The sequence below is a fragment of the Spirochaetales bacterium genome, from assembly GCA_016930085.1.
Lineage (GTDB): Bacteria > Spirochaetota > Spirochaetia > SZUA-6 > JAFGRV01 > JAFGHO01.
Genome location: JAFGHO010000104.1, coordinates 1 through 57,671, shown reverse-complemented (window position 1 = coordinate 57,671; position 57,671 = coordinate 1). Strand labels below are relative to the sequence as shown.

At 50.1% G+C, this 57,671-nt stretch carries 48 protein-coding genes and 1 tRNA gene (1 of these 49 running past the window's edge); 20 read left to right on the top strand and 29 right to left on the bottom strand.

The window, feature by feature from the left end; translation table 11 throughout:
- Positions 1-740, top strand: partial view of a trans-2-enoyl-CoA reductase family protein gene (locus tag JW881_17720; protein ID MBN1699363.1) — the 3' portion only. It extends 418 nt beyond the left edge of the window; 740 of the gene's 1,158 nt are visible here — the last part of the coding sequence; the start codon falls outside the window, past its left edge; the stop codon is at positions 738-740.
- Positions 741-829: 89 nt separating this feature from the next.
- On the opposite strand, the gene JW881_17715 is transcribed toward JW881_17720, so the two are convergent.
- On the bottom strand, positions 830-1,438 hold the full coding sequence (locus JW881_17715) for a TetR/AcrR family transcriptional regulator (protein MBN1699362.1): 609 nt from the start codon (positions 1,436-1,438) through the stop codon (positions 830-832).
- A 234-nt stretch (positions 1,439-1,672) separates the two neighbouring features.
- Complete coding sequence (locus JW881_17710; GenBank protein MBN1699361.1) at positions 1,673-4,123, bottom strand: carbohydrate-binding protein; 2,451 nt, start codon at positions 4,121-4,123, stop codon at positions 1,673-1,675.
- A 390-nt stretch (positions 4,124-4,513) separates the two neighbouring features.
- Between JW881_17710 and JW881_17705 the strand changes: the two genes are divergently transcribed.
- Entirely contained in the window at positions 4,514-6,190 is a 1,677-nt protein-coding gene (locus JW881_17705) for a DUF362 domain-containing protein (GenBank protein ID MBN1699360.1), read from the top strand.
- A gap of 20 nt (positions 6,191-6,210) precedes the next feature.
- Positions 6,211-6,825 carry a DUF4377 domain-containing protein gene (locus JW881_17700; protein ID MBN1699359.1) on the top strand — a complete coding sequence of 205 codons (615 nt, stop codon included), beginning with the start codon at positions 6,211-6,213 and terminating at the stop codon, positions 6,823-6,825.
- 50 nt (positions 6,826-6,875) lie between these two features.
- Here the strand turns inward: JW881_17700 and JW881_17695 are convergent, their stop codons facing one another.
- The 9 genes from JW881_17695 to JW881_17655 form a co-directional block, all read right to left on the bottom strand.
- Positions 6,876-8,069, bottom strand: coding sequence for a hypothetical protein (locus tag JW881_17695; GenBank protein MBN1699358.1), 1,194 nt, complete (start codon positions 8,067-8,069; stop codon positions 6,876-6,878).
- 342 nt (positions 8,070-8,411) lie between these two features.
- Positions 8,412-8,813: a hypothetical protein gene (locus tag JW881_17690; protein MBN1699357.1), complete on the bottom strand. Its 402-nt coding sequence runs from the start codon at positions 8,811-8,813 to the stop codon at positions 8,412-8,414.
- Positions 8,807-9,322, bottom strand: a complete 516-nt coding sequence (locus tag JW881_17685; protein MBN1699356.1) for a hypothetical protein — start codon at positions 9,320-9,322, stop codon at positions 8,807-8,809. Before JW881_17685 ends, JW881_17690 begins: the two co-directional genes overlap by 7 nt.
- 9 nt (positions 9,323-9,331) lie before the next feature.
- Entirely contained in the window at positions 9,332-10,255 is a 924-nt protein-coding gene (locus JW881_17680) for a SpoIIE family protein phosphatase (GenBank protein MBN1699355.1), read from the bottom strand.
- A gap of 6 nt (positions 10,256-10,261) precedes the next feature.
- Positions 10,262-10,792, bottom strand: coding sequence for a hypothetical protein (locus JW881_17675; protein ID MBN1699354.1), 531 nt, complete (start codon positions 10,790-10,792; stop codon positions 10,262-10,264).
- Positions 10,793-10,811: 19 nt separating this feature from the next.
- Complete coding sequence (locus JW881_17670; protein ID MBN1699353.1) at positions 10,812-11,900, bottom strand: hypothetical protein; 1,089 nt, start codon at positions 11,898-11,900, stop codon at positions 10,812-10,814.
- Positions 11,890-13,509 (bottom strand): Hpt domain-containing protein, encoded by a 1,620-nt coding sequence (locus JW881_17665; GenBank protein ID MBN1699352.1) that lies wholly within the window; start codon positions 13,507-13,509, stop codon positions 11,890-11,892. The genes JW881_17670 and JW881_17665 overlap by 11 nt, the downstream gene beginning before the upstream one ends.
- 46 nt (positions 13,510-13,555) lie before the next feature.
- Entirely contained in the window at positions 13,556-14,020 is a 465-nt protein-coding gene (locus JW881_17660; protein ID MBN1699351.1) for a chemotaxis protein CheX, read from the bottom strand.
- Between the two features lie 10 nt (positions 14,021-14,030).
- Positions 14,031-14,402, bottom strand: a complete 372-nt coding sequence (locus JW881_17655) for a response regulator (protein ID MBN1699350.1) — start codon at positions 14,400-14,402, stop codon at positions 14,031-14,033.
- A 440-nt stretch (positions 14,403-14,842) separates the two neighbouring features.
- On the opposite strand from JW881_17655, the gene JW881_17650 reads away from it, so the two are divergent.
- From JW881_17650 to JW881_17635, 4 genes are all read left to right on the top strand, one after another.
- The gene (locus tag JW881_17650; protein MBN1699349.1) at positions 14,843-15,058 is read left to right on the top strand and encodes a hypothetical protein; all 216 of its coding nucleotides are present in this window, start codon (positions 14,843-14,845) and stop codon (positions 15,056-15,058) included.
- 21 nt (positions 15,059-15,079) lie between these two features.
- Positions 15,080-15,295 carry a hypothetical protein gene (locus tag JW881_17645; GenBank protein ID MBN1699348.1) on the top strand — a complete coding sequence of 72 codons (216 nt, stop codon included), beginning with the start codon at positions 15,080-15,082 and terminating at the stop codon, positions 15,293-15,295.
- Positions 15,296-15,326: 31 nt separating this feature from the next.
- Complete coding sequence (locus JW881_17640) at positions 15,327-15,605, top strand: hypothetical protein (GenBank protein MBN1699347.1); 279 nt, start codon at positions 15,327-15,329, stop codon at positions 15,603-15,605.
- A 160-nt stretch (positions 15,606-15,765) separates the two neighbouring features.
- Complete coding sequence (locus tag JW881_17635) at positions 15,766-17,508, top strand: hypothetical protein (protein MBN1699346.1); 1,743 nt, start codon at positions 15,766-15,768, stop codon at positions 17,506-17,508.
- 294 nt (positions 17,509-17,802) lie between these two features.
- On the opposite strand, the gene JW881_17630 is transcribed toward JW881_17635, so the two are convergent.
- Together JW881_17630 and JW881_17625 are read right to left on the bottom strand one after the other, a co-directional pair.
- The gene (locus tag JW881_17630; GenBank protein ID MBN1699345.1) at positions 17,803-18,654 is read right to left on the bottom strand and encodes a hypothetical protein; all 852 of its coding nucleotides are present in this window, start codon (positions 18,652-18,654) and stop codon (positions 17,803-17,805) included.
- A gap of 5 nt (positions 18,655-18,659) precedes the next feature.
- On the bottom strand, positions 18,660-19,505 hold the full coding sequence (locus tag JW881_17625) for an ABC transporter substrate-binding protein (protein ID MBN1699344.1): 846 nt from the start codon (positions 19,503-19,505) through the stop codon (positions 18,660-18,662).
- A 180-nt stretch (positions 19,506-19,685) separates the two neighbouring features.
- Between JW881_17625 and JW881_17620 the strand changes: the two genes are divergently transcribed.
- A complete protein-coding gene (locus JW881_17620; GenBank protein MBN1699343.1) occupies positions 19,686-21,374 on the top strand; it encodes a methyl-accepting chemotaxis protein in 1,689 nt (562 codons plus the stop codon).
- Between the two features lie 46 nt (positions 21,375-21,420).
- On the opposite strand, the gene JW881_17615 is transcribed toward JW881_17620, so the two are convergent.
- The 9 genes from JW881_17615 to JW881_17575 are packed head-to-tail and all read right to left on the bottom strand — an operon-like array spanning position 21,421 to position 30,715.
- Entirely contained in the window at positions 21,421-22,716 is a 1,296-nt protein-coding gene (locus tag JW881_17615) for a radical SAM protein (GenBank protein ID MBN1699342.1), read from the bottom strand.
- Positions 22,717-22,729: 13 nt separating this feature from the next.
- Positions 22,730-23,761, bottom strand: a complete 1,032-nt coding sequence (locus JW881_17610; GenBank protein ID MBN1699341.1) for an NAD-dependent epimerase/dehydratase family protein — start codon at positions 23,759-23,761, stop codon at positions 22,730-22,732.
- Positions 23,754-25,019: a beta-ketoacyl-[acyl-carrier-protein] synthase family protein gene (locus JW881_17605; protein MBN1699340.1), complete on the bottom strand. Its 1,266-nt coding sequence runs from the start codon at positions 25,017-25,019 to the stop codon at positions 23,754-23,756. Before JW881_17605 ends, JW881_17610 begins: the two co-directional genes overlap by 8 nt.
- Positions 25,020-25,029: 10 nt before the next feature.
- Positions 25,030-26,079 carry a thiamine-monophosphate kinase gene (locus JW881_17600; protein ID MBN1699339.1) on the bottom strand — a complete coding sequence of 350 codons (1,050 nt, stop codon included), beginning with the start codon at positions 26,077-26,079 and terminating at the stop codon, positions 25,030-25,032.
- Positions 26,069-27,049: a hypothetical protein gene (locus JW881_17595; GenBank protein MBN1699338.1), complete on the bottom strand. Its 981-nt coding sequence runs from the start codon at positions 27,047-27,049 to the stop codon at positions 26,069-26,071. The genes JW881_17600 and JW881_17595 overlap by 11 nt, the downstream gene beginning before the upstream one ends.
- A 25-nt stretch (positions 27,050-27,074) precedes the next feature.
- Positions 27,075-28,265, bottom strand: a complete 1,191-nt coding sequence (locus tag JW881_17590; GenBank protein ID MBN1699337.1) for a pyridoxal phosphate-dependent aminotransferase family protein — start codon at positions 28,263-28,265, stop codon at positions 27,075-27,077.
- A 1-nt stretch (position 28,266) separates the two neighbouring features.
- Positions 28,267-28,515 carry an acyl carrier protein gene (locus JW881_17585; protein MBN1699336.1) on the bottom strand — a complete coding sequence of 83 codons (249 nt, stop codon included), beginning with the start codon at positions 28,513-28,515 and terminating at the stop codon, positions 28,267-28,269.
- The gene (locus JW881_17580; GenBank protein MBN1699335.1) at positions 28,512-29,732 is read right to left on the bottom strand and encodes an NADH:flavin oxidoreductase; all 1,221 of its coding nucleotides are present in this window, start codon (positions 29,730-29,732) and stop codon (positions 28,512-28,514) included. The genes JW881_17585 and JW881_17580 overlap by 4 nt, the downstream gene beginning before the upstream one ends.
- Positions 29,732-30,715, bottom strand: a complete 984-nt coding sequence (locus JW881_17575; GenBank protein MBN1699334.1) for a UbiA family prenyltransferase — start codon at positions 30,713-30,715, stop codon at positions 29,732-29,734. The genes JW881_17580 and JW881_17575 overlap by 1 nt, the downstream gene beginning before the upstream one ends.
- Positions 30,716-31,104: 389 nt before the next feature.
- Between JW881_17575 and JW881_17570 the strand changes: the two genes are divergently transcribed.
- The 4 genes from JW881_17570 (at position 31,105) to JW881_17555 (ending at position 34,999) form a co-directional block, all read left to right on the top strand.
- On the top strand, positions 31,105-31,992 hold the full coding sequence (locus JW881_17570) for a tetratricopeptide repeat protein (protein MBN1699333.1): 888 nt from the start codon (positions 31,105-31,107) through the stop codon (positions 31,990-31,992).
- A 63-nt stretch (positions 31,993-32,055) separates the two neighbouring features.
- Entirely contained in the window at positions 32,056-33,135 is a 1,080-nt protein-coding gene (locus JW881_17565; GenBank protein ID MBN1699332.1) for a hypothetical protein, read from the top strand.
- Positions 33,132-34,148 carry a radical SAM protein gene (locus JW881_17560; GenBank protein ID MBN1699331.1) on the top strand — a complete coding sequence of 339 codons (1,017 nt, stop codon included), beginning with the start codon at positions 33,132-33,134 and terminating at the stop codon, positions 34,146-34,148. The genes JW881_17565 and JW881_17560 overlap by 4 nt, the downstream gene beginning before the upstream one ends.
- Positions 34,145-34,999 carry a radical SAM protein gene (locus JW881_17555; protein ID MBN1699330.1) on the top strand — a complete coding sequence of 285 codons (855 nt, stop codon included), beginning with the start codon at positions 34,145-34,147 and terminating at the stop codon, positions 34,997-34,999. Before JW881_17560 ends, JW881_17555 begins: the two co-directional genes overlap by 4 nt.
- Here JW881_17555 and JW881_17550 read toward each other — a convergent pair.
- The 6 genes from JW881_17550 to JW881_17525 all read right to left on the bottom strand — a co-directional run bounded on the left by JW881_17550 (position 34,983) and on the right by JW881_17525 (position 43,011).
- Positions 34,983-35,459 carry a hypothetical protein gene (locus JW881_17550; protein ID MBN1699329.1) on the bottom strand — a complete coding sequence of 159 codons (477 nt, stop codon included), beginning with the start codon at positions 35,457-35,459 and terminating at the stop codon, positions 34,983-34,985. The two genes, JW881_17555 and JW881_17550, sit on opposite strands and share 17 nt — an antisense overlap.
- 119 nt (positions 35,460-35,578) lie before the next feature.
- Positions 35,579-36,121, bottom strand: coding sequence for a hypothetical protein (locus JW881_17545; GenBank protein MBN1699328.1), 543 nt, complete (start codon positions 36,119-36,121; stop codon positions 35,579-35,581).
- A 146-nt stretch (positions 36,122-36,267) separates the two neighbouring features.
- Positions 36,268-37,170, bottom strand: a complete 903-nt coding sequence (locus tag JW881_17540; protein ID MBN1699327.1) for a M48 family metalloprotease — start codon at positions 37,168-37,170, stop codon at positions 36,268-36,270.
- Positions 37,171-37,373: 203 nt separating this feature from the next.
- Positions 37,374-38,327, bottom strand: coding sequence for a VWA domain-containing protein (locus JW881_17535; GenBank protein ID MBN1699326.1), 954 nt, complete (start codon positions 38,325-38,327; stop codon positions 37,374-37,376).
- Between the two features lie 52 nt (positions 38,328-38,379).
- On the bottom strand, positions 38,380-40,836 hold the full coding sequence (locus JW881_17530) for a PQQ-binding-like beta-propeller repeat protein (GenBank protein ID MBN1699325.1): 2,457 nt from the start codon (positions 40,834-40,836) through the stop codon (positions 38,380-38,382).
- 126 nt (positions 40,837-40,962) lie between these two features.
- Positions 40,963-43,011, bottom strand: a complete 2,049-nt coding sequence (locus JW881_17525; protein ID MBN1699324.1) for a tetratricopeptide repeat protein — start codon at positions 43,009-43,011, stop codon at positions 40,963-40,965.
- Between the two features lie 249 nt (positions 43,012-43,260).
- Here JW881_17525 and JW881_17520 point away from each other — a divergent pair, with 249 nt between their 5' ends.
- From JW881_17520 to JW881_17510, 3 genes are read left to right on the top strand one after another with little or no spacing between them, the layout of a single operon-like run.
- Positions 43,261-45,399 (top strand): tetratricopeptide repeat protein, encoded by a 2,139-nt coding sequence (locus JW881_17520; GenBank protein MBN1699323.1) that lies wholly within the window; start codon positions 43,261-43,263, stop codon positions 45,397-45,399.
- Positions 45,387-46,718 (top strand): FG-GAP repeat protein, encoded by a 1,332-nt coding sequence (locus JW881_17515; protein MBN1699322.1) that lies wholly within the window; start codon positions 45,387-45,389, stop codon positions 46,716-46,718. Before JW881_17520 ends, JW881_17515 begins: the two co-directional genes overlap by 13 nt.
- 15 nt (positions 46,719-46,733) lie before the next feature.
- Positions 46,734-50,090: a hypothetical protein gene (locus JW881_17510; GenBank protein MBN1699321.1), complete on the top strand. Its 3,357-nt coding sequence runs from the start codon at positions 46,734-46,736 to the stop codon at positions 50,088-50,090.
- On the opposite strand, the gene JW881_17505 is transcribed toward JW881_17510, so the two are convergent.
- Positions 50,087-51,460: a hypothetical protein gene (locus tag JW881_17505; GenBank protein ID MBN1699320.1), complete on the bottom strand. Its 1,374-nt coding sequence runs from the start codon at positions 51,458-51,460 to the stop codon at positions 50,087-50,089. The two genes, JW881_17510 and JW881_17505, sit on opposite strands and share 4 nt — an antisense overlap.
- A gap of 202 nt (positions 51,461-51,662) precedes the next feature.
- Here JW881_17505 and JW881_17500 point away from each other — a divergent pair, with 202 nt between their 5' ends.
- The 5 genes from JW881_17500 (at position 51,663) to JW881_17480 (ending at position 57,347) form a co-directional block, all read left to right on the top strand.
- Positions 51,663-52,763, top strand: a complete 1,101-nt coding sequence (locus tag JW881_17500; protein MBN1699319.1) for a hypothetical protein — start codon at positions 51,663-51,665, stop codon at positions 52,761-52,763.
- A gap of 91 nt (positions 52,764-52,854) precedes the next feature.
- Positions 52,855-53,502: a hypothetical protein gene (locus JW881_17495; protein MBN1699318.1), complete on the top strand. Its 648-nt coding sequence runs from the start codon at positions 52,855-52,857 to the stop codon at positions 53,500-53,502.
- Between the two features lie 158 nt (positions 53,503-53,660).
- The gene (locus tag JW881_17490) at positions 53,661-54,560 is read left to right on the top strand and encodes a rhomboid family intramembrane serine protease (protein MBN1699317.1); all 900 of its coding nucleotides are present in this window, start codon (positions 53,661-53,663) and stop codon (positions 54,558-54,560) included.
- A gap of 50 nt (positions 54,561-54,610) precedes the next feature.
- Positions 54,611-54,683, top strand: a tRNA-Ala gene (locus JW881_17485).
- A 24-nt stretch (positions 54,684-54,707) separates the two neighbouring features.
- Positions 54,708-57,347, top strand: coding sequence for a diguanylate cyclase (locus JW881_17480; GenBank protein ID MBN1699316.1), 2,640 nt, complete (start codon positions 54,708-54,710; stop codon positions 57,345-57,347).
- Positions 57,348-57,671: the final 324 nt, after the last annotated feature.

Here is a 57,671-nt window from a genome sequence, read left to right as displayed (position 1 = left end):
CGTCCGTCAGAAGGGACCCGGTCACTTCCGAAATCTACCGGGGGGTAATTAAACCGATCGGAGAAAGCGTGCGGGGCAAGACAATCGATCTGAATACGGTGGCCTTGAAAGAACTTATTCTCGAACCGGCGACGGACGAGGAAATCAGGGGAACGGTGAAGGTGATGGGAGGAGAAGACTGGGAAGGTTGGATAGAAAAGCTGTTTGCATTCAACCTGCTTGAACCCGGCGCCGTGACGGTCGCCTATTCATATATCGGCCCCCCCCTCACCGCCCCGCTTTACAGGAACGGAACACTCGGCGAAGCAAAAAAGCATCTCGAGGCAACGGGCCGCAGTCTGAACCGGCTTCTCTCTTCCATACGCGGGTCAGCTTACGTAAGCGTGAACAAGGCGGTTGTCACGAAATCGAGTGCCGTGATTCCCGTTGTCCCCCTCTATATCGCGATTCTCTACAAGGTAATGAAAGAAAAAGGCCTTCATGAGAACACGATCGACCAGATCTACCGCCTTTTTTCGGAAAAACTCTACGGGAATCACCCGGTAAACCTCGATGAAGGGTACAGGATCAGGATGGATGATTACGAATTGCAGGCCGATGTACAGGAGAGGGTCTCCGACCTTTGGCGGCAGGTGACCGGCAACAACCTTCATACGCTTGCGGACACGGAGGGATTTATGGCCGATTTTCTTCTCATGTCCGGTTTTTCTCTTCCGGTCGGTTTATATCCCGCCGGATAATGGAAGCAGAGGACACGGAAAGGTCCGGCACCGTAGCGGTTTTTACCCATGCGGGTTGTCCCGGTCCCGGTAATAAACAAACGCCAGCTTTACCCGAGAAGCCGCATGAATGAATCGAGCATTCCTTCGATATAGTGAATGTCACCGGTGAGCCGCCACATGATAAAAGCGCCTTCGTTTATCCGGACGATTTCCCTGAAAAGGGTATCGCTTTCAATATCTCCGGCAATTTCACCGGTCCTGCGGGCTTTTTCGAAAAGTCCCGTCATAATCGACTGCCAGCCCCCGGTAATTTCCCTGAACTTTTCTTTGAGCCTGATATTGTCGGGTTCCATCTGAAATCCGATATTGGCGATGGGACAGCCGTTAAAGACCGTCTCCCTCTGCACATTTCTCATAATCAGGCGGGTCCATCGTTTGAAAAAGTGATGCATCGACCTGCTGCGGTCGATGAGTCTTCGAATAACGCGGGTAATCGTATCATTGTAGATATCGAGGCACTCGATGATCAGGTCTTCCTTTGAAGGAAAATACTGATAAAAACTCGCCTTTGCCACCTTCGATTCAGCGATAATCTGATTGATCCCCGTATGCTTTGTCCCCTGGTTGTAGAAAAGCCGTGCGGCGACATCGAGAATACGGTGCCGGACGTTTTTTTTGTTTTCATCCGAATGAAACCCGAATATATGTTTTTTCATGGGCGTCGTCACCGGAACTATACCATACTCTGATGCGGTTGTTCAAAGGGCGGAAAAGGAAATTCGGTCGGTGATATGACGCCTTGTTTTATTTCAAAAGGCGCGCCTGTTTTTCCGTCCATGTTCGATTGCCGTACCATCACGGTTACAACCGCACAAAAAAACCCCACGGCGCCGTGTCTCCTCGCGAACATCCGTGGGGGTGTGTCACATTTCGATTCAGGCGATCATCGACTAACAGAACCTGTCGATGAGGCCGACGTAATACTGAGCGATTAATAACGCATCGACAATATTAACATTACCGTCGCAATTTGCATCGGCTGAGGTAACACTGAACGGGCTTGGAGACAATCCCACATAATATTGGGCGGTCACCAATGCGTCGACGATATTAATCGCGCCGTCCCCGTTTGCATCCCCCTTTGTTTCCTGGGGCGGGGTTGTCACTGATCCGCTTTGCAGGGTGATATCCATCCGGTCGATGTTGGGCGCCCCTTCACTTCCCGTAGCCGACAACCGGATCGTAACGGTCCCGGTATAGACGGGAACCGTCATGGAAACGGTCGACCAACCGGTCCACTCCCCGGTAGGGGCAAAGGGGAGTTCGTCCCATGTCTGGCCGTTTATAAGAAGGCGGCACGGCCTGTCGCTGTCCCCGCCATTGGCATACACGAATCCGAGGTTCGCATCCGCGTTGGAACCTACCGAAACCGTCCATTCGATGTAAGCGCCGGATTCATTCGCGGTATTCGCGTAGCCGCTTCCGGTATAGCCGGAATGTTCCGTGTCGATCGTTCCATTGGACATATAAGCGTTTTCCGCCTGAAGGTTGTAGGTTACCCCCGGTACGAGCACTTCGGGAGTGGGGGTTGGTTCCGGGGTCGGTGTCGGTTCGCTCGGAGGACTTGTGGCGCCCCCGCCCGCGTACCGTATGTTCGGCTGCGGAGGGGTTCCCATCCCGTCGCCGAGGAAATAACTCGTGTGCGGCGGCTGGTTGTACGCCACGTTCTGCCAGGCGATCCCGAGCCGGTACACGGGATCGTGCATGAGAGTATGAAAGCGGTAGTTCGTCGTTGCGGTCGTCGTATAGATGCGAAGGGTGTTTCCCGCTTTCCAGATCACCTCTTCCCGCCAGTCGCCCCAGATATCGGCCTGAAGGCGGGGTGTCGATTTGGTTCCATTGTTCGAGGAGCACCCGCTTGCCGAAAGAAGGGTGGAGCCGCCGTATTTTGTGATCGATGTGCCGTCGAGAAGTTCGCGGAGCAGGTCCCCGTCCCACCAGACGACGAAATTGGAGGATGCGGGCGAGTTTCCGGCGCTTCCGTTCGTGCATGTACGGAGACCGCTCGTCCCACCCCAGCATTCCATACCGCGATACGATGCGGTGAGGTCCCCGGCGCAGCCCCGGCCCACATCGGCGTTACCGGTCTGCCATATGATCGAACCGCTTCGCGCATCGAGCAGCGCGGAACCGGGCGTGCCGTCGCCTTCATGAATACCCCACACTTCCAGTCCCGATCTGTTCGGATCGATATCACTCAAATGCATCGCATCGCCGTGTCCGAGCCGGGAGTTCCAGAGGCCGGTTCCGTTATCGTCGATACAGCACGATCCATAGACGATTTCGTCCCTGCCGTCCCCATCCACATCCGCGACACTCAGGTTGTGATTTCCCTGTCCCGCATACGAGGTGTTACTGTTGCTGTCAAAGGTCCACCGGTGCGAGAGGTTTCCGTTCCGGAAATCCCACGCCACCAGCACCGTTCTCGTGTAATAGCCGCGGCACATGACCAGAGAGGGATTCGAACCGTCGCAATAGGCGATACACGCGAGAAAACGGTCCACCCTGTTCCCGTAGCTGTCTCCCCAATCGGAAACATTCCCGCGGGCGGGCAGATAATCGACCGTGGACAGGGCACGTCCCGTCCGGCCGTCGAATACGGTGAGAAACTCCGGACCGGAAAGAATATAACCGTCGGAGTTCACGTAATTGGCGTTCGCGTCCCCTATGACGTTACCGGCACCATCCCTTGTACCGTCGGCCGTCTTGCAGGCGACCTCCGCAAGCCCGTCGCCGTCGAGGTCATACACCATAAACTGGGTGTAATGGGCGCCGGCGCGGATGTTTCTTCCCAGATTGATGCTCCACATCCGTGTTCCATCGAGTTTGTAGGCATCGAGATACACCACATCCGTCACCCCCGACTGCGAATTGTCCTTGGCGTTTGTCGCGTCCACCTTCAGCACGATCTCGTATTCTCCGTCACCGTCGAGGTCCCCGACGCTGGCGTCGTTTGGTTCATGCCCGGAGGGGACATTCACGGATATGGAGAGATAATTGGTCGAAAGAACCCTGGCGGCCTCGCTTGCCGCCTGTTCCTGTCCGTTCACTACGGCCCGTACGGTGTACGTCCCGCTTCCCCCGCTTGCATCCTGATAGCAGGTGGCATTCGTAACCGGAGAGGAGTTGAGCTTTGTCGAACCTTTATATACATTGAATCCCGTATCAAGGGATTCATCCCCGAAAAGACGCCAGGACAGAAAATATCCGCCCCCGGACGACACAGCAACAAGTCCGCGGTTGAGTCTCTCCGCCTGGCGCTGTGCGCCTGCCGCCCCCGCGACGAAGAGGAGAAGGACGATCGTCAGCCCGGCCAACAATACATTTTTCCCTTTTTTCATTGTTTTCTCCTTTTTAAAATATTTTATTGTTTCAACAAAATGACTCAATTATATCACAACGGAAGCTGTATTGCAAGATTATAAGTTGAATCGTAGTACAACGACATCGGAGAAACCCTGATGCATCAATGGGTGAAATCCAATACAATCCGGACAGTCATTTTAAACATCATATACCGTTTGCGTTATCGTTACCTCATCATATATGATTCTCCTTCCCCTGTCAAATCAGGCTTTATCGTTATTCGGCAAGCTTCGGCGGGATCCAAAACAACCTTGACAAAAGCTTCTTCCCGGGATACTATAAAAACGAAAGAATGCATGACATGGTACTTCCTGTATCGCCAAAACGAATAAAAAAAACATAATAAAAAAGCGAAAGGAGTAACAGTGAACGTTTCAAGAGATTTAAGAGTTTCGAGAACAAAACAGGTTGTCCTTTTTAGTCTTCTCTCCATTATCATCATATGCATGTTCAGCCGCACATACAGCGCCGTTCAGCTTCCACAGTCGACGGTCGCGGTCGTTCAGGCACGGAAAGCCCGGGCTGCCGATCTCGAGTACTCAGACATTAAAGCGCTGGTCGCAGAAGCCGTCGAACTCTCAGGCGGACTGGAGGCGATCGTGAAAAACGGCGACAGCGTGGTGATTAAACCGAATCTCGTCATTATGGAAACGGTGGAGGGACCACTTCCCCCCGAAGTCAACGGTATCACGACCGATTACCGGGTCGTACGGGCGATCGTCGAACTCGTCCGTGAAATCAATCCCGACGGAACGGTATATGTGATGGAGGGTTCGGCGTACCCCACACGGCCCGTCATGGAACAGCTTCGCTACAATCATGACGATATTCCCGGGACGGACGGCATCCTCGCGATCGAGGAAGACAGCGGCGGCTGGCAGGATTTCGATTCCCCCGGTATCGTGCAGGTCGAGCTTCCCAACGGAAGACTCAATACATCGTACTATATGAACCGGAAATATTACGAAGCCGACGTCCTCATCAGCGTCCCCACCCTGAAAAATCATTCGAGCGCCTGCATCACCGGCGCGCTGAAAAACGTCGGTATCGGCGGACCGCCCGCGAACATTTACGGAACCGCCGAAGACGATCCCCTCAGGTTGAATATGGTAAGTCATTTCTCCGCCGATCTCCACGCATGGATCCATGACTGGAATCTCTGCAAGCCGATCGATTTCGTCGTCATGGACGGACTCCAGGGTTTTCAGAACGGACCGGGCCAGGCGGAAGCAACACTCTCCCTCGAAGCCGATCAGATGAACATGAGGCTGATTCTGGCGGGAACGGACGCCGTCGCGGTTGATACGGTCGAGGCGTTTCTGATCGGTTGGGACCCCGGTACGGTTCCCCATCTCACCTACCTCAACTCGAGTTCCGCCGGGAACATCGACGCCTCCTGCATCACGGTGAAGGGCGCCAGGGTCATGGATGTGAAAAAGAAGTTTGCGGGAACCCGCCCGTGGGCGGGCGGTTCGCAGATAACGGACACGACACCACCGTCGCTTGACATCGCTTCGGCCCGGTTTGAAAACGGTATGCTGAACATGTCGCTTGCCGCGGGACAGGAGACGGTGAAAGCGGAAGTCTACATCGACGGCGGATTACGTACCCCCGTCATTAAGGAAAATTTCGATTCGATTACCGTGAATGCGGCCGAATATCTCGAAGGGGATCACATCGCGGATATTTTTGTCTATGACAAGTATCTCAACCATTCGAGCGCGTCGATCTCTTTCAATGCGTCGTCAGGAGAAATATCGTCACCGCCCCCGTCCGGGACGGAGACGCCGGCCCCCGAAACAACCGTCGTTCCTTCACTCGCGCCGACAGGCATTGTCACGGGTGAACGCGGCGACGTCAATGGAAGCGGAACGATCGATATCGTTGACGCGCTCCTCACGGCACAGTTCTACGTCGGTCTCGACCCGGCGAATTTCGATGAAGAAAGCGCAGATGCCGATTGTAATGGGTCGGTCAACATCATCGACGCCCTGCTGATCGCCCAATATTACGTGGGCCTGATCGAGGGATTCTGTCAATAACCTTTAAGCGAGAGTGGCCGATGAAGAAAATATCGATACAATCCTGTACGATATGCTTTCTCCTCCTTTTCCTTTCCGGATGCGAAGCAGTGAACAATTCCGTTGAAATGATCATCGAAATACACCATTACAAGGCGGCGGTCAATGTCGGGATAGGTCCGGCAATCACCTATATTGCACGAAGCGATTATCCCGGACCCCCCCCCGGATGGTATTACTTGCATGATACAATCGCCGGTTTCGACAACATTTACCGGCTCGGCTACCGGTATCGCCTCCGTGTCAGAAGGGAAAGACTTCCCATTCCGCCGGAAGACGTGAGTATGTACAACTATGAACTGATCGACATCATAACGGAAGAACAGACCGACGGAAGTTCGACCTTCGAACTCCTGTTGCGGGAAGGCTGTTATTCATGTTTTGTGGAAAAAGAAGGGGAGAATTATTCTCTTTTAGGCTTAATCGATATAATCTGCGAAACCGGTGGGCTTTCCGCGGAACTCGAAGACCTGGTGACGTTCCAGGATTGTCTCTGGAAAAAAGGATTGTTCAAACATACCTTTTCAGGGACGGGAGTCGAATGTATTGCAATCGTTACATGCGGCGAATCGTATCAGCCTGTTATCCCCGAATGATTCCGGTTCGGCAAACACCGCGTTTGTACCTGCTAACCTTTGATACCGCCCTAAAACGCGATCGAACTTTTATAATCGTCGAACTCCACCCGAACATCCTTGCCGGTATCGCTGACCGACTCCCGCATCTGAAGATTGACTGTAAGCTTTTCGCTTCGCTTGAAGGTAAAATCGCCCGTCGCATCGATCAGGGTATCGTCCAGGTACCCGTATGCGGTTTTCGTTTCCTCGTCAAAAACGAGTTTGAGACGGTGGAATGTCTTATCCTCGTCTCCAAGGAGATCCAGCTTCAGCGCTTCTTCTTTGTAATGCCACTCACCGTCTTTGAACCACGAAAACTTGTAGTACTCTTTCTCGAAATTGACGGCCATAGCCAGTCCCGCGGAACCGGCAAAAAACGGATATCCCGTATTTTCGACGCTGAAGACGATTGCCTCGGACGAACGAAGCGGGTCCCTGAAACCGATTTCCATGGCAAAGGATTTCACTCTGAAGGGTTTCGAGGCCACGTCATTGATGCTGTTGAGCCGGCCCTTCCTGAATTTACCCGTGATGACGAGTTTTCCGTCCTGCGCCTCCAGTTGAAGTTCCTTGTTTACCGAGGTTTTCGTCCAGAAACTTTCATCGAACCTTTCAAAGCCGTCTGTAAAAACATATACCGGCGTCACGGGAGGCTTTGGAAGTTCCGGTTTTCCGTTTCCGGCCGTCCCCGACCCTTCAACGCTTCCCGCATCGATCAACGCCGCGATATCGGCATCGACCGGAATGGAGTACGAATTGCCGATCACGATTTCAGCGGTTTCGATGTCGATCAGGAGTATATTGAGTTTGACGGTATCCTTTGCAGTGAAGATATCACCGGTCACGATATATTCGGCGTTCAGTATTTTTCCGATCTTGACGCTTTTTGCGGCATCTGTTAAATCCAAGAATTGAAACTCATGCTCGGCAAGAATATCGTCCATTTTCTTTCTCGACAAAATCTTGATGCGCGCGTTCTCCGTCCGTGAAAAACGGGAAGCGACTTCACTCGAAATATAATCTCCAAGCATTGTCCTTCCTCCGTTTTCCGTGAAACGATACACGGCGATCGTTTTTGCATCGTCCCCGGGAGATCCGGCGATCTTCTCCTCCACGAGACCCCGCATGTCCCCGATCGCTTCTTCAAGAGAGATATTATCCACAGCAAAAAGTAGTGCGACCGGAAAAACAAAAGAAAGCAGACAGGACAACGTTATAATCATTTTATAATGTGATTTCATAATACAATTGTAAGATTACTCCGCGGCCTTGTCAATCGGAGAAAACGTTAGGAGTCTGTCGAGTTTAGCATTTAAACGAAGCAGCACGTACTTTTTTGCATTAGACAATGTATGAAAATAATTATACAAGGAGTATCACCTGAAAGAATCACGCCTGGTTTCAATACTATCGGCGCACAAGGCATTCCTTCGAAGCATAATCGAAAAAGAAAGGATACCCCCGGAGGTTCGACAACCTCACGACGGAGTATCCTTTCACATAACCACAACGTTAAAAACCGCCTCCGGAGGAGTTGTTCCCCGAATGCGGTATCGTGACATTCATCAATCCAGGTCCACGACAATGGTTCTTTCGGCGATCCGTTTTTCATCGAGATTGAGAAGAATCGGAAGAATCTGCTGCTGCCAGTCGTCATTTTTCAGACGTTTCACCGTGACCGGACTTTGCGTATTTTTGTATATGGTTTCCGCTATATCCATGAGTGAATAAAACCCGTTCGAGTTGCAGTAGGTGAGTTCGGAAAAATCAAGTTCACAGGAATCGATTTCCTTATTCCTCAGCTTTTGCGCGAGTTCGATGATAAACGGCAAAAGCTGTTTCCCCGGATTATCAACCCGGATCACCCCCTTGAATGAAAGGACAAGCTTTCCCTTATCGAAATAGGCGACCGATGTAAAAACACTTGTGCCGCTTTCGATGATTTCTCCATAGGTAAGTATCAACATAACAGACTCCTTGTATCGAGTTTTGTTTCGATTGTCATATAGGACGTTTTGTCATTGAATGTAGCCGAAATCCGCGGCGAACTCTCGATAAAAAGCCGTAAAAGTCCCAGGCCGTGAGTCACCCCTTCCTTTCTCTTTTTTGAAATCGTTTCCGAAAAATAAGTAACGGGATCCCCCGATTCCCTGATACTGTCGATATGGGCTTTGACACTCTCAAACCGGTCTTTGTCCACCTTGTTTTTTACCTTTATAATCGTATCCTCACCGGAAAACTTCAGTTCGACTTTCAGACTGCTGCCGGGAAACCGGATATAATCGACGACATTCGAGACAAGCTCGCAAAGCGTCACATACACCTTTTTTGCCGTCGTCTGTGAATAAAAAAATTTCGCAAGCAGCGCATTGATATCTCCCAACAGACTGGATGCCCCATACGAGAGTGATGAGAGCGGTTTGACGTTAATAGCCAACGAAATATCAGGTGCTTTTTTTGTTTTTGTCGATTCCATAGACTCCTCCTAAAAACGAATGATTATCAATGTGACGTCGTCCTGATCACCGGTTTTGAATTTATTGTAATCCTGTATGCAGCAATTGAGTATTTCATTCACATCGTCCCTCCAGTGCTCCCTGATAAGGCGGTGCAGCCGGCCGGCGGAATAATCGTCCCCGTCATTGTTCTGTGTCTCGATGATACCGTCGGTATGGAGTACCAGAAGATCGCCCCGGACGACGGGAAGGGTGAAATCGTCAAACGGCTTTTCCCTCAGACCCAAAAAATTGGAATTTTTTGCGAAACTGCATAATATACCGTCATGAACGAGAATCCCGTATCCCCCGGCGCAGACATACGTGATATGCCGGGGCCTTATCACGACCAGGTTGACGACCGCATACCTTTTTATTTTTCTGAAAAACGCCATGGAGAGGAGGTTGACCTGTTCGACGATCTCCCCGGGTGAATCGCACTTTTCCATGACAAGCGTGAACTGCGACTTCAGGTATGCCATGATAAGCGCGGCGGAGACGCCGTGTCCGGAAATATCGAAAACGCCGACCGCGAAATGATTGCTTTTCGTCCTGAAAAAATCAAAGTAATCGCCCCCCACTTCCTTGAGCTGCTTGTTGTATATTGCGATTTCAAAGGGAACGCCTTTTTCCGTCTGCAACGAGGGAAGCAGTGCATCCTGTATGCCGTGGGCGACAGAAAGGTCTTCCTGAACCAGGCCGTAGACGCGTTCGAGTTCCCGTTCCTGATTGTCGAGCCGGTGATAGGCGTCCTTGAGATTTTCATTTGTAGCCTCCCAGAATTCGGTATTGCGTTTCGCTTCGAGTTCGAGTCCCTTGTACTTCCAGAAAAACCTGACCAGCTCCTCGTAATCCAGATTGAACTCGTCCGGAGGCGGAGGTGTTTCCCTGTTGAGCAATGAATCCAATGTCATAGGCGTCTAGTGAAACTCGATTTCAAGCGTATCGGAATCTCCCTCGTTGACGACATCGATATAATCGATATCGCCGGGGGCCTTCATGCCGCCGATAAGTACGCCGCATTCCATTTTTCTGTGAAAAGGCGTTGTCGTTTGAACGACCGCCTTTCCTTCTTTCTCGTCCACCGATTTCAATGAAAACGAACCCACCTTTTCCGCCGGACCCTTGACGACACTTGCGTACCCTTCGGAACTCGTCTGAAAATGGAGAAAATCGATTCCCTTCACGATTATATCTTTCCCCGGACCGAAATTGTACCAGGCAAGCATCATCTCCATGCCGACGCGTTCGAGGATTGCGTCCGCATTTCTGTAGGATTGCACGACGATTTTTTCGAGTTCGGTCCATTGGCTGAGCGGGTACCATTCGGTCGGCTGAATATCTCCGAGAAACTCCGATACTTTCCTTCCCGCGATAATATTGAGATTCAGGCAAGCCTGCGCGTATCCCATAATCAATGCGCCGAATACCTTTAATTCTGATTCACACATAGCATCCTCCTTTTTCAATCTACCTGTATGCGAAGACGGCAATAAGCGGGGTTGTCATGTAACCGAGTCTTACAAGCCCCTTTCCGATATCCACCTCGCAATAATCCGGAAGCCGGACGGTTATATGGCCGCAATCGTAGGGCCGGAATCCCGCACGCTTGAGCCGAAGCATCCAGCTTTCCGTGCTTTCATGGCGTTCACTCCGCAAATGATCGCTGACCCCGAAAATATCGCGTATTTCCCTGCCGAAGAACATATCCTTGATAACGAGTTTGTGTTCTTCACTCAAATCCGAACGGTCGACAAGATTGAACACCACGGAAAAATGCCGCCAGCAGTTTTCCGCCCTCCTCGAAAGCGATTCATTGTCGTGATCCGCGTTCGGTTCCGTGAGGGTGAACAATAGCGGATCGAGGGACTTGAGTTTCGCGAAAAGTCTTGTCCGGTATTCCGTATCGTTTATCGGATGCGACACATGGTGCATGGCGTATGCCGAATTGATGACAAGATTACCTTCCGCGATCGATCGAATATGGCCGAAATCCTTTTCGTCGAGGTTTTCGATCAGATCGCAAATGGGATGAAAGGCGACGTCGAAATAAACCCTGCCGTTCATCTGCATGAAGGTCTTTTCGCAGCTCGAGAGGTTTTCCGGATCCGGGTCAAGACCGATGATGACGACGTTCCGGATATTATATCCCCGGTCGCAGAGGGAGTAGAGAAGGGATTCGAGTTGTTTCCCTTTGCCTATCCCGATATCGAATATGGTGACGGACAACAGGTTCCCTATCATCTGCTCGATAAATTGATTCGCAATATAATGACTGGCCGCGACCTGCGGATATGCCCTGTGCATTTTATAAAAGAGTTCGATTTGGGGTATCTCGAAATGCGTAAGATAGAGATTGTTCATCTGATACGATGCATTGTCGAGCCGCGCGATGAGTGAGGAGGTACATATGTGGGACAACAGCGCCTCATTCGTGATATCCTCCGGCATACGTTCCAGGACGAGTTCCTTTGCCTGTTTCCGTGCACCCGCTTTGTCGTTGTGCACGAACGAATCGCATACTTTCTTGAATTTGGAATAAATCAGGTCATTTGACATGACGCGCCCCCCCCTTCGTATCGGGAATTTTAATGGTAAACCGGGTCCCGATATTCGGCCTCGTGGCAACGGTCACCTTGCCGTGCAATTCCGAAACAACATTCTTGACGATGTCGAGTCCGAAACCCCTTCCCGATATTTCGTTGGCCTCCTCTTGTGAACTGAAATCGGGATTAAAAAGGATCTGAAGCAGCTTTTCCTTGGGGACTGAATTGACATCGTCCGGAATAAGGTGTTTTACGACCGCCTTTTCCCGTATTTTCTCGAAATTAAGGCCCCGGCCGTCATCGGTTATTTCAATGACAAAGGAGTCCCCGTCTTTATGAAACCGCATATCGATTTTCCCTATCTGCTTTTTTTTAAGACTCAACCGCTCATATGTATCCTCGATCCCGTGAGAGACTGCGTTACGGATTATCTGTATGATGGGCGTTTTCAATTGATTGAAACAGGGAAAATCGTTCAGATCATTTTTGATTTGAAGTTGCACTTCCTTGCTCTGGTCCTTCGCGAGGTTTTTGGTCATCCGTTTGAGTGTATTGAAAAAACCCGATAACTTGACCGTCCCATTGTCATTGTTACGCTGGGCCGCCCGCTCATAGAACATCTGAAACCTCGTATTCAGCTTGTCGATAATCTGGAATTCGGTCCACAGGTGGCCTATCATCGCGTTGATCTTTCTTTTGATTTCGGTGGTACACAACCCCTCGTCTTTTATACAGCCGGACAGCGCATCTTCGAGGGAGTGAGAAAGATGGGCGATATGGTTGAGTTCGAAATATTTGGCCGATCCTTTAAGCGAATGAATCTGCCTGAACATCATATTGAGTGTATTCTTTTTATCGATATCCGGCACCTGATTGTTCAGCGAATCCAGAATCCTGCTCGACTCCTCTATAAAATCGAAGAACGCGTCCGGCCCCACACGAAGAATCGCGAGAATCGAGTCGAGTTCCGCCTTGTTCCTCGACTTTTCCTTTTCGAGTTCCTTCTTCATTCTGATCGATTCCGTCTTGTCCTCGAAAATCATCATGACGTGTTCGATCTCCTCTTCCTTGTATATCCTGATAAATCTGGTATTGATGGTCTTTTCATATTCACGCCCCTCCCGCATGATGAGGATTTTCTTGTCGATGAGGGGATTGAGTTCATTGATCATTTCCATGCTGGCCTGTTTGTTCTGAAAAAGAATTGTCAGATACTTTTCCAGTTCCATGCATTCCTGGATATTTTTCTTTTTGTCCGGAAATAGAAAATCAATGATATATTCCCCCTCGATCTTGTCGGTCATGAATAATGACTTGAGGTAAGTCGAATACTGGCTCAGGATGATAAAATTCCTGTCGATAAGCAGCAGTCCTTCCTGTATATTGTCGAGGTATTTTTTATTCAGATTGTATGCCCGTTCGAGCGCCTGCTCCTGTTCATCGAGTGTTTCATAGGCGGTCTTCAAATTCTCGTTTGTCGCGGCCCAGAACGCGGCATTTCTCTTGTATTCGAGCAGCTGCCCCTTGTATTTCCAGAAAAGTTTCGTGATCTCTTCCTCACTGAATACCCATTTCTTTTTTTCCGGTAACTTAGATAATGCAAACAAGCTTTCTATTGACATAATCATCTCCTTCGACAATTGATCGTTCACTCTTCATAATCGTCCGTCAGTCTTTTTTGTCTTTGAGTGAAACGTTCACGGTAAAAGCACCCAGTTCGCTTTCGAACGGTATGGTGATAACCGGGATGTTTTGCGGCCAGTTGATCTTGTATTTGTTCCCCGTGATAACGCCGGGCAGGGAGATGGTAATACGAAAATCCAGAAGATCTTTTTTCGCGTTCCCCGCCAGAATGTTCACCAGTTCCCCAACACCGTCGATCACCTCCCTGCTCAAGGCAAAATAGTTCTTCTTTGAAAAACGGGCGACCATTTTGATCGCGGTATCCCGTTCAAAACTCAGGACAACCGCGCCTTTTGTATCGCCCGCCAAACCAATAATTGCCGAGATCTCGTTCAGGTTCTGGGAGTCCGAGTTGACGAACGGTTTCAGGTACCGCAGCTTTACATTCAGAAAATCCTTGAATAAATGTATTGAAGCTTCCAGAAACGGATTTATGTATTGCGCTTTCACATTTTGCCTCCTATCCACCGAAATATTTTGAGATTTTGTCCCAGAGGACACGGCCCTTGATCGGTTTTACGATGTAGTCCGAAACACCGGCTTCCACCGCTTCCATGACATTGTATTTTGCCGCTTCCGACGTGATCATGATGATGGGTGTTTCCCTGTAGTTGTCCATCTGCCGGAGCGTTTTTATCAGCTGCAGGCCGTTCAATCCGGGCATGTTCCAATCGACCAGAAAGATGTCGATGGGTTCGCGTTTTGCCATAATCAAAGCCGATGTGCCGTCACGGGCTTCCAAAAAACTTTCTTCGGTGATCTTGTTTTCAATGAGAATGTTTTTATGGATGTTACGCATAACCATTGAATCATCGATAATTAAAATACGCACGATCATTCCTCCTTTTGATAAAATGGCGTTGATGATAAAAGACTTTTTGACATACAGGAAAAAGACCTTGCTTTTTTACCGTATGGTATCGAAGCCCCTGACGTATCCGGAGTAGCGTGAGAAATGGTTGATTATACTGGTATTTGAGGAACGTCGACGGTGAAAGAAAGGGATTTCCTTCGGCAAGGAAAGCGGTTTTCCCCTTTGTGCCGTCCGTCAACCTCTCGTGAAGATTACTTGTGACGGGAAAAACATATAAATACACTCAAAAGCTCCTAATTCATGACGCTATCCTCCTCTCGTCTGGAACTACTGTGTATTTCATCCAATAATCAATATAATAAATTAAAAGGCAAAAAGCAAATTTTTTTTAACCCAGAATAATTGAAACCCTCGATAGTTATCATATCATTGATATGATATATAATAAGGAGAAAACAATGGCACGGACAATCATTACGATACCCGACGACATCAAAACATGGCTCGACCATTACAGCCACAGACATCATCAATCACTTGCCGCTACCATTCGTGCGGCTATAAAGAATTTCAAGAAAAAAAACAGAATTAAGAAAACGAGAATATTATTCTGGAAACGTCCGGTATACAGAAAAATCGCCATCTCGACGGCCGGGAATATGTTGATAATGTGAGAAAAGAACGGGAACGGCACCATGAATGCGACATATCTGATTGATACGGTTATCATCATCGATCATCTCAATGGTATACAAAAGGCGGCGGAGACAAGAAGATTGTTCCGGTTGAAATTACCGGACGCTTTCCAGGCCGCACTCGCAATAAAGCATTCATTGCGTCTCGCGACAAGAAATACAAGGGATTTCTGGGAGGAAGTCCATCAATGGGTGACGATTCCATACAGGCTGTAAAGACGCTGTCATTTTATATGAGGAAGTACAAATGAAAAACAAATCAATAGAAGGTATTTGTGAAATGTGCGGACATTACGTAATGATCAGGCAGAAAGCACATATTATCGCCGAAGGATTAAAAAACGGAGATAATCTCCTCATGCTGTGTCCGTCATGTCATAGTATGTTTGATATACATCTAAAGCCAAAAATGTATAAAGCCCTTGATAAAGCATCTGTCAAGAATCTTCCCGTTTCATGGAAAAATTCCATTTATTTCCAGGCAGCCGAAGCTTCACAAAAAGCAAGGCAAAAGAAAAAAAATTAAAGTGAATATAATAATAAAAAAACGACATAGAGGGGTCAATTGATTAATTTTTTTCTGCACGGCGATACGCCCCCTTCCCCTGATTATTTCTTGCAAACCGGTCCTTCTTCCGCTATTCTTTTAATGTATATACAATTTTCTCGAATACAGGGACCGAACGATGCATCAGATACGTGACAAAGCGGTAATCTCCGGTATGATCCTGCTATTCCTCGTCTGTCTGGAAGCCTGCCTCGGGTTGATGACGGACGGCGAAGGCGGATTCCTCTCTCTCTTTTTTATGCCCGAAACGGAAGGGGCTTCTTACGCTGATCCGCAGCCCGGCAGCGACTGGGAGCGTGTACGTGCCGTTTCCGGCATTGCCATCGATACTGAACCCGGCACAAAGCTCGCCGGGCTGACCGACCGTGTTAAAAAGAAACCGAAGCAGCATCTTGTGTCACTGGTCGAAGCGCTTACCGCCGGAACGGACGACCCGTTCAGGAAAGCGAAGGCGATCCACGACTGGATCGCGATGAACATCAACTACGACGCCGATGCCTATTTTAAAAACAAGGTCGCCTATGTGCAGCCCCATGAGGTGCTCCGTCGCGGTTCATCGGTCTGTGCGGGATACGCGAACCTCTTCGCCGCCATGTGCGGGATGGCGGGCATCGATTGTCTTGTCGTCACCGGCTACGGGAGGGGGGCCGGCTTCAGCGCCTTCCGTGAAAAGGCATTCGACAATAATCACGCATGGAACGCGGTCCTGCTCGAAGGGGGATGGTACCTCGTCGATTGTACCTGGGACGCGGGGTATGTGTCGGACACGAAGTTCACACGCAGCTACGATACCGGTTATTTCTGCACCCCGCCCGACGGCTTTCTCCATTCCCATTTTCCGCAAAACCCTGTCTGGCAGCTTATCGACAAACCCCTGAGTTTCGCCGAATTTCACAACCGGCCCAAATTCGAGGGACGCTTTTTCAAACTCGGCCTTACACTGGAATCGAAACTCTCCCTTGTCACAAAAACGAAGGACAGGATCGACGTTACCCTGGGGGTTCCCCACGGAATTCAGATCTCCGGTGCAGTGATCTCCCTGGAAAAGGAGTTCAGGATTTTTCCCAGTTTCATGCGCCGGAGGGAAGGCTCGATTGAAACATTCTCGATTATCTTTCCGAAAGCGGGAAAGTATTATTTGACTCTTGCGGCAAGACAGACTGACGGAGCGGAAACCGGAGACATATATCTCCCCATCGGACTAATTTTTTTCGAGGCGGCATCCGGTTCGAAGAGGATTTTCCCTTCCTGCAGCACGGAAATAGGTAAATACGGAATCTCCGTCGAATCGCCCGTCCTTCCCTACAACCCGGAGGTGACAGAACCCTTTCCCATTACCATGAAAACGGAAGACAAAACCCTCGATCTGACGGTGATGCTGTTCAAAAAGACGGAGGAACTATTCGGCCGGCCGATCGAAGGGCGCAGCTTTATACAGTCCCGCGACGGAAGATATACCTTCCATGTCTCCTTTCCGGAAAAGGGCCGCTATAATATCAAGGTATTTGTCAAAATAACCGAAGCGTCCGGTTCGTCGCACTATGATGAGCTTGTCTCCTTTCCGGTCACCGCCATGAAAAAAACACCCTACTCCTTTCCCCGTATCGACCCGAACCAGAACATCTCTATTATCACGCCGATATACAACCCCCTGAAACGGGATACGGAGGCCGCATTCGAAATCCGGGCCCCGGGTCTGGAAAAAGTCTTTGTCCATATCGAAGGAGTTTACCGCGAACTCGACAATGGGTCCGCCGGTCTCTTTTCCGGTACGTTCAGGATTGAAGGAGAAACGGTAAGCCTTTATTATGAGAAAAAGAAAAACTATTACATAAGGATCGCCGAATATGATGTCGAATAGAAAAGCGGGATAGCGGTTTTCGTCATGTCGTATGACGGGGCTTATCCGGAAAACCGGTATTTCCGCTGTTTTCGGGAACGCTGGACGAAAGGGACAACCTGGACGTTATATAAAAGCGGCAGCGGTCAGCTCGACCGGAGGCCGTCAGCCCACCGCCCCGATCACCCCTGAGCAGGCTTTTTCCTCCTGACATCGTCCCGACAAGGGTAATGACGATTGTACGGACATCCGTACGGTCTGTCGCGCGCCGCTTTCCGTATTGAAAACGAATCGTCATGCGGAAGGCCGGCCGTATCAGGGTTCGATATACTTCCCGTCTGCGTCCCTGAACCGGATGTTGTCGATGTAGAGGTCGCCGATCAGAGTATGTCCGTCCTCAACAGATCCGTCACCGTTAAAAAATATCTGGAATACCCATAGATTGATCGCATTGTCCATAGCTGCCGGGTCATCTCCTTCATCAAGGGGCACTTCCATCATTAACTTTGTATCGGCATCCGTAATCGATGCTGTTCCAGCCCACAATCCAATACGTCCAAGGCCGATCGATTCTCCCCGTATATCAAGATATACGGTTAACTGATTAGGATCCGAAACCGTCGAAGCTTCATCCGGCGACCAGAAATAGTCGATCACCACACTCCGTACCTGGTTAAGTTTTGACTGGAATGAAGGAATGATCCCGGTATCCATGACCGCATCATGCCCTATATTATGGGAATTATTCCCACCATCCACAATCGTAAGATCGATGCCGATACTTATACTTTTACTTCCGTGTGCCGTATGTGCTTCCGATGATTCGACCGCAGCTGACTGCCCGCCCCAGATTTCGTGAATATCCTTCCACACCTCATTCGATTCGGCAACGAGGATGTCGCCCCCGCTTAGGTTTTCAAAAGAATCGAATATATAGTAATCCGGTTCGTCGCCGTTCCCGCCGCTCCCCGTATCGCAGCAGGACAAAGCGATGACGAGCGCGAACGAGATGATGCCGACAATCGTTTTCTTCATTAATATAGCCGCCTTTACCGTTTTTTCGTCGAGTGTATCCTTCACTCTTTTTCCCGTACACCGATAGTACAACCATCGCGCGGCCCTGTCAAGGACCCCCGGACGGGGCATCATTTTTGTTACTTCATTCACTCACACTACCATTTCATATCTGCCGGCTGCCAGTCGTCATACGGAAGATGAATTTTAGAGTATAAGGCCTTTTGTCTCCCGGAGGTTTTTAATGTCTTCAAGGCACCGGAAAGTATCCTGTTCGTTTTATCGCCTTCAGGCCCTTTGGGAATGATGATTGCGTCGTCAAAATCGGCATAATGGTTTCTGCGGATCGTTTTGATCTTTAACTCCCGTAATGTAAGATCCGATTCTTCCTGCGCCCACAGAACGGCATCGATTCTTTTATTGGCCACCTTCTGCATGGAACTGGACAGGTCATTGGAAGGAATTGTCGTAAAAAGGAAATTACCACCGAGTCCTCCGGGAACCTCGATTTTATAAGGGAATTCTCCTCCCGCCTTCGTCGCTTTGTCGATTGCCGCTTTGGTGAGAACATTATCGATATGGGAGTACAATACAAAGACTACCGTTCCCATACTTTCCGTGACGGTCCGGTAAGGGAGGTTTTCTTCCGAGATTTCAGGGTTTCGCAATGTCGGCACATGAAAATCCGCCTTTCCATTAATCACATTATCGACCGAACGTGCAAACGGAAATATCTCGATAATGATGTCCCCATCGGGATACACCCCATCCATCGCCTTGACCAGGTCGACGAAGGCGCCCTTGTCCGGGGTCTCTGCGAGACCCGGAAGCTCCGCCATCGAGGCAAGCAGATCCCCCGTTTTCATTCCGGCTTTTTTCGTTTCATTCGCCGACGCATCACCACCCGTCGTGTTATCGGACGCAATGTTTTTGGTTCTTTCACAACCGCCGCAAAAACACAGGCAAATCAATACCATCATCATTATAAAACCTGTTTTCGCCATATCGTACCTCCCAAAAGAAAATAGATAGTAATAGTGTAATCGGCTAATAATGCGGTGTCAAATTTTTTTTATTGAATACCCTAAAAATAAACCTGAATTTTCAGGGTCTCAACGAAGATAATATCTTGCATTAATAAAATGCTTTAACTATACTTTTTTTATAAGCGAGGGATATTTTCAATGAAACTGTACCATAAATTTATCATTACACAACTTGTCGTCTTGATAATCCTCATGTGCGGATTCGGTGTATTCATGTATTTATCGACACTCGCCGAATCGGAAAAAGAACTCGAAACCTTGAGTCAGAAAATATGCGACAGACTGGCTGCCGGACTTGCCCTTCCCTTATGGGATTATAAAACGGAAACCATAAATGCATTGATCGATATCGAAATGCTGGACGAGAATGTATCGGCGGTCACGCTGATACAGGAAAGTTCGGTAAGCGGCAAAATGAAAAACCCAAACGGCGATATAATCGATTACCGCGGCGGGGAAACGTTTGAAACGATAAAAAAGAACGCCTATATAAAATTATCATCCGATATCGTAAAGGAAGGCAGTACACTCGGAGTCGTCAATCTTTATGTTTCCGACAACGCCATGCGCGGGAAATTATTCAATCCCATTATAAGCATGCTCGTACAGCTTATCGTTTTATTTTTATTGATATCAGTAAGCTCCTACGGTATCATGAGATTATTTATAAACAAACCGCTTTCAAGGGTTCATTACAGAATGAGTGAGATCACGCAGGGAGAAGGCGATTTGACACAGACCATCGATATCACGTCAAAAGACGAAGTGGGACGTCTTTCCGATGTTTTCAACCTTTTCGTCAATAAACTGCGGTCGATCGTCGTCAGCATCAAGTCTTCATCGAGAAAGGCTCTCGGGATCAAACAGCATCTGGGTTCTTCGGCGGAGGAAACAACGGCCGCCATCACGGAAATCAACGCCAACATCAAATCGATAAAAAACCAGATCGATGAATTGAACAATAAAATCAGCGATACCACCGCCGGGATCAATGATATCACTGAAAATATAAATTCCCTGAATATGCTGATTCAAAACCAGGCTAATGCCGTGAATCAATCTTCGGCTTCCATTAATCAGATGGTTTCATCGCTCAATAACGTGGCAAACATTACCACGTTGAAAAAAAACTCCACAATGAGGCTTTCGGAAACCGTCATGCAGGGCGGCGAACAATTGTCCGAAATGACATATGTCATATCGGAAATAAACAAAAATATCGACAGCATTTCCGAGATGGTCGATCTTATCGATAACATCGCCTCACAGACCAATCTCCTTTCGATGAACGCGGCAATAGAAGCCGCGCATGCCGGTGAATCCGGCAAAGGCTTTTCCGTTGTCGCCGATGAAATAAGAAAACTTGCGGAAACGTCGCGAACCCAGGCTAACGAAATCGGTAAATTACTTGAAACCATGGTCGAAAAAATATTGCAGGCGGGGGATGCCAGCGTCAAAACCAATACCGCATTTTCCGAAATTGAAAACGAAGTCAAGGATGTCACGCAGGCATTCGATGAGATTTCATTGACGACGGCGGAGATGTCTTCCGGAGGACAGGAGGTGATGAAAGCGATGAATGTCCTCAATGACATATCGCATAACGTAAAGGATTCGAGTTCCAGAATCAGGGAGAGTACCGATGGAATCAAAACAAATATCGATACGCTTGAAAGAATATCGATCGAAGTCGTATCGGGAATGGACGATATCATGAAGGGAACCGGCAACGTCCTTGGCGCCATGGAAGAAGTCCGGGAACTCTCCATGAAACTCGGCTCCGCCACCGACAGTCTCAATCATGAAGTAAACAAATTCGCGACATGACGGGGAGCCGTGACGGCATCCTCCGTCCGTTTCATGTCCCCCTCTCCTACCGCAGTTCCTCTTCAATCACCCGGTAAAGCCCGGTGGGGTTTCCCCTGTCCCAGGCTGCATAGAGTTCTTTTGAAAGGCCGGCATCGAGGGGCAGCGAACGCAGGTTGTTTTGTTTCATCAATCGCGAGATTTCCCCCGCATACTTCTCACACAGCCAGCACTCGCCGGGTGTGCGGAAGACCGCCCTCATTCTGTGGTAGATCGCATCGAAATCTTCCGTCCCGATATTGCCGAACGATATGTTCAAAAACTCGCAGGGCTGGACGTCCCCTTTGGCATTGATGTAGAAGCGGTCCGTTCCCCCCGCGGTACATCCGAACATCCCCGGATCTTCTTCCATGACCTGCGCGGAGATCGCGGGATAACCGGCATACCTTCGTTTATTGTTGTATTCCTTCACGAGCGTTTTTACCCGCGAAAGATCCTCCGACGTGAAATCGCCCGCCCCTCCGGACAACCACGCCCCTGCCGGTTTCGGTTTTATCAGCTGGACGATCGCGGCCCCCAGCTCTTTCGTTTTTTCAATGACCGCCTCGAATCGCCCGTCATAAAAGGCTTCCGCCTTGAGACAGATGTTGAACGCGACGGCGAGACCGGCCTTATGACAGGCGTCGATGCCCTTCATCAGTATCCGCCATGAACCGGGAAACCCCATGAACCGTTCGAGCACTTCGGGAACGGCGGAATGGAGGGAGAACATGACGGCGGTCACCCCGTTTTGTTTCAATTCAGAGCACCGCCCGAATGTCATCCCGTCCCCGGTGGAATTGATCCAGATTTCCGAACGTTCGTCGATCGCGCCGCACACCGCGCGAAGCTTGTCATAGACCAGAAAGGGTTCACCCCCCTCGATATTGAAAAACGCGACCCCCATATCCTGAAGCCGCCTCACGACGGGAAGGAGTTTTTCGACGGGCAGGTCCTTTCCCCTGTCGTTCCGCTGGTAACAGTGAACGCAGGCGTACCTGCACGCCGATGTCAGGGAAACGAGTACCGTCGTATTCGGTAATTTGGCCCCAAAGGTTCCGAACTTGTCGCAGGCGGTATAAAAAGCGCGTGACGGAAAGCCCGGCACATAGAGGTCGAGCCGGGTATTCTTCCCGATCGCGACCGCCTTGTTATGCCTTAGTTTCGAAAGGAAAAAAAGAAGGCGGCGCAGCAGGAGGATCAATGCTTTCGGCGGGATTTCCCCGCGCGCCGTTGTTTTCAGATAATGAAAAAACACGTGTATCTTGAGTCGGGCGGTAAACAGGAATTTTCCTATGCCGATCCGGTTTCTGATGTTTTCCATATATATCACTCCGTTAAAGAAAGTCGTTCCGTTTATACCAGGAAACCGTTTTTGCGATCGCCTTTTCGAGCGGGATTTCCGCCCTGAAACCGAGTAGATCCTCGGCCTTTTTCACCGAATATTCGATATTGTCGTAAAACATGTTCACCCGGGCACGCGAGAGAAAAGGCGGATTCTCTCTTTTGAAAACGATATGAAAGAGTTCGATCGCCAGGGCGACCGGATAGGCGGCCCATTTCGGCAGCAGAAGCGGGGATTTGAATCCGGCATATTTGACAAAGGTCGAGAAAATACGGTTCATCTTCTCCGCCTTTCGGTTCCCGACAAGGATACGGTGGACGCCGGGTGGCTGGTTGTTATACGCGCACCAGTACGCCCGGGCGCAATCAGGGGCATAGATCACGTGAAATCTGTTTATTCTCGATCCCGGAACGGCGAAAAGTCCTTCACGTATCGAAGTCAAATATTCGAAGAAACCGGTCGAATATTCCCGTTCACCGAACACCCACACCGGCTCGAGAATGGTAAGATTCATGCCGCCTTTCCGCGCAAACGCGGCCGCCTCGCGGGTGGCCAGCGCTTTGGTGTCCCGGTAGTGGTTCATGCCGGAGGGGAAAAGCCCGTCGAGAAAATACGGGTAATGGGGGTTGAAGGGATCCGATTCGGTTTTAACCGTTTGAGAGTTTTCTTCGCCGTAGGAGGCGCAGCTTCCCGTCATGATCACCTTCCGGATATTGTTCGCGAGACAGGCCGCAAGAACATTCAATGTCCCCCCGATATTGATGTCCCGGAAAAGGGCGTATTCACCCCAATCACGGACGAATGCCGCCGCGTGAATGACCGCCCCGTACCCGGTAAATGCCTTTTCCAAAGAGGAAAGGTCGCGGATATCGCCGTAACGGATTTCGAGATCAAGCCCGTCGATATTTGTCGTATCGCTTTGTTTCCGTACAAGACAGCCCACCGGGACATCATGCCGGAGAAACTCGCGCACGATATGGCTTCCGATAAAACCAGTTGCGCCGGTTATCATGACCTTATCCATGGTCGTCACACCTCCGGAAGAGAAGCCCGGCGTTATGTCCACCGAATCCGTATGAGGTTGAAATCGCATGGGTGATGGGAAGATGAACGGTTTCCTGCGCGATCGCGATGTCCAGGGGATCGTCGACGGGAGACCCGTGGACTGTTCCGTTTTTGATCGATAGGGCGGTCACCGCCGCTTCGATCGCCCCGCTCGCGCCGATCGTATGGCCGAGGAGGGCTTTGGTTGAATTGGTCAAAGGCCGCTCTTTTTCATCGAATACCTTTCGTATGGCGAGTGCTTCCGTTGCGTCATTAGTTTCCGTTCCCGTTCCATGCGTGTTGATATAATCGATCTTCCTCTTTCCTTTCAATGCCGATAACAACCCGATAATCCGGGACGCCGAGGGTTCGATCTGGACGATATTCCAGGCGTCGCTGTTTTCCCGGTAATCGATAATCTCAGCATAGACATCCGCCCCCCGTCCGCGCGCATGATCCAGCTCTTCAAGGACAAGCACACATCCGCCCCCTTCGGAAAAAAGAAACCCGCTTCGTTTTCGGGAAAAAGGCCGGGGGTTTCCGTCTTCGGATGTCGTCAGCGCCCCGAGCATATCGAATCCCCTCATCAGGGCTCCCGAGGATTCTTTCAGGCATTCGACGCCCCCGGCAAGCACGCTGGGGTAATACCCGTCCCGAATCAACCTGAAAGCCCTGCCGACGGCGACGGTTCCGGAAGCGCAGGACGCGTTAAGCGTCGATGAACCGCCTGTGATCCCGAAAAAAATGGAAACCCAGGCCGCTATCGAGTTCGGCATAAGACGGGGAATGACCATCCTGTTATAAACGGGGTTTTTCCCGTTCCCGGATACTCCTTTTTCCCCGCAGCGGTGGGCGCAATAGGAGATGAATGCGGTATCGAGACCGCTGAATCCGGTCCCCAGGACAATACCGCATTGAATGAGGCCGTCGCAGGTAAAGTATTTGTTTTTTTGCCTCAGAGAAAACCCCGCGTCCTCGATCGCCAGTTTTGAAGCTAAAACGGCGCATCGGTCTTCTTCCTGCATGATGCGGAGATACGGAGAGGTAATCCCGTACGCAGTGAGGTCCGATTCCGGAAAGCTCACATAGAACCTCGACGATAACCGGTAGGACTTCTCGAATTCTTCGGGAACAGGTTCTCCACTTCGTTTTCCGGCGAGAAGGCTTGAAAACAAGGCTTCCCTGCCGGTTCCCAGTGAAGTGACAGCGCCGATTCCCGTTACGACAACCCGTTTCATATCTCCCCCATTAATTACGGCCGGAAATCCGCCATCCCTCGAGCCATTTTACGAGAGCTTCGAGGTATTCGATCCCCGATTCGTAGTCTCTCGCGCGAATACCGAATCCCGAAAGATCGAACCGGTGTCCGCCCCTTCCGTGTCCGGTTATCATAATTTTTTCAGGGGCTTCGACGATCCTGCCGATCCTGGAAAATGAAAGTTTCTGGAGTTTTGCCCTGGCCAAAAAAGCCGCTTCTTCCCCCTCAGGTATCGTGAAAAGGAGTTCGTATTCCCCGCACTCACCCAGAAAAAGGAGTTCGACGGGCAGCGAAAGAACGCAGGCCAGAAGTTTTCCCTTCTCGTTATAGGGGAGACAATCCAGACAATACCCCGTATTGTTGATCCAGGCGATTTCGTTCAACGCGTTACAGACCCCGTCCGAGGTATCGATACAGGAACTCGCGTGTTCCCGGATAAGACGCGATTCTGTGATCCGCAGAACGAATTGGTTCGGTATAATCTGGACGAGTGTTCTCGCCATATGGCTTGTCCCGCATTGCCCACCGTAGAGACAGAGTGCCGCTTCCAGGTTTCCCCCGCCAACGGTCCCCGTCATATATATCGCGTCTCCTGGCTGCGCGCCTTTTCGCTGCAACGGTTTCCCTTCCGCTTTCCCGATAACCGCGGCGGTATAATGCCAGGTTTCCGATCTTCCCAGGTCCCCGCCGATAAATCCTGCGCCCGATGTCTTCAGGACGCGGTTGACCCCCGCAGAGAACTGACGGACAAAGCTTGTGTCCCAATGCGGGGGTATACCGATTGTGTGCGCATAAAAAAGGGGGCTTCCCCCGCACGCGAGAATATCGCTGATGCTTCCGACGGCCAGGTTTGTCCCGAGGGTGACGGGATCGGATTCCCGGAAATGGTCTTCATGTGAAAACTCGTCCATGGTAAAAAGAAGGGGTGTCCCGTCGATGGAAAAAATTTCTGCGTCGGATTCAAACAGACGATTGGCGAGAAGAGGAGAACGGGGAATAACCTTTTCAATCAGTTTTATCGTGGCCTTCTCATCTTCCATAATTTTCCTCCGTAATGAGATCGAGCATATCTTCGGCCATTTCGATGTGACAGGGAAGATATCCACGCGGATCCCCGTCGAACTCCACCTCGCACGCCCTGCCCGGGGATTCGATCTCGATTTCTTTTGTATATTCCAACGAAACCGCGTTCGAGTTTTCAATCGGCCTGCCGCTGTAGATCGATTTCATGCACAAAGGAAAGTTTCGCGGATTGACGTCCCGGACTAAAAGATTGTAAAAACGCCCGTCGCCTTCTTCAAGGCACGAATGAACCTTGATCCCCGACGCGATATGATAGGTCTTTCCGATCGAAAGGTTGTAAAGGTTGCTGATTTCAACCGGTTTGCCGTCCCGGTGAATCGTATAAGCCGACGGATTGTATGACGAGAGGGTTTTAAGCAATGACAGAAACGTCCCGATGGTATCGCCGCATATTTTCCGTATCCCCGAGTTCGCATACCGGGCCAGTTCCGCGCCCAATCCCACATTCACGCAGCAGCCGAAATATCGTGTCGTGAAATCGGGATCGTCCTTTTCAACCCGGGTCTTCCCGCCGACAAACGATGTCGCGAGCTTGATCTTTCCTATCTGGATGTGTGTCGTTTTTCCTTGCAGAATCACCTGCAGGGCGTCATCGATCCGCCGGTATGGTATATGATAGCTTTTACAAAAATCGGGACTCGTGCCGGTATAAATGATGCCCATTTTTGCCCGTGAAAGGCGTTTCCCGTTATTGTCGTAAAATCCGTTCAGGACACTGTTGATGGTCCCGTCCCCCCCCGATGCGATGATAACATCATATCCGAACCTGTTGGCACTGGTGGAGAGCCGGAGGGCATGATCGAGATTCAGGGTGACGGCGAGGTGGTACGGCAGGTTATGTGATGAAAAAAAGTGCTTAATCCTGTGCAGCTGGCCTCTGGCACGGCCGTTACGGGAACCGGGATTAAAAATAATGAAATATCTCATTCGAGTGTCACTCCTTTCTCTCCTGTTATCCACGTGCTCCCCCGTCATGGTTCGGGTCCAGATGTCTTAAAACACCGGACGCCTTCTGAATCGATTCGTATGAAAGATTGGCGCCCGCGATCATCCGCACCGTGCCGTCTCCCGGAGGAACCGAAGGGGTAATAAACGGGGTGGTCAGGATATGCCCGTGATAGAGTTTTTTTGCCAGAAGGATAGTGGCTTCGTCGCTCCCGCACCTGACCGATATGATCGGTGCCCCCCCGTTTCCGACGGTGAATCCGGATTCCAGCAATGCGCTCTCGAGCATTTCCTTGTATTGCCGGACACGCCCCGCAATCGCACTATATTCCGTCTCGATGATATCCAGCACCTCGAGTATGCCTGCGGTAATAAGAGGAGGAAGCGCGGTCGAATAGATCAAACCCCCGGTTCTGTATCGAATAAAATCGATGACTTCTTCCGTTCCGGCCACAACTCCCCCCATATGTGCCAGCGCCTTGCCCAAAGACGCCGTATAAATGCCTTCGAAATTCGTTATACCCGCATACTCCAGAATCCCCCTTCCGGTTTCACCGATCGTTCCGATACCGTGGGAATCATCGATGACGGGTATAGCTTCATACCGGCCGCACAACTCAACGATATCGCGGAAGGGGGCGATCGTTCCCCTGGTCGAAAAAACACTTTCGGTAACGACAAACACCTTCCCGAAACCGGATCTTCGTTCGAGCAGTTTTTCGAGATGCCGCATATTGTTGTGCATAAAGGGTTTTACCTTGCAACCCGCGCTTCCAGCGCCGACGGCAAGCGAGGCGTGGGCGTAGTGATCGATGAGAACACAATCTTCCCGCGAGGCGAGTACCCTGAAAAGTTCACCGTTTGCCTGGTAACAGGAGGGAAACAGTACCGCATTGTCGAGCCCGAGAAATCCGGCAAGCCGTTTTTCACAACGCCTGAACACCTCCGCATAACCGGTTGCAATCGGTGTACCGCAGAGTGAAGAGCCATAGCGGTCGGCGGCCCGTTTGATCGATTCGACGACCCGCGGATCGCAGGTGAGGCCGAGGTAATTGTTGGCGGCAAGGTTGACGAACTCCTCCCCCCCGATGATCAAAGGATCGGTCAGTCCGGATTCGATAACCGGATAATAGGGATTGAAACCGAGCTTCCCGGCAAGGCGCTTATCGACTTTACGATCCGCAAGGAGGTTCGCCATCTCAGTTTTCCCTTTCAAGCGCTGGATAATGGGCACGCAATGCCCCGGCGATATGTGACACCGTCCTGAGGTTTTTGAATTGCGTTTCGTCGATGTGAATCGAATATTCGTCCTCGAGCGCGTTCAGAATCATGAGATACCCGAACGAATCGAATCCCGCTTCTTCCTTGAGATCGGTATCTATTGTTATTTCCACATTTTTTTCATTGTTCTCATTGACTATATCCAAAACCTTCTCCTCGATATTCATACACTCCTCTCTTTCGCTATGCCCGCATAGCATTTTGTCGGATACGGGGAATCCACCATCACGGCGCAGGTATTGCAATTGATGCACCGTGAAACATATTGACGGTCGTTTTTCACCTTTTGGGCGAAATCGGTCTCGCACAGAAAAGGCCTCGAAAGACTCACGAAGTCGATTCCCTGCTCTTCGATCGCATATGATATTTCTTCACCCTTTCTGAACCCCCCGACCGTGATGATGGGGATATCGGTATATTGCTTCGCGACAACGGCGTACGGCAGATTGTACATGGGAGAAAAGGGTTTAAACTTGATCGAAAGAACGGGAACGGCCAATTTCCCCCACAAGTACCTTCCGACGCCGCTTTTTATCGTGTAGCGCGGATTGAATGTGCAGATTGTGTCCGTCGGGATACTCTCTCCCCGGAAAATATTGAAGGCGCGATCCATCGTTCCGTAACTTATTTCAATCGCCGCGACCTGCTTTCTTCCCAGAAAACGAATGAGACGGATAAACTGTTCCCTGCCGAATTCGCCACTATCATCAACGGCCCCGCTTATCTTTATCAGGACGGGAAAATCTCCGCCGCAAAGATCGCGTATATTGTCGATGACCTCGCCCAGAAACCGCGTGCCCAAACCCGTCTCCCGATCGATGCCGTACGGGTCCGTTCTGTCATTAATGTTGGCCAGCAAAAACTGATGGATAAGGTAGCCGTGGGCGGCATGAAGCTGTATTCCGTCAAATCCCGCCTTTTTCGCGTAAAGGGCCGATCGCGCGAACTCCCCGATCACATGCCTGACGTCATTGGTCGAGAGTACCTTCGGCTTTTCGTTAAAATAAACCGATTTTCTTTTCGATACACCTAAAACGTTTGCCCCGGTCATTTTCCTGACCGTCTGTCTTCCCGTATGCGCAAGCTGCATGACGATCGGACATCCCTCCCTGTGCACCAGTGATATCGTTTTTTTGAATGCCGGAATCTTTTTCTCCGTATCAAGCCCGGCCTGGCCCGGATGCATCGACCTTCCCTGTCTGCTGACAAAGGTAAATCCCGTTATGATCATTCCGACTTCACGGCGCGACAATTCGTGATGGAAGCGGTGGTATTCATCACCCGGGACACCTTTCTCGTCACACAATTTCATGATCGTGGCGGACCGGACGATCCTGTTTTTCAATGTGATATTACCGATGCGGCATGGTTCGAATACTTTCATTACGCCTTCCTGTTCCGGTGAAGTGTAAAAAGCAGCCCGACGGAGAAAAAGGAAACGATGAACAGCACGATCGCCAGGTGCTGATTGAAAAGGGCGATAATCGTTGCCTGACCGCACACGCATGCCCTGAAATTTGTCTTGAGTGAATCATAGGTTCTTTCCCCGGAAGGATACCGGAAATAGAGGAATCCCGTTTTCAGGAGAAGGATGACGGTGAAAAACCCCAGGGTCATGAAGACGTTGTTCATGGGAATGGAAAGAAAATCGGTCCAACGCAGGATTCCGAATGCCGCCACGGGAATAAATGCTGAAACCAGCGCCATAATTCTCGATTTTCCGAGTCCCCAGGCAACTATCACCGTGTTTTTTCCCGCCGCTTTGTCGCCCCGATAATCCTTGAAATAGGTATAGAACGTCATGACCGCATTCAGGCAGAAAACAAGAATAAGGGCGGAAAGCCTGTGGGCGTACAAAAAGGTCGATGCCGTCGGTCCTGCGGCGAACGCCCCGTAAAGGGTCGCCATGGTAATCATCAGGCCGAACACGATGTTGCCTAAAATCCCGTATCCTTTTGCGTATTCATAGATGACATTGAGGAGTACCCCCAGAACGAGAAAAACCACGGCGTACGGTTCAAGATAGAACCAGGTAATCAACCCCGAAAACAGAAGCAGTATTCCCGAAACGATCAGGGCCCACTTCGGATTCAGTTCACCGGTCACCATCGGCCGGTCCGGGGCATTGATCCGGTCTTCCCTGAGACCCAGAAAATCATTAATTATCTGGTTGATCCCCCAGCTTAAAAAAAGCAGGATGAGGATAACGATCTTTTTCGCGGGTGTCGGTGCGACTTCGATGGTTCTCTCCGGCGGGAAATGGGCGATAAACTCGTAATAGGCAACACCAATCCAACCGGCGATCCCTGTCACAAAAGAATAGTAGAGTCTCATGGATTTTATATATGCCTTGATAAATCCGAACATACTTCCTTCTCCGTTGCAATGAATACATATGTATTAATGCAATTTATGTGCCAACTCCTCGTTTTTCAGTCCGATACAGGACATCTTGCGGTGGATATAACTTATTCGGTGATAAGAAAATACGAGGAGGCCGCGGATTTCGATCGAATAGAGCGGGATCGAAAGAGGGGGGTGTGCTATGCACATTGCATAATCTATGCAGAATGCATATCGGAGAGGACGCGATGCACATCGATCGGCCTTTCCCGGCGGGTATGAGAAAAAAACCGCGGATCATCGTCTCCGTTGAATATAGCCTGCGTCCATCTTCGGGAGCACGCGCGTATCGGGCCCGAATACTGAAAAAAAAACTTGATTTATTTCTGGGAAGTTCTTATTCTATGAGGTACATGAAAAAAGTATTGTTTTTACCGGTTGTTTTTATCTGTTTTCAGGCATTTCTCTGCGGGGACACGGCGGACGAATATTTCCGGCAGGGCAAACAAGCGTACGAGAAAAAGGAATACGAGCAGGCATACATGCTTTTTGAAAAAGCCTGCGGCTTGAAACCGGAAGAAGCAAAATATCACTATAACTTCGGACTTGCCGCGCGAAAGACAAATAAATATGAAGTCGCACTCAAGGCATTCCTGGAGGCGGAACGGCTTGACCCCTCGATTTCCTTTACGAACGACAGGGAAGGATTCAGAAGCAAAGTGGATGAAATGTACAGATTGTCCGACAGCGCACGGCCCGAAGACGATGCATACATTTCTTTTGCCGACGGCGAGGCGGCCTACAAAGCCGGAGATTACGGGCTGGCCTTCACCCTGTTCCAAAAAGCCGTTTCAATACAGCCTAAAAGCGCCAAATATCAATACAACCTCGGTCTTGCGGCCCGGAAGACGAAACAATACCGCATTTCAAGGGATGCTTTCCGGGAGGCGCAAAAACTCGACCCGGCTGTTTCGTTTACGACTAAAAAAGATGATTTTTTCGAAAAACTTGAAGAAGTAAGCCGTCTTGCCGGGGAGGCGCGTGAAGAAGAACAATCTCCTGTTTCGGAAAAGAAAAGGGGAATGTCCCCGGGGCTTATCGTACTTATTATCATCGGACTTGTTTTTACCGGATTGTACGTTAAGAAGCAGATAAAAAAGGGAAGGGCAGGGCATTTGCACGGTATGGCCGACGGAAAAAAGCCGATTGACGACGATTATAACGACTACCGTTCCTCCATTACCTCCGCGACCCATAAAACCGGACGTCGCCGGCCGTACAGGCGACGCGATTATTCCTGAAATGAAGAACAATAACGGGGCCGATGACGGGGCGATACCGATTTTATCCTGACTGGAGTAAGCATGAGAATCCTGTTTTATGCAGTCAATGGACTCGGACTTGGTCATGTGACACGGCTTTTGGCGATTGCCAGGGAAATCCGCCGTCTCAAGCCGTCCGCCCTTATCCTCTTTCTTACCTCCTCGGAATCGAATATCATTTATAAAGAAGGATTCCCCTCGGTAAAAATACCCTCGAAAAACATTATCATGGATTCCGGATTCAGGGTCCCCCTTCATATCCGCATCATGCACGAAACGGCGTGGAGTGTGTTTTCTTCGTTCCAGCCCGATATCACGGTCGTGGATACCTTTCCCCACGGCTTTTCCCACGAACTCGACCAGGTACTCAGGTGGAAATCGTGCCGTTTTGTCTATATCTACCGCCAGCGCAAGGACGAACAGCTTGAAGACGATTACTTCCATTCGCTATTAAGGCGCTATCATCTTATCATCGTTCCACATGACAAAGGGGAACCCGGTATCCGTATTCCCTGCCGGACGGATGTTTTTTACGCGGGGCCGATCATTATCCGAAACAGGAAGGAAGTGATGGGGAAAGAAGAGGTGATCAGGGCATTGGGACTCCCGCAGGACAAGAAACTCGTGCTTGTCAATCCCGGCGGCGGGGGCCAGGACAACCTGGCCAGGGTGATCTGCCGTCTTGTGAATGTCATGAAACGTATCCCCGCCGTTCATCCGGTGATCGCGCAGGGAAGCCTTCTTCACTATCTTCCCATGCGCGAATGCACGGTCATCAATGGCTATTTCCCTGTGTGTGAACTTTACAGTTGTTTTGACGCGGTCGTCGCCGGGTGCGGCTATAATACGGTCAATGAAATGCTTTATTTTCAAAAGCCGGGTGTCTATATCCCTTTTGACCGGGCGGTTGACGACCAGTTCAGGCGGGCGGCTTCGGTTGAAAAAAAAGGCATGGGATTAACCATGACCATGGAAAATCCCGGGCTTCTGGAAGACAAACTCGGGCAGCTTCTGAACCGTGCAACCTGCAGCCGTATTATGGCCAATATCCGCAAGGCGGGGATCAGAAACAATGCAAGGAGTGCGGCGAGGGCCGTTATCGGCCTTTCCGGAAAACGATGATCGATAAAACGATTCTTTTTGATTACATCGACAACGGGATCATTCCCGAAGGTCCCCTCACCGTTCATATCGATATTATCGAGGCGTGCAACCTCGACTGCATCACCTGCTGGAAGCATTCTCCCCTCCTCCCCGGAAATCGGGAGAAAAAAAGCTTCCGTACCCTTGTGTTCAGCGATTTTATGCGGATTATCGGCGACCTGAAATCGATCGGTGTGGAAAAACTCATCATATCGGGAAGCGGGGAGCCTTTTTTGCATGCCGACTGCTACCGTATGATCGAAGCTGCAAAAAAGGCCCTGTTTCATGTAACCGTCCTTACCAACGCGACCCTGATCGACCGGAAACGAATAAATGACGCCCCCCCGGACAAGCTTCTGGTCAATATCGGTGCCGCGACCGAAACCACCTACCGCAGCCTGCATCCCGGTTCTTCGGTCGATTTTGACCGGCTGCTATCGAATTTGCAGCGCCTGAACGAATATATCAATATTACCCTGGTCATGGTCGTTTCGAAACTCAATTATACAGAACTCCTTCCATTGGCCGAATTAGCCCGCTCATTCAAAAAAGCCACCCTTTCCTTTAAAAAGGCGGGGACGGTCGAGGCGACCGCCCACCTCGGCATCAATGGGGAAGAAACCGACCGGATATTGGGCCGGCTTGACGACATCGAGGAAATATGCGGCCGTTTCAGGATTCCGCACAACCTCGGGATGTTCAGGAACCAGCTTCAGAGTATCGGGACGGCCGGGGCATTTCGCGACACGGGATGTTACGCGGGACTTTTCTATTCGAGAATATATCTTGACGGGAACGTCTATTTCTGCTGCGCCCGGATACCTGTGGGAAATGTATTCGAGGCGCCCTTTTCGACCCTCTGGAACGGCACATCCTACCGGCGCATTCGAGACAAGCTTGCCGGGGGATCGTATTTCCCCGAATGCGACCACTGCGGCAAGTACAATCTCAACTATTCCGCCTCCATGCTGATACGGGAGCGCCTGTTGTGACGAAACAGGGGAACGCGGTCTCATGGAATATCTGCGAGGCCTGCAACTACGATTGTTCCTACTGCGCGCAGGGCCGCCTCCACCGGGGCTTTCCGTCCCCCGGTGATGCCGAAGCGATCGCACGCTTTCTGGCCGGACTGGCGGGCGGGTGGGAAGTGAAAATAAGCGGGGGAGAGCCCTTTTTTTACCCCGGCTTCATCGACACCGTACGGATACTCGTTGGGGGCGGCGTGAAAATATCGGTCGTCACGAACTTTTCATTTTCTTTCGGACTCTATACCGATTTTCTGGCCGTAACGGGGGATTCCCTCCGTTCTTTTTCCGTCTCTTTTCACCGGGAAAAAACCGCTTTTCACCGTTTTTTGCGGAAATGCCTCAAAATAAAACAGCGCCTTGACCGCCTTGACCACGCTTCGATGGTCGTCAACTCCGTAGTCGTTCCCGGGGAAATCGCGGATCTGATCCGGATAAAAAAGGAACTCGAAAAAAACAACATCCGCTTTTATCCGCAGTTTATGCGTAAAAAAGGCAAGGCCATCCGTTACAATAAGAAAGAAAAGGATCTGATACGTGATTTGACCGGCGGGGCGGAGGACCCCTTTCTGGTCAACCGGGGGTATTCCTTCAGGGGAAGGACCTGTTATGCGGGCTCTCGTTATTTCATCGTCACCATGACCGGGGAGTGTTTTACCTGTTATCCGGGTAAACGAAGCGGAAAGGGTTCACTCGGTGCGATCAAAGACGGAAGCGTCCGCCTGCTCGAGGATTCTCTCATCTGTCCCTATGAAACCTGCCCCTGCTCCGTCCCCGCAAACCGCGGAATTATATCGTCATCTATAATCGCAGACTGACCGCGAGCACCAGATCCGGCCAGAGACCAAAGGGAAAGGTGATAACGCGGATCACCTCCTTTTCTTTTTCGAAAAAGAAAGGAAATCCTCCCCCCGCCCGCAGGTCCATACCGAACTTTTCGTTGAACCAGTACCTTACCATGATCGAGCCGCCGCAGGAAACCATGGCCGCGGTAAAATCGAAGGTAACTGCCGCGTTCGGGATTCCCGCGAGGAACATGCACTGAAAGGATGATCCGGGCGGCCGAAGGTAAACCACGATAAAGGCGTCGCAAACGAGAAGGCCGTAAACCGCCGCACCGGCATCGGCGCGGATGCCGAGATGCCGAAGCATCCTGTACTCGATTCCGCCCCTGATTGAAAGCTGCCAGTCGATTCCCGTACAGAAAAGGGTTTCATCCGCAGAAACGGCGGTAATGGAGACAATGAAAAAAATAATCAGAAAAAGCGATTGTTTCATCCTTTATAAAGTATACGATACAATGCGCTGTTTGCAAAGGGGAAAATTATATCTTTTGCTTTTTAGAAGGGGCGGGATATATGTGCTGGAAGCGGGGGATGATTGATAGATGAATTTTTTTAGAGACGAAGTATCCAAAATGGTGAATAGCTATCCATATACATGGAAATCAAGCTATTTCGACCCGGTAGATGCTGGATTATCCTAAACAATTGTCGTAATTTTTTCTGAGGAATTTGCTGTATACTTTTCTCTTCACTACTCCATTGTCTAAATCTTTTCTCAAATTCGTCAATAACTTTATTCCCATATTTCTCCATCATTACCAAAAACACCTCCAGCAACCACCTTAAAAGCTGTGCGATACTAAAACAATTCAAGTCCGCGTGCAGCAGCTTGATCTTCCGATACACATCCTCAGTGAAATACACATGCGCATGTCGCCTTCTTTCATCCGGATTGTCAGAGACCGATTGATACCGGCTCATCCGCTGCCTTCCCCATTGATGCTCCCTTACGATCAAAGGATCGACAAGGGACATAATCCCAATAATAACCCCGGATAACGAACGTTTCGGTCCGAATAATTTCAGGCTATTCAGCTTGTTTCTCATACTATCTGATAGTACAAAATGAAATTCATGCAGGACTGATTTTATCATGCCATACTCCTCAAATAGTTATTCTCCTGCATTGTATAACGCCAAAATTCTTCCTTCTGCATTGAATTTCATTGTATTTGAGACAAAAAAAACGACCAAACACCGGCCTCTAATGTATCACAGCCGGAAATACTCATTAACCCCTTCTACAAAGACCTGATATGCGGCCTCAACGCCGTGAGTCCGTCCGCGCCGGCCTCGAGCTCGTGCAGCCTTTCGATCCGTTCGCGGATCGATGGGTGTGTCTTGAGGGTGGAACTTTCCTCCTCACGGCGGCTTCTGCCCAGAACGAGAAATCCGAAGAGCCGGACGGGCCTTACATCGAGTTTTTCGAGTGCGGAAACAAAACCGGCCACATCTCCGGTAAGTTTCACCGCCCCGATATCCGCGTCGAACTCCCGCGTCCGCGAAAGGGCGAGAAAGAGAAAGGTGCTTGCAAGTGGCGCGGCAATGATAACGAGAAGAAGCGGGAGAAGGGTCCCGCCGGATGAAGCGGCAAAAAACGGCATGCTGAAAAAGAGAACAAACATGCCGAAATACGAAAGCCACGAGGTAAGGGACCGCGCGGTCCCGGCCAGCCCGAGGATCCATGTGTCGCGGTTTACGATATGTCCTACCTCGTGGGCCAGCACCCCCAGCAATTCACGGGGATCGAGGTAGCGGATCAGCCCTTCGGTAAGGACGATCGCCGAGTTGTTGTGAGAGCCCACGGTAAAGGCGTTCAGAATGGGCTGTGGAATATAGTAAAGCGCGGGGACGCGGGCGAGGCCCGCTTTCCCGGCAAGCCCTTCAATCATCGAATGTATTCCGGGCGCGTTCGACGGGGTCAGCCGCTGTGCCCCGCGTATCCGTAATTGCAGGTTTCCGGATACCGAAGGATTGAGCAGAAAAAAAAGCCCGGCGGCAATGAGGAAAAAGAAGACGCCCTGTCCGCCCACCGTGGCCCACGCGAGAAATCCGGCAAGCAGGGCCATCAGCGCCACAATACCGGCGGTCACGGCGATATTGAGCAGCCGCCGTTTAAGCATCGTACGTTTGTTTATGTTCATCGTTCGGTCTCCCTTCTATATATAAAGTTGCAAAAAGCATGCCAGGGTTACAGGAGAAATGCGGAGAAGGCTTGGTTTAATTGTTTATGGGGGAAAGAGATAGAGAGAGGTTGTTGCCGAGGAGATGAATGACTCCCTGTTGCGTGTCGTTTTGACACGCAACAGGATATACAATGCTGAATATATGGGAAATACCGGCGTATCTAGTAATAATACGTAAATAATGTCGACAATGATAGATCGACAGCGGTAACAATTTCCAAATCGCTTCCGATATCATCCGTGAAAACACCACCTGTCGCGGCGGCAATGGCGGCGTTTTGAGCGACAGCGTCCGGCTGCGCATTCGTAATTAGCAATGGTACGGCGCGAATATTTTTCTGGGAAAGTATACCGATAGTCTCCATCATTCCATGTCCGGGATATTCGTATTCAATATCGGAATCATGTCCTACTGCTATGGTAAATACGATGATAACTTTGTCCGTATCGTTTCTCCAGCCTGGTTGTATCGAAGACTGGAACAGGGCTTCAAGCAGCGAATTCGGCAGATCGGCGCCGCTTGCTGCGAAATAGTTATTTACCGCAGTTAAAAGATCAGATGTAATGGATGTGAGATTACAATCAAGCATAAACGGTAAATCTCCACTTAATCCATATGATTCACCCACAACATAAAAATCCCTGAAACTGACAGCCCCATACTTGACGTCTCCGAGATAACCCCCAATATTGGAAATAACATTTGCTATTCCCGTCTTGATAAAAGTGATATAAGCACCCATGGAACCGTTTACATCCGTGACAAAAAGGATATCGACGGCTTTTTTGCGCTTGGAATGAAACAGATCGAGTGCGTATTCGATATGTTCCAGAGCCCAGTGAAAATCTTCGATTGTCGCATAATCCTCCATGAATACCCATTCAATATCATAGAGTGCGTTATCAAGATAAGAGATGGAATTATAGGCATACTGGCCGGGATATATCCCTTCCTCGCTTGTGTCTCTAAGATATTGCGCCTCTTTGACCGCTTCATCGAGGGCCTTTCGTGTCTGGTAATAATCCACCTCGGTCTCGAGATAATCCATGAGGGGGATATTGTCGCACGAAACCAGTGCGGCCATGATTGCGATACATACGGTTATCCGTTTCATCGTCCTTCTTCTCCTTTGCGCGGAGGCATCCTGACGCCGGGGCACCGGCGCGCTACAGCATGTCCTCCGAATCGATGATCAATACCTTTCCCGACGCGGTTCCCGCCATGATCTTTCCCTTTTCCAGGACCGGACGGGCGGATATTTCCTCGCCCGCCGCCAATGACGTTTTCACCTTCCCCGTTTTCGCGTCCGCGACCACGAGTTTTTTATCCCGCGTCCCGAACACGAGGCTGCCCCCCAGGTATGCGGGCGGAGCCGAGAGGTTCCGGATCCCGTCGTAGAGGAAAGCTCCGGTCGCCGCGTCGAGGGCGTAGACGGTCCCCCGTGAAAAAGCAAAGAGGGTATTGTTCCCGAAAAGCATGTCATTGTAGACCGCCGCCTGTTTGTCGCCGGAAAGGAGGGTTTCCCAGGCCACCTCCTTTTTCTTCAGATCGATGCACGCGACCATTCCCTTTCTGCCCGCGACATACGCCGATGTTCCGTGCACGGTCGGGGCAAGGGCGACCGGGGTGGTAAGGCCGGTCGGGACCTCCGCTTCCATATTCCCCGACGCCGCGTCGATCATGAGAAAAGTCCCCTTTGTGTCCGCGATAAGGAATGTACCGTTATAAACTGCCGGGGTCATGCGCGATTCACCCGGGACCGCGATTTCCCTGATCGTCGTCCCGGTTTCCGGATCGAAGACGACGAGTTTTCCGTTTTCCGGGTAAACGGCGGATTTTCCGAACGGGACGACCCGCCTCCCGAAGATATGGGACGAGGCATTGTCAAGGGCGCGGCTCTTCACCACCGCCCCCGTTTCGGCATCGGCGATCACAAACTCCCCCGACCCGCTGAAACAGACCCTCGAGCCGATCAGAACGGGCGCCGAATTGGTGTTGGACTGGTTGTTGGTGGAAATCGTCCACGCCTTTTCTCCCCCCATCGTCGCGGCGGTCAAAACCCCGTAAGCGTCCGCCACGATAATTCTGTCCCTGTACAAAACCGGATTTCCCGCCACCGCTGCAAAACTCGCCGTTATCGTGTTCTCGACACCGCGGGCCTTGAGCGAGACCGTGTGGTTCTTCTTTGTATTTTCATCGATCGAAATCGGATAATGCGCGGTCTTGTACCCGTTTTTCCGGACAACAAACTCGATTTCCTCCCCGGATGCGAATTCCGCGGTGTAGGTTCCCTTTCCGACCGTTTTCCCGTCGAGCAGGATCTCGGCGTCATCCGGTGTGACAATGAGACTGACCGTTTTCAGCGTGATTTCCACATCCGGTTCTTCCGGGACCATCGCTTCCTCTTTCGCCGTATCCGAAACGGCTTCTTCGGATTCCTCTGTTACCATCGCATCTCCGGCAACGGCGGACTCGTCTTCCTTTTCCTTATCGAGCTTGATCGTATACCTTGCATCCATACCGCTTTTGGGAACGATCGTCACTTTTTTTTCTATATATCCCGTAAGGCTGACACCGATTGTCACTTCTTCCCCCGGTGTAAAAAGCCCCGACACCGACCCCTTCCCGGCAGGTTCGCCGTTAAGGGAAATGGCTGCCTGCGCGGGGACGGCTTTCACCGCCACCCTCACCGCCCCGAGGACGTCATCCCCGTTTTCGGCTTCTCCGAGGTCGTGGATCTCCGCCTTTTCGACTTTTTCGAAAAGAACGACATTTTCCTTTGCAAGCTCAGACGGGCTGTCTATGGTCCGGACAACGGATTTCATCAATTTTTTACCGTTCTGTTTCAGGGCGGCAATCAGTGTATCGTCGGCGGCCCCGGCCTTGGCCGCTTTTTCGAAAGCGGTTTTGAACTCATCGAATTCCTCGGCGACAGCGGGTTCGACTTTCCTCGAAACAAGGATCTCGTTCCCGCCCTCGATCACCGGGGCTTCCTCTTCGATCGAATCGAGAAGACCGGCAAGACCGCCCTGATCATCCCCGAGTTGTTTCCGCAGCTCGCGCGTAGCGGCACCCGCGGGCAGAACGGCGACGCGGCCTTCCTTGACCGCGATAATCGTTCCCTCCTCTTCGAGTTCCCTGACCATAAAGGTCGTTCCCCGCACCCCGCAGGCGGATGAAGGGGTATTGACGGTAAAGGACTCCTTTTCCGCGAGTTTTTTCACCTTGAACAGCACGGACCCCAAAGCGACTTCGACATCGACATCCGTTTCTCCTTCTTTGAGGAACAGTTCCTTCATAACGACGGTCGTATTTTCTTCGATACGGAGTACCGCTTTCTCCCCGATTTGTACCTCGCAGTATGAATCGGGGTCCACGGCCAGGGTGTCGTCGACACCCGGCAGGTCCCCGACATCGAGGGGCTGCCACGAACCGGCATGCACCAGGGACGCGCTTCCCGACACGAACGTGACGATCGCCTGATCGATATCCGGTGCGGTAACCGGCGCGAGTGATTCCTGGCTTTCAATGCCCGAAACACGTTCGATTCTTTCTTCACATGAAAAAAACATTATAAAGGAAACAAGTAACAGCATACTCATGATTTTTCTTATCATCATCATATCTCTCCCTTCGATCGATGAAACATGTCTCCGTCGTCACCTCAGCCGAAGCGGGGCCGCCGCTGCCTGCGGCGTCGTTAAAAAGACCCCTCCCGATCGACTCGGGCCGCCTCATCCTCTTTCCTCTCACTCACTGATCCAGATTATTTTCTCCCGTTCCCTGCTAACTTCCGCGGCGAGCCTCGCCTCGTCGCCCTTGAGTTCGATATACGAATACTGTTCGGCGAGTTCGGGATCGATACTCTGGAGCTTTTTATAGGCTTCCCGCGCGTTTCCGTAATTTTCCAGCCGGTGGTTGATAATCGCGAGGCTGAGAAGAACGACCGGCTCGAGGGGCGCCATCTTGAGGGCGCGCTCGAAATAGGGGATCGCCTTGATCAGTTCGTCTTTCATATAATAAGCCGTCCCCATATTGATGAGGGCGGGGACATATTCTTCCTTCAAGACGATCGCGTTGAAAATTTCCATGGCCTTCTCGAGCCGGCCGTATTCGGCATAGAGAACGCCGAGCCGGTTTCTGACGACTGCCGAGTTTTTCGCCTTCGCCGCATCAGCCTCGAGTTTTTCGACACGGGGGGCCATCTCATAGGCGACAAACTCATCGAGCCGTTTCCCGAAGGCGGCCGCGAGTGCCTCGGCGGAAGGGATTCCCGTCTCCCCCGCGCTCCCGGTTAAAGGCGGCGGCGGGAATTCCCGCTGCATCGCCTCAATGGGAAGCAATACCGCGTTCCGGCTCGCGTTGTTCCATGCCATTACCCCTGATTGAAGGGCCCTGAGAAACCCGGAATCCATGACCGATGTATCCACGGGCAGAAAGACGCCCTCCTCCCGCACGATCAGGTCGCCGGGGTGTGAATAGATCTTGTCCGCTTTAGCCGCACTGTCTGAGAGAAGGAACGCGGGCATGATCCGGTCCTGAAACCGGATGATCGCCGAAGGAATCCCCGCGGCTTCGAGCAGGGCGCAATACAGGAAGACGGCCTCGTCGGCGTTGCACACCCCGGTTTCAAGAACCTGGTATGGATACAGCACCGTGTCGAGCTGTTCGCCGCCCGTTTTTGAAATGTGATACTCGCCTGTCGAGGCTATTCCGCGGATGTTGAGGCTTTCAAAAAGGATCATCGCCTTGCAGATCACCGTATCGATATTGTTGATATTCGTATTGCCCGGGATTTCGCTTGCCTTGAGGGCAAAGGCGGAAACACGGGGATCCCCTGAGGTAACGAACAATCCGAGTTTGGAGGGTTTGTCCCACAGGATATTGTTTCTGTTATGGATGACCGCCGAGCCCCTGAAAACCTCCGAAACCTTGTTTCCTTCATAGGAATACGATACCCTGATCTCCGTTTTCGCCTTTGACAGCTCTTCGACTCCCATAAGATTGTCGCGAAATTTTCCCGAAAGGGCGACCTCGATGCTTTCTCCGCCGTCAAGCTGTTTGATGTCCGCACATTTTACTGCTTTGTCCATATATGCCGGTATGTACAAGGAAACGGAAAGGTCTTTCACCGGCGATTTTTCCTTATTCCGGATCACGGTGCTTCCCACCGGCGTGTTGTCGTAGGTATTGATGAGGACGGGGAATACCGGACCGATCGTCACGGCCCCCTGTTCGAGCGCCTTTATGATAACGAAGTCAATGGCATATGACAGACCGATCGATACGGATAGTTCATGGGCATAGCCGAAAAAATAACGGTAGCCGACCTCGCCTTTCAGGTGGAGCGGGTTGAACATCTTCCAGTCCAGAAACACACCGCCCCCCGCATAACCGTGGCCGCCGTTCTGCTCCGGGTCTTCATTGACAAAGGTGTAAAACCCCCCTCCCCCGGCGACGACGCCGGCCGTCAGGCCTGGAGATACCGTAAAACCGATTCCGCCGCCGACCCCTCCCCATTGCCGCGAAGCGCTCATCTCCGCCCTGACGGGCGAAAAATTATAGCCGCCTTCGAAATCGAAAAAGAAAAGTGGAACAGGAGAAAAGCGGACGGCAACCCTGCCGCCGACGCCGATTTCGAAAATATCGCCCGACCCCAATATCGGAATGGTGGCCTCGGGAAGCAGGGAAATATCGAGTGAAGCCCCGGTTTTCGTTATCCCGCCGCTTTGCGCGGCAACCGTCACAGCTGTCATGAGTAATAAAAATAAAAGTCCCGTGAATACATTATATTTCATCGATGATGCGTCCTCCGTCTATCAATATAAAATATAAGACATTTTTTTTCGATTGTAAAATAAAATGACTCCTTTTATCGTTATAATGGAGAAGTATATAAAAAAAAGAATATTTTTCCTAAAAAAATAAAAAAAGACTTGCATAATCCGGTTTCGGGGATATATTTAATGAAGAAACATGTTTTATAACATTCAAAATAACTATCAACATTTCTCATAATCAGTATTACATTAACGGGGGTAATGAAAATGCGTAAACTTTTTTTCTCTAAAAAAATTCTTTTTTTCATACTCATTTTTTCCGTCATTCCGTGTGCCGGCTTCCCGGCCCAGCCGGATTATGAAGATTCGGGGCTTTCCCTGCATATCCTTCCAGGATTCACGATGCCGATCGGGGAGAAATACGGTTCCGCCTTCGATTTCGGCGGCACCGTATCGCTGCTTTGCCGGTTCTCCTTTCCCCAACTCCCCTTCCTGTTTCTCGAAGGGGGAGCGGGATTCGGGGTCACACCCCTCAAACTCGCCGACGACGCCCCGTTCGACAGCGCGATGATGTACCTCATATCGCCCAAAGCGGGAGTCGGAAGCAGTTTCCGCATCCTTCCGAACCTGTTCGCCGGCGCGCATATCCACGGCGGATACTACTACGGATTTCTCGATATCGATACGGGTGACAACAGCGGACAGAATCCCTTTATCGATATCGGGGGTGATATCCGGTTTACGCCGGTTCCTTCGATGGGTATCGGTCTCGACGCCTCTTACCGTAATTTCTTCGGACTGTATTCCGATATCGTGCTCAATCTCGGTGTCTCGTATCATTTTCAGGCGCAAAAAAGCGTGCAGATTTTCGGTACGCAGAACGAACCTTATAAGGAAATGGTATACGGCGAGATTTCATTCGACCCCGTGTTTCCCGTTTTTTTCAAGTTCTATGACGTGAATCCGATCGGAAAAATAACGGTAAAAAACACGGGAAAAATACCCATGGAAGACGTAAAAGTGAAGGTTTTTATCAATCAGTATATGGACAACCCGAAAGTGTGCGGGGAACTGGATTTCCTGAAGGGTGGGGCGGAGCAGGAGGTGTTCCTGTACGCCCTGTTCAACGAAAAAGTACTCGATATTTCGGAGGCGACAAAGGTCCAGATCAATATCATGACCGAATCCACCGTCGCCGGCGTCAATTACTCGAACGAGGAAGTCCAAACCTTGAGGCTTTACGACCGGAACGCGACGACCTGGGAAGACGACAGGCGCGCCGCCGCGTTCGTCAGTCTCAAGGACCCCACTGTGCTCAGGTTTTCGAAGAACGTTAAAAGCATGGTCCAGGGCAAGGCCCCCGGTGCGCTCGACGACAATTTCGTCACCTGCATGGCCTTCCACAGCGCACTCAGGCTGTTCGGTATGAGTTACGTCGTCGATCCCTCGACCCCCTATACCGAGTTTTCCAAGAAAAAGGCGGCTGTCGATTACCTCCAGTTCCCCAGCCAGACCCTCGATTACAAGGCCGGTGACTGCGACGACCTCTCCATTCTCTACTGCGCGCTTCTCGAATCGGTCGGCATCGAGACGGCTTTTATCACCGTTCCCGGCCATATCTTTATCGCCTTTTCCCTGGACATGGACCCGGCGGAGGCGAAAAAACGCTTCCATTATACAAAGGATTTCATCTTTATCGATGAAAAGACATGGTGCCCCTTCGAGATCACCGTTTTCAACGAGGGATTCGTCAGGGCGTGGCAGATCGGCTCGAAACAATGGAACGACCACGCCAAATCGGGCGGGGCCCGGTTGTATCCAGTTCGCGAGGCGTGGCAGACATACGAACCGGTCGGGATTTCGGGCAAGGCGGTATCCATCTCCCTTCCGGCCGCAGCCGCGGTGGTGAAGGAGTTCGGCGAACAACTCGAACGCTTTTACGAGCTGTACCTCTACCCGAGGGTCGCGAAACTCGAAGAGGATATCAAAAAATCGAAAGGAAGTATCCGGGACCTGAACGCCCTCGGCGTCCTCTACGCGCGATACGGCTTCTATGACAAGGCTGCCGAGCAGTTCACGAAAGTCCTCGCAAAAGAAGACCACTACGCGGTCCTGATCAACCTCGGCAATATCGCCTTTCTGAAAGAAGATTTTCAAAAAGCGCTTGATTACTATACACGCGCAGAAAAGAAACGGGCGAACGATCCCGTGGTCGTTCTCAGCCTGGCGCGCGTCTATTTCGAGCTTGCCGAATACAGAAAGGCCGAAACCAGTTACAAAACCCTCGCGAAGCTGGACAGGAACCTGGCGGACAAATACGGGTATCTCAATATGGCCGCCGGCGACGATACCGCCCGCGCCGCGGGAGCCGAAGCGATGAAGGAGGCAATGATATGGAGCGAATAGGAATGAAAAAAAGGCCGTTAGCGGTCATATACGGTATGTCGATTGCGGCTATTGTGCTGGGAATCGTTTTCGGGTGCTGCCTGTTCGACGATATCCCCATGTTTCTGACGGTCAAGGACCTGACATCGGAGGACCTTGTATGGAAAAACACAAAGACATTGACGGCACAGAATGCGGTTGCGAATCAGGGATTCGGATATTCGGTGGATGTCTATACCGGAAAATACGGTACCTATATCGGGGTCGGGGCACCTGAAGAATCCTCCCAAACCGGGGCGGTTTATATGTATAGAAAGACTTCTTCCGGCTGGACGTTCATCCAGAAAATAACCCCTTCCGACAGCAGTACGGACGATTATTTCGGATACTGCGTAAAGTTCACAGGGACAACATTGATTATCTCCGCTCCCGGTTATATGAGCAGCAACGATGGTGTTTATGTTTACGAGTTCAATGGATCGACATGGCAGACCCCGGCGAGTCTTTCTCCCCACGGACGATTACCGCTTGAAGGCGCGTCGCATTCTTATTTCGGCCTTGGGCTTGCCGTGAGTGGTGATTACATATTTATTGGAGATTTGAATAATACATACTTCGGGAATTACGGTGGTATGGTCTATGTCTATGATGCAGATGATTATTCTTATATTCAAGATTTAAACTATAAAGATTACACTATTGAAGCAAACGATCAATTCGGCGTTTCTCTGTGCGGGAGCGACGATTTTTTATTTGTCGGGGCATCGGGAGACGACGACGGCCAAACGAATGCAGGCGCTATTTATATGTACCGGAATGACGGCGGCGGCACACCGTGGACGTGTGTTACGAAAATACAAAGCCCGGCAATCGGCCTCAGCGAATACTACGGCAGCTCGCTTGCGATGGACGGCAGCCGCGTATTGATCGGAGAACCGGGACTGGGCGGCACCAATAATCAGCGTGCCTATTTATATACGATTGTCAACAACAATGACCTCAATCTTCTTCAAACCTTTCAAAAAACCGACAATAATATATCCCAATACGGAAAAGCCGTGGCCCTTTTAAACGACATCGTTCTGATATCAGATCCCGATTACAACGATATCGAGGGCTCATTATCCAATATCGGAAAGGCATTTCTGTATGAAGAATATAAAGAGACGTATACTGAACTCGAAGAGCTTCAGATAGCGAAAACAACACCGTCATCGGCGGACCATGCGGGTTTTTCAATCACTCTGAAAAACAATATATTCTGTGTCGGAATTCCCAACGACGATACGGCCGCATCCGAATCCGGCGCCGTTTTGGTGTATGAATTAACGGAACCATAAATAAAGGAGAGCATCATGAAAAAAAGTGTATTAATCATCTGTTTGTTGTCAATGACATTTTTCGTCTATTCCCAGATGTATACGGTGAGTTCTTTTGAATGGTATGACAAGGAGACGATCCCCGTTTTTTTCGAGATACCTTCCGGGACGGCGGAAACAACCGTTACGATCGATACATACGGCAACAACCCCGCCACATTACAGTTCTTTATTACATTGAATGATGGAACAACGGATATTGTCGGTAACGGAAGCTATATATTGACGACAGGAGATGCGGTAAGCGGGAAAACGATTCAATGCAGCGGGACGGGTCCGTATGTCGTGACGATTACCGATAACACGGGAGGTACTGCTACAAACGAATACTGGGGCATTACGATCGCCGGACTCGGCGGAGGAACCAATCATACCGGCGCCGCAATAACCGGAGGAGGGCTTTTCCCGTACGGCAATGTATGGCATTGGAACGACGATCTCCTTGATGCGGCAGACAACGACGAGGAGATAAATATTTTATTCGACGTCAATGGAAGCGTATACACAAACATACACAAGGCATTGGTATATATAGAATCATCGGAGCCGATCTACAGGGTCGAATTGAACGGTGTGACAAGCGGATGCGGATTGTTGTCTCCACAGAATATCGATCCGGCACTCGGCAGTTCCCCTTCCTGGATCAGCGGTTCGGTCGGAAGCAGTTCAACAGGAGGCACTACCTATAATTTTTCGGAAATATCAGCCGGATCAATTTACCTTCTGGAAATCGAGGTTCTCAATAAAACATCCCCGCCGCCGCCGGATTCCGATTTTGATTTCAATGAAAAATGGCAGCTGATCCTTTCATATGCAGCCGGTGTAACGGAAGTACAAGCAGCGGTATCGATCAAGATAGAAGACAATTCCGCCGTCGATATCACACCGGCAGTGGGAGAGTCGACTGATCCCGCATCATTAACGCGGCAGCCATTAGCAGCAATTACAAAACCGGTCAACCAGCCGTCGACCCTTACGCTTCCCGTCATGCGGGAACGAACCTTTACATTCGAAGCGGATTCGCCGGTTTCTCCGACAATGACATGGTATAAAGACGGGGTTCAGCAGCCGTCTCTTTCTAGTGACAGTATTTCGAATATCAGCCAGGTTATCTATACCCTGAAATCAAAAGAGACAGTGACCACATCCGGTTACCCCTATTCAAATTTCACCCATTTTGCCTTCGATTCCCTGACCGTACAATCATACGGAAAGGAATATATAGGCTTCCCCTATGCGCGCGGGGTTCCGTATGATGAAGGACGTGAGCCGCATATCGACGGCATCGTGGAAGGACCGGACGGACAGCAGGAGACATCCGGATCCGACGCCGGTGAGATATACGGCGAAAACGGGTGGAGCGGCGCATATCGAATCACCCACGCGGACGGGACGATAACCGAGGATGTCGCCTTCCAGGCCTTAAGATCACAGGACGGAAACAGGCTTTACATGTCGTTCGAAGTGAAAAACGATTCGTCACTCGACGCCACGGACGTGATTGTCGTCGGGATACGGCCGGATGCATCCAGTACGACTGAAGCGAATGACCGTCTATTGCGTATCTATCCTCTCTCCGGTACGATTCAGTATTACCAGGACAGCAGCAACTGGCAGCAATACACCCCCACACTAACGACGCAGTTCAATGTTGGAACAAACGACCAGACCGCCACCAATCAGGCATGGAGTGTCGAAGTACAGATTCCCGTTCCCGCCCAGGGAACCGAGTGGCCCCAGATCCAAAACGACTTTCTGCTTTACTACGATGTATTCCGTACCTATACGGAAGTCAGCACGGATCTATTGGTAAGCCAGTTCGCATGGCCGAGGTTTTCACAGAAGGTAAGGGGAAATATCGACACATTCCAGTTCTCTCCGTCATACTGGGGGCTCGCGCGGAAGGCAAATCCGCTTACCACAAACGGTGTATCGATAGGATGGTCTGATATCGGTGTTATCACCGCGCCGGGAGATCTTGTTTCGACTCCCACGAATATCATGTCGACGAATACATCGAATACCAATACTTTCGTCGCCAGGGTACATAACAATACCATACAGGAAATCGATGACGGAGGGGGAGGAGTAATCGATAACCAGCGGGAGGTAAGTAACGTCAACGTCACGTTCCGCATCGCCAACTGGGGTGTCCCCCCATATGACTCGGCGACTTATTGGGAGATTATTCCCGCAAATGTCTCTCCGTACGACAATAATCCCGTCATGACCCAGACATCGCCGACCATGGGAGCCACCATCATCGGTCCTTCCTCGACTGGCCAATACGAAGCACAGTGGCAATTGACGTCCGCACAGAGAGACCGTTATATACTCGATCATAGTGCTACGGTAAACGAACTGCATCAATGCATCAATGTCGTTCTCGACGCACCATCAGGAAATGTCAATTTCATCAACAAAAGCGTTGTCAGAAACATGAATTTTGACGGCGCATCGACCTTCGAACAGGAAGCACGAATCGACGGGCGGGGATACGGAAAACCGCCGTTCGGATGGGAAAAGCACAGGTTCCTGCTTTATATAAACAAATATAAACTGGAGGGTTTGCCGGGACAGGTTATGCAGCAGCCGACTGATTTGACAACGGGATTACAGCCTCGCCCGGTCGACAAAAACACCTACCTGAACTGGTCCGCGCACGCGATGCGGTATACCGGAGAAATCGTCATCATCGACGGCGCCGCACACACAATCGTGGACCCCGTGGGATCGTTCGGACATGTAATGATCCATGAAGGGGAGGTATTGCATTGGGACTATTCACTGGAAGGACTCCCGAAACTCCGTAAAAATCCCGATATTTTCCTCGTCGATGTGCCTGAAGACGAAGTGAAAAAAGTGAATACCGTGATTAAGGCCGTCGAACCCACCGGCCACGTGAGTCTTCACGGCGGTGCCTCGATACCCCTGACGCAATTCGCGGCGGATTACGAGGTGGGCTGGAACGTGATCGCGGATCTCGGATTCAAAATAATTCCCCGCCTCTACATCATGGGCATGTTCGGCTACAACTGGTTCCCTGCGAAATCGTCGGGAGTGGATGACACGTCGATCCTGAATATTTCACTCACGGCAAAATACTATCTCCCGGTGCAGCCCTTTCTGGACATCGGAATCGGAGTGGGACCCGAATTGTATATCACTGATTTTGATTTCAACCGGCTCGATGTGGGCTATAACGTCGATCTGAGTCTCGATTACAGGATAACGAACGCCATCCTGGCGGAAATCGGCGCAATCTACCATTCCCATTTCAGCGAGGAGTACTGGTTTATCCAGACGCACGCCGGATTGTTGTTCAGATTTTAGGTATCGGTAATACGGCCCGGCCCGGGCACAGTTTCGGGCCGGGCTTTTTTTTCCGAGTTATCGTCAATCTCAGAGAGTCCCCCGCCGTTTTCCGCAATCGAGAGTCCACCGCTTTTTTCGTTCTTATCCGAAATCGAAAGCATTCCCTTTTCTATCGGACCGATCCGCTTCTTGATCCTCTCTATGGCGGTCTGTGCCGCTTCACGAATTTCCGACGGCAGCTTCTGGTTTTTTGCAACGGATCCAAGCGGTTCGACCGCCTCCGCGGTCCCGTTTTCCACGAGTGCCGCAACGGCAATCCCGAGTAATGACGTATCGTACAAATTCAAAAGCAGGGTACAAAGGAAATCTTCCGCCTTTTTCCCCCCGATCCTCGAAATCGCATGCAAAAGATGTATTTGTTCATTTTTGAAATTCGGATGATGAAAATGCCCGATCAGGGAATCGAGACACCGGGGGCCTTCTTTTTCCGCGAGAAGCCTGACCGCCGTTTCCAGTCCGGTCACGGGCGGGTAACGCCCCGGTTGATGCAACGCCTCCAGTCCGGTATAAAGCGCCGGGACACCGTCGTCAGCCAGCAGTGAAAAAGCGAATGAGGCGAGACGTCTGTCCGGATCGAACAGGAGTTTTTTGCATTCAAATAAAAGGGAATCGTCCCCCGGATATGTTTCCGCCATCACTTCGAGATTCCGGAGGCGGAAGCCCGGTAACGATTCGCGTCTGATATTACTCAGAAGCCGTTCCCTGATTTCGGCTTCCTGTCCGGCCTTTTTCATCAGCCTGATAAAGGAATCGAAGACCAATGTAATATTCTTTATCGCGGCCGTGCCGTATTCCATCGGCATGATAAACTCGCCATGTGACGATGTGATGGTAAACCTGCTTGTGTAATTTTTTACGTGAATCAGTGCCTTACGCGTATCGTAATCCATGAACGCGAGGGTCTCCGCAATACCCATGCCCTCCACAGCGATATAGAGATCAAAATCGGGATCGCCCGTATAGTTTCCGCTTTCGGGCAGTACCGTTTTCCTGCTTCCGCCGCCGTATTTTATCGTGAATATCCGAAGGGAATCGTTCTGCTCCGGCGCGTCGACAGTGCCCGTATAGCGCATTTGCCGGTTATTTATTGATAGACCGATTGTGTACCCCCACACGCCGCCGGACAGGCTGTACGGACGCATGCATGATGGCGGCAGTCTGTAGTGCGAACATACCGATCTGAGTACCGAATCTTCATCCGGACCGGACTTCAACAACCGCCTTTCATATGGTGTCTGCCCGATGGAATCGGAATCATACCGTTTTTTGATAAAAGAGACAATGAGGACGACAATCATCAATATTAGGAAAAGAATTTCATTAAGCAAAACAGTACGAAACCTCCCTTTTGATTATAGCCCGCCTTTCACTCCGCGTAAACAGGAAATTTACCGACATAAGCTTATTTCCTATGGGATGTACCCTGGTTATCAAACCCCGGCGGTCACGAGCGTATATTCTCCGTTATATTACGATATTGATAGACTTTTATTAATCTGGTATTATATTGCTAAAAAAATATAAGGAGAAATGATGTTTGCGGATATCAACCTGAAAGAGCTCGCAGAAATAACTGCCCCCGAACGGTCGTTCCTGAGTCTTTACCTTTCAGGACCTGATTCGGTTTATGAACTGGACCGGTCTTTCCGCCGGTTGCGAAAGGTTCTCTCCAAAAACAATGGAGAAAAGGACGAGCGGGTTCAATTCGATGAAAATGTAAAAATGGTCTATCAGTATCTCGAACAGCACCCCTTTACATCGGGTTCTCTCTGTATCTTTACCGGCTGGATTCTGGACTACTTCAAGGCGTATCCCCTCAACATACGGGTCCACGATCTTATCTGGATCGATTCCTCCCCGTTCATCCGCCCCCTGGCGGAACTTCAGGATGAATATGAAAATGTCGCCGTCGTTGTCGCGGACGCCGTAAAGGCGAAAATATTTCTCGTGTCGTCCGCCAAAGCGACGTCGGAGGAGGCGGTAAAGGGGAACGTAAAAAACCATGTGAGAAAGGGGGGGTGGTCTCAACAGCGATACGAGAGACGGCGCGACAAACAACTGCTTTTATATGCCAGGGAAATTGTGGGTTCACTGACGGACTTGTCGAAAAAGGAACGATTCAGGCGGCTGCTTTTGGTCGGAAGCAGGGAAGTCATAAAAGCCGTATACGACAACCTCCCTCCGATACTCCTTAAAATAGCCGTGACAAAGCGTGTCGACCTGAGCAAGGGGGAACATACGATCCATCACGATATCATGGAGTTGTTTGTCGAAGAGGAAAGAAAATCGGAAAGAGAACTCTGGGAAAAAATCCGCGGCGAGTACCTCCGCGGCGGACTTGGTGTCGTCGGTCTCGATGATGTCTTTGATGCGGCCATGGAAGGCCGGATCGATGAAATGATCGTAGCGCGCGACTACCGGCCGGAAGGACGGTATTGCCGCGACTGCGAAACCATCGTCAAAAAAGCCGCGGAACGATGTCCCGTGTGCCATTCGGACTCGATGTTTACAATCGATGTAGTGAATGAAATCGTTGAAATGCTCAAACTCACCGGTGCCACCGTCGATTTTGCCGACCCCATTCCCACATTGAAGGAAGCCGGCGAGATCGCGGCCCTTCTCAGGTACTGAGCACCATCGTCGGGGAAAAGGTGTCGAAAACGAAAGGGGAAGAACCGCCCTTGCAGGATTAAGAGCGATTCCCTATAATTATTGATATCGTATGGAAACCCTGAGTTACCTTGTAAGCGGAATCATCGCGGTCGCCTGGTCGGTCTGGATCTTTGTTATCTGGCAGAAACGCGCGGATCTGGCCGAATCGTCCCCGTTGCGATTTATCCTCCTTTTTCTTCCCGCGAGCTTTTTTCTGCTTATCTCGATAAGCGGCTGGTCCTCCGTCATGTTTCTTCGCATCGACATTATCGGACTCATCATATTCATTATTCTTGTCCTCCTTACCTGGTTTATACAATTTCTGACCCTTCCGCTCGAAAATCGATGGTACCGCCCCGTCTTTATCATCAGTCTGATCGTCTGCATTGCTTGTTCGATCGGTCTGGTCTGTTTTATCTATGTGCTCAAGTTGTATCCGATGACCGCGATCAGTCTGTCCGCTTTTTTCAGGTCCCTGCAGCATATCGATTTTCTCAGATTTCTCTGGTACGTCCTCAATCCGGAAACGAATAAACAGGATATCTACTCCATCATCAATAAACTCGTCATCGCCGCCTGCGCGTATCTTCCGCTTACCATCGTCCGTATCTGGTACACTAATAAAAAATTCAAGCAGCTGAAAAGGGAAATCGATCTGCTGAAACTCGAAATGGAGCGTCAGAAAACCATCGAAACAGCGGCCACTTCGGGATTATAAGCGAACGCTTACTCAAAAAAGATATATCCGGAAACGGTATATGCTGTATACCGAAAAAACCTTTCCGTCAAGCATCATATGGCGCCCCGGTAATTAAAATCGTCTTGACGCGGGAATTGACTTCCGTGTAAACTGAATTGAATCGTAAGGATCGAATAATGGTCGATTACCAGCTGCCCAAAATTACAAGGACCGTCACGGTCATTCTCATTATACACGCTGTTTTTTTTCTGCTTTCGCTCGTTATTCCCCGGATAATTTTCGGCTACTTCGGGCTTTACTGGTCCGATATGCCCGTTTTTAATCTCACACTCGTCTACAGGATTTTCACCTACCCGTTCGTCCTTTTCCGTGTGGAAATCTTCGGGCTTCTGTTTTTTGCCCTTTTTATGTGGTGGGTCGGAAGCGGGCTCGAACGGTCGTGGGGAACCAGGCAATTCATCACCTTTTATTGTGTGACCGTAAGCGTTTCCGGCCTTCTCTGCCTTCCCGTTATACATCTCACAGGTGTTCACATGGGTTATATCGCAGGCACAATCGGTATTACCTTTTCGATAATAGCGGTATATGCATATCTCACCCCCAATACGCCCTTTTACGTCTTTGGTATCTTCCCAATAAAGGTAAAATGGCTTCTTCTTGTTTCGCTTTTATTTATCATCATGGAACCGACCCCGTCTTCAATGCTTTATCACCTGATTATCCAGCTTGTGACGGGTCTTGTTGCCGTTATGTATGTTTTTTTCACACAGCCCATCCCCGTATGGGTGAGGCCTGTACTCGGCGGCGTCAAAAAAGGACTCCGGCGTATAAAAAGCGATATACGCTATAAACTCGGCAAAAAAAAGATCACCTTTTACCGGTATCGGTCACCGGAAGAAGAAGAACCGGATTCACCAGCAGGATCATCTTCAAACGACGAAACATTCGAACAAAAAGAAGTAAACCGGATCCTGGACAAGATAAGCAGGGAAGGGCTCGATGCCCTTACAAAAGAAGAGAAACAATTTCTCGACATTGTAAGCGAAAATATGCGAAACAACAACATGGACAATTGAGAAAGCTTCTTGCCATGACCGGATAAATCCGTTATACTTATGAGAAACAAGGGGGATTAGCTCAGTTGGTAGAGCGATAGGTTCGCAATCTATAGGCCAGGGGTTCAAATCCCCTATCCTCCATATTATAATCCCGGCAGCGTAACGATGAAAAAAAAGCCCGAAAAACGATATTCTCCAGGAGAACTTGAACGAACCCGTAAAAACATAGGCAACCTGTCCCGTGAAGAAGCGGAAAAAATGACGAAAATTCTTGGCGGAGATATCGGCGAGGAAGACGACCCCGAAGATATCAAGAACAAGTACCTGGAGTTTCAATCGAGGCATTACAGAAAAAAGCGTTTTATCCATGCCGGAAAGCGAAAGAAAAAAAGAAGGCATCAGGAACGGATTGACGGAACGGGAAGACCGGCGAGGCGGCGGCAATACAGGAAAGAAACCGATGAGAAGGGGGAATCCGGCGATGCCACGTTTATCGACAGGGTCAAGCTCGATTTTCTTTGCAGTAAACCGGAATACAGACTCAAACCGTTAAGCGGTGCGATCGCATCACTTTTTTCGCTTTTCATTCAGGTACCGGATTATGTCAATCCGATGTTCATCAAAAAAGCCCATCTGTTTTTTTATACCGCACTCTATAACTTTATAACTTCGATACGCGGGCTGTTTACGAAAACCCGTCCGGATGTCATGGAAGAGGTAGCAAAGCACCCCCTTTACGGAAAAGTACTTACCGTCATTAAAAAATGGGATATAACGGCAATAAATCTCGAACTTAATATACTCAGAAAATATCCCTACAGACAGACGGTAAAGCGGCTTTCCCGTTTATGCAGGTATGTGTACGAGCCCTTTGCAATCCTTTTCGATATCGAACCGGATACCCATATCAGGGAGGCGATACGCTGGGCGTATAATATCAACATGTCACACACGCCTGAAAAGGGGAAAATACAGGACCGGATAAGAAACTTCTATTATGAGGCAATCAAGTTTCTTCCCGTTATTTTCCATGATATAAAGCGGATGTTCTATCCGCTTCTTCTCAAGCAGATGACGAACAGGTTTGCCACCTATGAGGAGTTTCTCCTGAACTACCGGTCCGATATTCTTGGATTCCTCAACCTGACCGAAGATCAGGTCATAAAACCCGCTGAAGGAAACGAGCCCGTTTCCACGAATGAAGAAACCGCTTTAGAAGATAAAACACCAAAGCCGGGCGACGGAGAGGATATCGGTGAAAAACCGGCGCAATCGGAGACGGCGGGAACGGCGGTCAATGACGGTATCACATTGCTTCAATTTCTTTTTCCGGGTGCGGGATGGAACCGTCTCAATGTGTATCCCGATCTTTATCCCTATTTTCAGCCGCTTTTCCGGTTTCCCTCGGGCTTCGAACTCATCCCCCGTTCAGATCCCCTTCACCAGGTGATGATACTGGCAAGTATCATTCATTATCTGCTTTATGGATTCAGAAACATCAAATTCAACATCGTCAGGAATGAAAGACTCGAGGCCGTATCCGTGAAAGAAAAGATCGATTCGCTACTTTCGATATGGCCGGTCTTCGTCGATGACGTAATCGGCGATTACTATGTCTCGCAGCTTTCCGACTATTGCAGGCATCTGGAAAAAGACAAAAAATTCGGAAAGACGGAAGTCGCTGAAAAACTCGTCAATGAAATGAACAGCATCAAAAAAACGTTTTTTCTTCCATATTACCGGATGACCTTTTCAAAAATAGTCACCGGCATCCTGAAAAAACCCTATCCAAAGCTTTATACCATAACGGAAGAGTTCACCCCCCTTCTCGGCAGACTATCAATGGAAATACATCAACAATTGAAGGAAAAAAGGGAAAAAGAAAAACGGGGAGAAAAGATAAAGCTCAAGGATTTGAAATGCGAAGGTATACTCAATCCCTGGGATAAATATGACTTCGGACTGATGAATCCCGTCTCGAAACGACTCGACCGGCTTCTCGTACAGCGGGTCAGGGAGAGGGACGGATCGACGAAGATCATCGACAGAAGGACAAACGCGAACATCGTCATTTATTCACACACACTTATGGCAATGCTGAACGATCTCGTCAATGAAAAAACGAGTTATTTCTATAATCCTCCCGATTCATGTCTTTTTCGAAGCACCGGCGATGCCGGGACCATTCCGCAATATTCGGTCGGACTCCTCGATACGGAAAAAATCATGCAGGAAACGCCGCAAAAAAATCCCGATAAGCCGGAAGTCGAACCAAACGGAAAAAAGAACGCGATCGTCGATCCCGTTACCGGATTGTACGGGAAATCGGCGCTGTCGAAAGAAGTGGCGCGTGAGATCAACGACGTTCATATTCATGGGACCTATTTCTCCCTTATTTTTCTTTTTCTCCCGAAATTACAATCCGAAATCGGTAAAAAGGGAACCAGCTACGGCAATGAAGTGAGCAAGACATGCGCAACGGCCATCAAACGCATTGTCCGCCGGATTATCGATATCCCGTTCATCCTGGACAGGGACGAATATGTCGTGCTGTTGAGTAAAACGGATATTTTAAAGGCTATAAGCGTCGCACGGAGAATCCGTAATGATGCCGCCGGCAGCATCGATATGGTATTGGGGAGTCAACCTATCTATATCGGCGCCCTCCAGTATAATCCCAAATGGGACCTCGATAAAACGATAAAAATACTCGAAAAAGTTAAAGTCGTTGTACGGAATCAACCGGCACCCAGAATCGTTTATCTGGACCACGCAAAAAACACCCTTAAGGCGATTAGACTTTGATAAATTGTCCTTTTCATTACGAATATCGTAAAATAACCCACGAAAATAAGGATGAAAACAGTTTATATAAGTCTTTAATTAGTTCCTGTTGATTAATCCAGAAAAACATTGAATAAAGCCCGTGTATTTGCTAATCTCCAAAGTGACAAAACTAAAGGAGGGTTGCATGTACACGGGCTTGAAAATACAAAAAGATTTCACAGATGCATATCAAGATATGATATTAACAGACCACAACGAATTGGTCAAATTAAAAAAAATAATCCCATGGCGGGAAATAGATAAAATTTATCAAAATGTTACCCCGCCAAGATCGGAAATTCG

Bases quoted from the DNA above. Each gene is read 5' to 3' on its own strand.
- JW881_17710 (MBN1699361.1), bottom strand. From the start codon at position 4,123: ATGAAAAAAGGGAAAAATGTATTGTTGGCCGGGCTGACGATCGTCCTT.
- JW881_17540 (MBN1699327.1), bottom strand. From the start codon at position 37,170: ATGAACATAAACAAACGTACGATGCTTAAACGGCGGCTGCTCAATATC.
- JW881_17585 (MBN1699336.1), bottom strand. From the start codon at position 28,515: ATGAATATCGAGGAGAAGGTTTTGGATATAGTCAATGAGAACAATGAA.
- JW881_17535 (MBN1699326.1), bottom strand. From the start codon at position 38,327: ATGAAACGGATAACCGTATGTATCGCAATCATGGCCGCACTGGTTTCG.
- JW881_17490 (MBN1699317.1), top strand. From the start codon at position 53,661: ATGGTCGATTACCAGCTGCCCAAAATTACAAGGACCGTCACGGTCATT.
- JW881_17560 (MBN1699331.1), top strand. From the start codon at position 33,132: ATGATCGATAAAACGATTCTTTTTGATTACATCGACAACGGGATCATT.
- JW881_17620 (MBN1699343.1), top strand. From the start codon at position 19,686: ATGAAACTGTACCATAAATTTATCATTACACAACTTGTCGTCTTGATA.
- JW881_17690 (MBN1699357.1), bottom strand. From the start codon at position 8,813: ATGTTGATACTTACCTATGGAGAAATCATCGAAAGCGGCACAAGTGTT.
- JW881_17550 (MBN1699329.1), bottom strand. From the start codon at position 35,459: ATGAAACAATCGCTTTTTCTGATTATTTTTTTCATTGTCTCCATTACC.
- JW881_17530 (MBN1699325.1), bottom strand. From the start codon at position 40,836: ATGATGATGATAAGAAAAATCATGAGTATGCTGTTACTTGTTTCCTTT.
- JW881_17665 (MBN1699352.1), bottom strand. From the start codon at position 13,509: ATGTCAATAGAAAGCTTGTTTGCATTATCTAAGTTACCGGAAAAAAAG.
- JW881_17515 (MBN1699322.1), top strand. From the start codon at position 45,387: ATGGAGCGAATAGGAATGAAAAAAAGGCCGTTAGCGGTCATATACGGT.
- JW881_17675 (MBN1699354.1), bottom strand. From the start codon at position 10,792: ATGTGTGAATCAGAATTAAAGGTATTCGGCGCATTGATTATGGGATAC.
- JW881_17635 (MBN1699346.1), top strand. From the start codon at position 15,766: ATGCATCAGATACGTGACAAAGCGGTAATCTCCGGTATGATCCTGCTA.
- JW881_17615 (MBN1699342.1), bottom strand. From the start codon at position 22,716: ATGGAAAACATCAGAAACCGGATCGGCATAGGAAAATTCCTGTTTACC.
- JW881_17590 (MBN1699337.1), bottom strand. From the start codon at position 28,265: ATGGCGAACCTCCTTGCGGATCGTAAAGTCGATAAGCGCCTTGCCGGG.
- JW881_17605 (MBN1699340.1), bottom strand. From the start codon at position 25,019: ATGAAACGGGTTGTCGTAACGGGAATCGGCGCTGTCACTTCACTGGGA.
- JW881_17600 (MBN1699339.1), bottom strand. From the start codon at position 26,079: ATGGAAGATGAGAAGGCCACGATAAAACTGATTGAAAAGGTTATTCCC.
- JW881_17695 (MBN1699358.1), bottom strand. From the start codon at position 8,069: ATGATTATAACGTTGTCCTGTCTGCTTTCTTTTGTTTTTCCGGTCGCA.
- JW881_17580 (MBN1699335.1), bottom strand. From the start codon at position 29,732: ATGAAAGTATTCGAACCATGCCGCATCGGTAATATCACATTGAAAAAC.
- JW881_17525 (MBN1699324.1), bottom strand. From the start codon at position 43,011: ATGAAATATAATGTATTCACGGGACTTTTATTTTTATTACTCATGACA.
- JW881_17545 (MBN1699328.1), bottom strand. From the start codon at position 36,121: ATGATAAAATCAGTCCTGCATGAATTTCATTTTGTACTATCAGATAGT.
- JW881_17500 (MBN1699319.1), top strand. From the start codon at position 51,663: ATGATGTTTGCGGATATCAACCTGAAAGAGCTCGCAGAAATAACTGCC.
- JW881_17565 (MBN1699332.1), top strand. From the start codon at position 32,056: ATGAGAATCCTGTTTTATGCAGTCAATGGACTCGGACTTGGTCATGTG.
- JW881_17570 (MBN1699333.1), top strand. From the start codon at position 31,105: ATGAAAAAAGTATTGTTTTTACCGGTTGTTTTTATCTGTTTTCAGGCA.
- JW881_17645 (MBN1699348.1), top strand. From the start codon at position 15,080: ATGAATGCGACATATCTGATTGATACGGTTATCATCATCGATCATCTC.
- JW881_17685 (MBN1699356.1), bottom strand. From the start codon at position 9,322: ATGGAATCGACAAAAACAAAAAAAGCACCTGATATTTCGTTGGCTATT.
- JW881_17700 (MBN1699359.1), top strand. From the start codon at position 6,211: ATGAAGAAAATATCGATACAATCCTGTACGATATGCTTTCTCCTCCTT.
- JW881_17510 (MBN1699321.1), top strand. From the start codon at position 46,734: ATGAAAAAAAGTGTATTAATCATCTGTTTGTTGTCAATGACATTTTTC.
- JW881_17595 (MBN1699338.1), bottom strand. From the start codon at position 27,049: ATGAGATATTTCATTATTTTTAATCCCGGTTCCCGTAACGGCCGTGCC.
- JW881_17670 (MBN1699353.1), bottom strand. From the start codon at position 11,900: ATGTCAAATGACCTGATTTATTCCAAATTCAAGAAAGTATGCGATTCG.
- JW881_17610 (MBN1699341.1), bottom strand. From the start codon at position 23,761: ATGGATAAGGTCATGATAACCGGCGCAACTGGTTTTATCGGAAGCCAT.
- JW881_17520 (MBN1699323.1), top strand. From the start codon at position 43,261: ATGCGTAAACTTTTTTTCTCTAAAAAAATTCTTTTTTTCATACTCATT.
- JW881_17680 (MBN1699355.1), bottom strand. From the start codon at position 10,255: ATGACATTGGATTCATTGCTCAACAGGGAAACACCTCCGCCTCCGGAC.
- JW881_17650 (MBN1699349.1), top strand. From the start codon at position 14,843: ATGGCACGGACAATCATTACGATACCCGACGACATCAAAACATGGCTC.
- JW881_17640 (MBN1699347.1), top strand. From the start codon at position 15,327: ATGAAAAACAAATCAATAGAAGGTATTTGTGAAATGTGCGGACATTAC.
- JW881_17625 (MBN1699344.1), bottom strand. From the start codon at position 19,505: ATGGCGAAAACAGGTTTTATAATGATGATGGTATTGATTTGCCTGTGT.
- JW881_17715 (MBN1699362.1), bottom strand. From the start codon at position 1,438: ATGAAAAAACATATATTCGGGTTTCATTCGGATGAAAACAAAAAAAAC.
- JW881_17575 (MBN1699334.1), bottom strand. From the start codon at position 30,715: ATGTTCGGATTTATCAAGGCATATATAAAATCCATGAGACTCTACTAT.
- JW881_17480 (MBN1699316.1), top strand. From the start codon at position 54,708: ATGAAAAAAAAGCCCGAAAAACGATATTCTCCAGGAGAACTTGAACGA.
- JW881_17495 (MBN1699318.1), top strand. From the start codon at position 52,855: ATGGAAACCCTGAGTTACCTTGTAAGCGGAATCATCGCGGTCGCCTGG.